This is a genomic window from Rhodovastum atsumiense (assembly GCF_937425535.1).
GTDB lineage: Bacteria > Pseudomonadota > Alphaproteobacteria > Acetobacterales > Acetobacteraceae > Rhodovastum > Rhodovastum atsumiense.
In genome coordinates this window covers 2521621-2577479 of sequence record NZ_OW485601.1, presented here as the reverse complement: position 1 = coordinate 2577479, position 55859 = coordinate 2521621, and the positions used below count along the sequence as shown (strand labels likewise).

Annotated in this window: 48 protein-coding genes (2 of these 48 only partly in view); 31 read left to right on the top strand and 17 right to left on the bottom strand. The window is 70.6% G+C overall.

Features of this window, described 5'->3' with window-relative positions; all coding sequences use genetic code 11:
• The 5 genes in view from NBY65_RS11775 to cobA are tightly spaced (at most 3 nt apart) and all read left to right on the top strand, a layout consistent with a single transcriptional unit that may run on beyond the window.
• Positions 1-269, top strand: partial view of an energy-coupling factor ABC transporter substrate-binding protein gene (locus NBY65_RS11775; RefSeq protein WP_150040053.1) — the 3' portion only. 43 nt of this gene lie to the left of the window's left edge; the window shows 269 of its 312 coding nt (coding positions 44-312); its start codon lies off the left edge, out of view; the stop codon is at positions 267-269.
• Positions 253-1011 carry a CbiQ family ECF transporter T component gene (locus NBY65_RS11770; RefSeq protein ID WP_162530474.1) on the top strand — a complete coding sequence of 253 codons (759 nt, stop codon included), beginning with the start codon at positions 253-255 and terminating at the stop codon, positions 1009-1011. Before NBY65_RS11775 ends, NBY65_RS11770 begins: the two co-directional genes overlap by 17 nt.
• Positions 1008-1856 carry an energy-coupling factor ABC transporter ATP-binding protein gene (locus NBY65_RS11765; RefSeq protein WP_150040055.1) on the top strand — a complete coding sequence of 283 codons (849 nt, stop codon included), beginning with the start codon at positions 1008-1010 and terminating at the stop codon, positions 1854-1856. The genes NBY65_RS11770 and NBY65_RS11765 overlap by 4 nt, the downstream gene beginning before the upstream one ends.
• Positions 1857-1859: 3 nt before the next feature.
• The gene (locus NBY65_RS11760; protein ID WP_150040056.1) at positions 1860-2378 is read left to right on the top strand and encodes a bifunctional adenosylcobinamide kinase/adenosylcobinamide-phosphate guanylyltransferase; all 519 of its coding nucleotides are present in this window, start codon (positions 1860-1862) and stop codon (positions 2376-2378) included.
• Complete coding sequence (gene cobA / locus NBY65_RS11755; protein ID WP_150040057.1) at positions 2375-3103, top strand: uroporphyrinogen-III C-methyltransferase; 729 nt, start codon at positions 2375-2377, stop codon at positions 3101-3103. The genes NBY65_RS11760 and cobA overlap by 4 nt, the downstream gene beginning before the upstream one ends.
• 89 nt (positions 3104-3192) lie before the next feature.
• Here cobA and cobO read toward each other — a convergent pair whose 3' ends face one another.
• Complete coding sequence (gene cobO, locus NBY65_RS11750; RefSeq protein WP_150040058.1) at positions 3193-3819, bottom strand: cob(I)yrinic acid a,c-diamide adenosyltransferase; 627 nt, start codon at positions 3817-3819, stop codon at positions 3193-3195.
• Between the two features lie 83 nt (positions 3820-3902).
• On the opposite strand from cobO, the gene NBY65_RS11745 reads away from it, so the two are divergent.
• Genes NBY65_RS11745 through NBY65_RS11725 form a run of 5 tightly spaced genes read left to right on the top strand, consistent with a single transcriptional unit; the run spans position 3903 to position 10258 of the window.
• Positions 3903-4286, top strand: coding sequence for a DUF1636 domain-containing protein (locus tag NBY65_RS11745; RefSeq protein ID WP_239002728.1), 384 nt, complete (start codon positions 3903-3905; stop codon positions 4284-4286).
• Positions 4283-5332, top strand: coding sequence for a cobalamin biosynthesis protein CobW (cobW, locus tag NBY65_RS11740; RefSeq protein ID WP_150040060.1), 1050 nt, complete (start codon positions 4283-4285; stop codon positions 5330-5332). The genes NBY65_RS11745 and cobW overlap by 4 nt, the downstream gene beginning before the upstream one ends.
• Positions 5333-5337: 5 nt before the next feature.
• Positions 5338-8721 carry a cobaltochelatase subunit CobN gene (gene cobN, locus NBY65_RS11735; protein WP_150040061.1) on the top strand — a complete coding sequence of 1128 codons (3384 nt, stop codon included), beginning with the start codon at positions 5338-5340 and terminating at the stop codon, positions 8719-8721.
• Positions 8718-9506 (top strand): precorrin-4 C(11)-methyltransferase, encoded by a 789-nt coding sequence (gene cobM / locus NBY65_RS11730; protein WP_150040062.1) that lies wholly within the window; start codon positions 8718-8720, stop codon positions 9504-9506. The genes cobN and cobM overlap by 4 nt, the downstream gene beginning before the upstream one ends.
• Positions 9503-10258: a precorrin-2 C(20)-methyltransferase gene (locus NBY65_RS11725; RefSeq protein WP_150040063.1), complete on the top strand. Its 756-nt coding sequence runs from the start codon at positions 9503-9505 to the stop codon at positions 10256-10258. Before cobM ends, NBY65_RS11725 begins: the two co-directional genes overlap by 4 nt.
• Here the strand turns inward: NBY65_RS11725 and NBY65_RS11720 are convergent.
• From NBY65_RS11720 to NBY65_RS11695, 6 genes are all read right to left on the bottom strand, one after another.
• Positions 10204-10815 (bottom strand): c-type cytochrome, encoded by a 612-nt coding sequence (locus NBY65_RS11720; protein ID WP_150040064.1) that lies wholly within the window; start codon positions 10813-10815, stop codon positions 10204-10206. The two genes, NBY65_RS11725 and NBY65_RS11720, sit on opposite strands and share 55 nt — an antisense overlap.
• Positions 10816-10841: 26 nt before the next feature.
• Positions 10842-12074, bottom strand: coding sequence for a PQQ-dependent sugar dehydrogenase (locus NBY65_RS11715; protein WP_150040065.1), 1233 nt, complete (start codon positions 12072-12074; stop codon positions 10842-10844).
• Between the two features lie 193 nt (positions 12075-12267).
• Complete coding sequence (locus tag NBY65_RS11710; RefSeq protein ID WP_150040066.1) at positions 12268-12768, bottom strand: sarcosine oxidase; 501 nt, start codon at positions 12766-12768, stop codon at positions 12268-12270.
• A 3-nt stretch (positions 12769-12771) separates the two neighbouring features.
• Positions 12772-15663 (bottom strand): 2Fe-2S iron-sulfur cluster-binding protein, encoded by a 2892-nt coding sequence (locus NBY65_RS11705; RefSeq protein WP_150040067.1) that lies wholly within the window; start codon positions 15661-15663, stop codon positions 12772-12774.
• Positions 15660-15932 (bottom strand): sarcosine oxidase subunit delta, encoded by a 273-nt coding sequence (locus NBY65_RS11700; RefSeq protein WP_150040068.1) that lies wholly within the window; start codon positions 15930-15932, stop codon positions 15660-15662. The genes NBY65_RS11705 and NBY65_RS11700 overlap by 4 nt, the downstream gene beginning before the upstream one ends.
• Before the next feature lie 13 nt (positions 15933-15945).
• The gene (locus NBY65_RS11695) at positions 15946-17190 is read right to left on the bottom strand and encodes an FAD-dependent oxidoreductase (protein WP_150040069.1); all 1245 of its coding nucleotides are present in this window, start codon (positions 17188-17190) and stop codon (positions 15946-15948) included.
• A gap of 85 nt (positions 17191-17275) precedes the next feature.
• Here NBY65_RS11695 and NBY65_RS11690 point away from each other — a divergent pair, with 85 nt between their 5' ends.
• Positions 17276-21355 (top strand): DUF4011 domain-containing protein, encoded by a 4080-nt coding sequence (locus NBY65_RS11690; protein WP_162530475.1) that lies wholly within the window; start codon positions 17276-17278, stop codon positions 21353-21355.
• Between the two features lie 30 nt (positions 21356-21385).
• Here the strand turns inward: NBY65_RS11690 and NBY65_RS11685 are convergent, their stop codons facing one another.
• Positions 21386-23209, bottom strand: coding sequence for a hypothetical protein (locus tag NBY65_RS11685; RefSeq protein ID WP_250265665.1), 1824 nt, complete (start codon positions 23207-23209; stop codon positions 21386-21388).
• A gap of 182 nt (positions 23210-23391) precedes the next feature.
• The gene (locus NBY65_RS11680; protein ID WP_150040072.1) at positions 23392-23697 is read right to left on the bottom strand and encodes an ArsR/SmtB family transcription factor; all 306 of its coding nucleotides are present in this window, start codon (positions 23695-23697) and stop codon (positions 23392-23394) included.
• Between the two features lie 111 nt (positions 23698-23808).
• Between NBY65_RS11680 and NBY65_RS11675 the strand changes: the two genes are divergently transcribed.
• Positions 23809-24531, top strand: coding sequence for a glutathione binding-like protein (locus NBY65_RS11675; RefSeq protein WP_150040073.1), 723 nt, complete (start codon positions 23809-23811; stop codon positions 24529-24531).
• A 26-nt stretch (positions 24532-24557) separates the two neighbouring features.
• Here NBY65_RS11675 and NBY65_RS11670 read toward each other — a convergent pair whose 3' ends face one another.
• Entirely contained in the window at positions 24558-25802 is a 1245-nt protein-coding gene (locus NBY65_RS11670) for a coiled-coil domain-containing protein (RefSeq protein ID WP_250265664.1), read from the bottom strand.
• Positions 25803-26122: 320 nt separating this feature from the next.
• Here NBY65_RS11670 and NBY65_RS11665 point away from each other — a divergent pair, with 320 nt between their 5' ends.
• From NBY65_RS11665 to kduD, 5 genes are all read left to right on the top strand, one after another.
• A complete protein-coding gene (locus NBY65_RS11665; protein WP_162530476.1) occupies positions 26123-26299 on the top strand; it encodes a hypothetical protein in 177 nt (58 codons plus the stop codon).
• A 48-nt stretch (positions 26300-26347) separates the two neighbouring features.
• The gene (gene mprF / locus NBY65_RS11660) at positions 26348-28945 is read left to right on the top strand and encodes a bifunctional lysylphosphatidylglycerol flippase/synthetase MprF (protein ID WP_203330423.1); all 2598 of its coding nucleotides are present in this window, start codon (positions 26348-26350) and stop codon (positions 28943-28945) included.
• Complete coding sequence (locus NBY65_RS11655) at positions 28942-30225, top strand: virulence factor family protein (RefSeq protein WP_150040075.1); 1284 nt, start codon at positions 28942-28944, stop codon at positions 30223-30225. The genes mprF and NBY65_RS11655 overlap by 4 nt, the downstream gene beginning before the upstream one ends.
• A 184-nt stretch (positions 30226-30409) precedes the next feature.
• On the top strand, positions 30410-32197 hold the full coding sequence (locus tag NBY65_RS11650) for a glycoside hydrolase family 15 protein (protein WP_150040076.1): 1788 nt from the start codon (positions 30410-30412) through the stop codon (positions 32195-32197).
• 197 nt (positions 32198-32394) lie between these two features.
• Entirely contained in the window at positions 32395-33141 is a 747-nt protein-coding gene (kduD, locus tag NBY65_RS11645; protein ID WP_150040077.1) for a 2-dehydro-3-deoxy-D-gluconate 5-dehydrogenase KduD, read from the top strand.
• Between the two features lie 22 nt (positions 33142-33163).
• Here the strand turns inward: kduD and NBY65_RS11640 are convergent, their stop codons facing one another.
• On the bottom strand, positions 33164-34936 hold the full coding sequence (locus tag NBY65_RS11640) for a PHA/PHB synthase family protein (protein ID WP_239002729.1): 1773 nt from the start codon (positions 34934-34936) through the stop codon (positions 33164-33166).
• 439 nt (positions 34937-35375) lie between these two features.
• On the opposite strand from NBY65_RS11640, the gene NBY65_RS11635 reads away from it, so the two are divergent.
• The 3 genes from NBY65_RS11635 (at position 35376) to NBY65_RS11625 (ending at position 37482) form a co-directional block, all read left to right on the top strand.
• Positions 35376-36158, top strand: coding sequence for a transglycosylase SLT domain-containing protein (locus tag NBY65_RS11635; RefSeq protein ID WP_162530477.1), 783 nt, complete (start codon positions 35376-35378; stop codon positions 36156-36158).
• A 115-nt stretch (positions 36159-36273) separates the two neighbouring features.
• Positions 36274-36789, top strand: coding sequence for an Hsp20/alpha crystallin family protein (locus NBY65_RS11630; protein ID WP_162530478.1), 516 nt, complete (start codon positions 36274-36276; stop codon positions 36787-36789).
• A gap of 51 nt (positions 36790-36840) precedes the next feature.
• Positions 36841-37482, top strand: coding sequence for a phosphoribosyltransferase (locus NBY65_RS11625; RefSeq protein WP_150040080.1), 642 nt, complete (start codon positions 36841-36843; stop codon positions 37480-37482).
• Positions 37483-37507: 25 nt separating this feature from the next.
• Here NBY65_RS11625 and nikR read toward each other — a convergent pair whose 3' ends face one another.
• The gene (gene nikR, locus NBY65_RS11620) at positions 37508-37984 is read right to left on the bottom strand and encodes a nickel-responsive transcriptional regulator NikR (RefSeq protein WP_150040081.1); all 477 of its coding nucleotides are present in this window, start codon (positions 37982-37984) and stop codon (positions 37508-37510) included.
• A 286-nt stretch (positions 37985-38270) separates the two neighbouring features.
• Here nikR and cbiM point away from each other — a divergent pair, with 286 nt between their 5' ends.
• From cbiM to NBY65_RS11600, 4 genes are all read left to right on the top strand, one after another.
• Positions 38271-39359, top strand: a complete 1089-nt coding sequence (gene cbiM / locus NBY65_RS11615) for a cobalt transporter CbiM (RefSeq protein ID WP_150040082.1) — start codon at positions 38271-38273, stop codon at positions 39357-39359.
• A gap of 21 nt (positions 39360-39380) precedes the next feature.
• The gene (gene cbiQ / locus NBY65_RS11610; RefSeq protein WP_150040083.1) at positions 39381-40232 is read left to right on the top strand and encodes a cobalt ECF transporter T component CbiQ; all 852 of its coding nucleotides are present in this window, start codon (positions 39381-39383) and stop codon (positions 40230-40232) included.
• The gene (locus tag NBY65_RS11605; RefSeq protein ID WP_203330424.1) at positions 40226-41020 is read left to right on the top strand and encodes an energy-coupling factor ABC transporter ATP-binding protein; all 795 of its coding nucleotides are present in this window, start codon (positions 40226-40228) and stop codon (positions 41018-41020) included. Before cbiQ ends, NBY65_RS11605 begins: the two co-directional genes overlap by 7 nt.
• A 70-nt stretch (positions 41021-41090) precedes the next feature.
• Positions 41091-41534, top strand: a complete 444-nt coding sequence (locus tag NBY65_RS11600; RefSeq protein ID WP_150040084.1) for a DUF6197 family protein — start codon at positions 41091-41093, stop codon at positions 41532-41534.
• A 141-nt stretch (positions 41535-41675) separates the two neighbouring features.
• On the opposite strand, the gene NBY65_RS11595 is transcribed toward NBY65_RS11600, so the two are convergent.
• Positions 41676-42152, bottom strand: a complete 477-nt coding sequence (locus tag NBY65_RS11595) for an MgtC/SapB family protein (RefSeq protein WP_150040085.1) — start codon at positions 42150-42152, stop codon at positions 41676-41678.
• Positions 42153-42268: 116 nt separating this feature from the next.
• Positions 42269-43087: a universal stress protein gene (locus tag NBY65_RS11590; RefSeq protein ID WP_150040086.1), complete on the bottom strand. Its 819-nt coding sequence runs from the start codon at positions 43085-43087 to the stop codon at positions 42269-42271.
• 614 nt (positions 43088-43701) lie between these two features.
• Between NBY65_RS11590 and ppsR the strand changes: the two genes are divergently transcribed.
• Genes ppsR through NBY65_RS11570 form a run of 4 tightly spaced genes read left to right on the top strand, consistent with a single transcriptional unit; the run spans position 43702 to position 48252 of the window.
• Positions 43702-45048 carry a transcriptional regulator PpsR gene (gene ppsR, locus NBY65_RS11585; RefSeq protein ID WP_150040087.1) on the top strand — a complete coding sequence of 449 codons (1347 nt, stop codon included), beginning with the start codon at positions 43702-43704 and terminating at the stop codon, positions 45046-45048.
• A 40-nt stretch (positions 45049-45088) separates the two neighbouring features.
• Entirely contained in the window at positions 45089-47248 is a 2160-nt protein-coding gene (locus NBY65_RS11580; RefSeq protein WP_150040088.1) for a GAF domain-containing protein, read from the top strand.
• Positions 47249-47252: 4 nt separating this feature from the next.
• Positions 47253-47867: a biliverdin-producing heme oxygenase gene (locus NBY65_RS11575; RefSeq protein WP_150040089.1), complete on the top strand. Its 615-nt coding sequence runs from the start codon at positions 47253-47255 to the stop codon at positions 47865-47867.
• Between the two features lie 28 nt (positions 47868-47895).
• Positions 47896-48252 carry a DUF2934 domain-containing protein gene (locus tag NBY65_RS11570; protein ID WP_150040090.1) on the top strand — a complete coding sequence of 119 codons (357 nt, stop codon included), beginning with the start codon at positions 47896-47898 and terminating at the stop codon, positions 48250-48252.
• A gap of 14 nt (positions 48253-48266) precedes the next feature.
• Here NBY65_RS11570 and NBY65_RS11565 read toward each other — a convergent pair whose 3' ends face one another.
• Positions 48267-50615: a hybrid sensor histidine kinase/response regulator gene (locus tag NBY65_RS11565; RefSeq protein ID WP_150040091.1), complete on the bottom strand. Its 2349-nt coding sequence runs from the start codon at positions 50613-50615 to the stop codon at positions 48267-48269.
• A complete protein-coding gene (locus NBY65_RS11560) occupies positions 50612-51478 on the bottom strand; it encodes a substrate-binding domain-containing protein (RefSeq protein ID WP_275266278.1) in 867 nt (288 codons plus the stop codon). The genes NBY65_RS11565 and NBY65_RS11560 overlap by 4 nt, the downstream gene beginning before the upstream one ends.
• A 322-nt stretch (positions 51479-51800) precedes the next feature.
• Here NBY65_RS11560 and NBY65_RS11555 point away from each other — a divergent pair, with 322 nt between their 5' ends.
• The gene (locus NBY65_RS11555; protein ID WP_150040093.1) at positions 51801-52304 is read left to right on the top strand and encodes a prolyl-tRNA synthetase associated domain-containing protein; all 504 of its coding nucleotides are present in this window, start codon (positions 51801-51803) and stop codon (positions 52302-52304) included.
• Positions 52305-52317: 13 nt separating this feature from the next.
• On the opposite strand, the gene cobF is transcribed toward NBY65_RS11555, so the two are convergent.
• A complete protein-coding gene (cobF, locus tag NBY65_RS11550) occupies positions 52318-53088 on the bottom strand; it encodes a precorrin-6A synthase (deacetylating) (RefSeq protein WP_150040094.1) in 771 nt (256 codons plus the stop codon).
• Positions 53089-53458: 370 nt separating this feature from the next.
• On the opposite strand from cobF, the gene NBY65_RS11545 reads away from it, so the two are divergent.
• Positions 53459-54790, top strand: a complete 1332-nt coding sequence (locus tag NBY65_RS11545; protein ID WP_150040095.1) for an FAD-dependent oxidoreductase — start codon at positions 53459-53461, stop codon at positions 54788-54790.
• Positions 54777-55859 carry the 5' portion of a non-hydrolyzing UDP-N-acetylglucosamine 2-epimerase gene (wecB, locus tag NBY65_RS11540; protein WP_203330425.1) on the top strand. The gene runs 129 nt beyond the window's last position, so 1083 of the gene's 1212 nt are visible here — the first part of the coding sequence; the start codon lies at positions 54777-54779; its stop codon lies off the right edge, out of view. Before NBY65_RS11545 ends, wecB begins: the two co-directional genes overlap by 14 nt.

Below are 55859 nucleotides of genomic sequence, written 5' to 3'. Positions count from 1 at the left end.
TGGCGGTGCTGCCGCTGGTGCTGATCCAGCCGGCGCAGGAGGGCGAGGAGATCTTCGGCGGCAGCGATGACCGGGCAACCAAGCTGATCGAAACCATCCATCCCGGCTACAAGCCGTGGTTCACCCCGCTGTGGGAGCCGCCGAGCGGCGAGGTCGCCAGCATGTTGTTCGGCGTGCAGTCGGCGTTGGGCGCGGGTGCCCTGGCCTATGCCCTGGGCTTCTGGCGGGGCCGGCGGCAGGCGCGACGGGACGATGCTGCGCGCGATTGACGCCTGCGCCCACACCAACCGGTGGCATCGGCACGCGGGCCCGGTGGCGCTGTTCTGCGCCGGGCTGATGGCCTGCGTGTTGGCCGCACCGCCGCTGGTCGCCGGTCCGCTGGTCTGGGCGGTGGCGAGTGTTGCAGCGGTGGTCGGGGCACGGGTGCCGGCACGACTGTTCTTCGGATCCATGCTGGTGCCGCTCGGGTTCCTGGTGACCAGCGCGTTGGCGTTATGCGTCACCGTCGGCTTCGAGGATGGCGGGCTGGTGTTCGGCCTGAGTGCCGCCGGTGCGATGACGGCGCTGCGGGCCGGGCTGCGCGCAGCCGGGGCGCTGGCGGTGACGCTGTGCTTCGCCTGCACCGTGCCGACCGCCGGCTGGATGGCGCTGCTGCGGCGGGCGCGGGTGCCGGAGGCGCTGCTCGATCTGGTGATGCTGGTCTATCGCACGCTGTTCGTGCTGGACGAGGCAAGGCTGGGGCTGATGCGGGCGCTCGACAACCGGATGGGATTTGCCAATGCCCGTCTCGCCCTGCGCTCGACCGCGCGGGCGGCAGCGGCGCTGTTCCTGCGCAGCCTGCAACGGGCGGCGCGGCTGGAACGGGGACTGGCGGCGCGGGGCTATGTGGATCGGTTGCCGGTGCTGCCGCCGCAGGCGGCGGCGAGCCGGGGCGGCTGGGTGCTGGCGGTAGCGGTACCCGTGCTGGTCGGCGCGGCGGCCTTCGTGCTGGCCGGAGCTTTGGGCGCATGACTTTGCAGCGCCAACAGGATGCGGGCCAGGACGGCATGGCCATGGATCCCCCCGGCCCAACGCTGCTGGAGGCGATCGGGCTGCGCTACGCCTGGCCGGGCGCGCCGGCGGCGGCGGCCCTCGCGCCGGGACAGCGCGCCGAGGCGCTGGCGAACACCTCCCTGGCGGTGCGGCGCGGCGTGCGGCTGGCGCTGCTCGGCGGCAACGGCGCCGGCAAATCGACGCTGCTGCTGCATTTCAACGGCACACTGCGGCCGGCGTCGGGCGAGGTGCGTTGGCTGGGGAGACCGGTCGATTATTCGCGGCGTGGGTTGGCGGCGTTGCGCCAGCAGGTGGCGCTGGTGTTCCAGGACCCCGATGACCAGCTTTTCGCCGGCACGCTGGCGCAGGACGTCTCCTTCGGCCCGCTCAATCTCAGGCTCGATATCGTGGAAACGACGCGGCGGGTGGAAGCGGCATTGGCGGCGGTAGGGCTGGAAGGGCGTGGCGCCCTGCCGTTGCACATGTTGAGCCACGGCCAGCGCAAGCGCGCGGCGATCGCCGGAGCGCTGGCGCTGCGGCCGGCCGTGCTGGTGCTGGACGAGCCGACGGCGGGGCTGGATCCGGAGGGGATCGACACATTGCTGGATCATCTCGACGCGCTGCATGCGCGCGGCATGACCGTGGTGTTTTCGACGCATGACCTGACGCTGGCCCGGCACTGGGCCGACGAGGTGGCGGTGCTGCACGAGGGTCGCGTGCTGGCGCATGGGGCAGCGGCGGCCGTGCTGGACGACGCGGCGGTGCTGGCGGCGGCGGGGTTGCGCTCGCGGCGGTGGCGGCGCAAGGCCGCGCAGGGGGACTGACGAATGGGCGAGCTGGTGTTCCTCACCGGGCCGGTGCGCAGCGGCAAGAGCGCGCGGGCGGTGGAGATCGCGAAGGGCTGGGGAGACGACGTGGTGTTCGTCGCCACTTACCGCGCCGACCCGGCCGATGCCGAAATGGCGGAACGGGTGCGACGGCATCGCGCCGAGCGGCCGGCGGGCTGGCGCACGCTGGAAGCCCCGCAGGACGTGGCCGCAGCACTGGCGGGCCTGACGCCGGTTCCCTCGGGGGTGTTGCTGGACAGCATCGTGCTGTGGGCGGCGGCGCGGTTCGAACAGGACGATGCGGCGATCCTGGCGGAATGGGACGCGCTGTTGCGGGCGCTGCGGGCGGCGCCGTTTCCGGCGCTGATCGTGGGCGACGAGATCGGCTGGAGCCCGGTGCCGATGGATGCGGCACTGCGCCGCTTCCGCGACCTCGCCGGCTGGCTCGGCCAGAGGACCGCTGCCGCGGCCACCGAGGCCTGGCTGATGGTGGCGGGTTGCCCGGTGCGGCTGAAATGAGCGCCGTGCGTCACGTGGTGAGCATCGTCGGTGCCGGGCCGGGCGATCCCGACCTGCTGACACGCCGCGCCTTCACGCGCATCGCCGAGGCCGATCTGGTGCTGCGGGACCTGCTGGTGCCGGATGCCTTGCTGGAAGCGACCGGAACTCGGGCAGACATCGTCGATGTTGGCCGTCGCTGCGGTGCGGCGGAAAGCCAACAGGTCCGGCAGGCGCGGATCAACGCGGCGATGCAGGCCGGCTGGGCGGAAGGCCGGCGCGTGGTGCGGCTGAAATCCGGCGACCCGCTGGTGTTCGGCCGCGCCGCCGAGGAAGCGCGCTTCCTGGCGGCCCATGACATTCCCTTCGAGTTCGTGCCCGGCATCACGGCCGGACTAGCCGCGGCGAGTCTGGCGCAGGTGCCATTGACCGAGCGTCACCGCGCCTCGGCGGTGTTGTTCTGTGCCGGGCAACTGGCGGATGGGGACAGCGCGCCGGTGGCGGAGTGGGCCGGGCTGCTGCGGGGCGGCACGACGTTGGTGCTCTACATGGGGCTGCGTGCGTTGAATGCCCTGGCGCCGAGGCTGCGCGTGCTGCTGCCTGATGTCGGGGTCGAGGTGACAGCGGTGTCGCAGGTCAGCCTGCCGGGGCAGCTTCGTGTCAGTGCGCCTCTTGGCGAGATCGAGGACGTTCTGGCGAAAGCGGCGCTTCCGCAGCCGGTCGTCTTCATCCTCGGGCCGGCATGACTCCCAGCAACCCGCCGCGCAGCGAGATTGGGGTCAAGGGGCCTTGTGGCCCCTTGCGGGTCCAGGGCAGAGCCCTGGCCTTGCCTTTGCTAAAACTCGATCCCCGCCTGTGCCTTCACGCCTGCCGCCGAGGGATGCTTCACCAGCGTCATCTCAGTGACCAGATCGGCCGCCTCGATCAGTGCCGGTTTCGCATTGCGCCCCGTCACCACGACGTGCAGGTCGGGCCGGCGCGCCTGCAATTCCGCCACCACCTCGTCGAGCGGCAGGTAGTCGTAGCGCAGCGCGATGTTGAGTTCGTCGAGGATCAGCAAGGCGAGATCGGGTTCACGCATCAATTCGCGGCTGCGTTCCCAGGCTCGCTGGCAGGCGGCGATGTCGCGGGCCTTGTCCTGGGTGTTCCACGTGAAACCTTCGCCCAGGCTGTGCCAAGTGACGAGCGGGCCGAAGCTTTCCAGCACGCTGCGTTCGCCGGTGGTCCAGGCCCCCTTGATGAACTGCACCACGCCGACGCGCCGGCCATGGCCGAGCATGCGCAGCGCCAGCCCGAAGGCGGCGGTGGACTTGCCCTTGCCCGTGCCGGTGTGGACGATCAGCAATCCTTTCTCGATGTCGCGGGATGCGGCCTCGCGGTCCTGCAGGGCCTTGCGCTTCGCCATCTTGGCGGCGTAGCGCGTGGCTTCGTCAGGAGACGTGGAAGGATCGGGATGGGTCATGCGCGCCTCCCCGGCGGGCTGTTAGGCGGCCTGCGTGGACATGCAAGCCGGCATCGACGATGCAGCACAACATTGGAGGCTTCGTGAGCGAAGAGCAACGCGCGCGCCTGATCGTGTGCACCACCTGCCGGGCCGGGCGCCCCCTTGCCGAGGGCGAGACGCCGCCAGGTGCGTTGCTGCATGCGGACCTGCAACGCAGGATCGTGGAAGATGCCGACAGCAGGCTGGAACTGGCCGAGGTGAAGTGCCTCGCCTGCTGCGATCGCGGCTGTTCCTGCGCGATCACCATGCCGGGCAAGTGGACTTATCTGCTCGGCCATCTTTCCCCCGGCAGTGCCGGGGATTTGTTGGAATACGCCACCGCTTACCTGGCTTCGGCCAGCGGGGCGGTGCTGCCTTCGCGCCGTCCGCCGGCGCTGCGCGGGGCGGTGATCGGTCGCCTGCCGGCTGCGGAGATGCAGGCATGAGCACCATGGCGAAGATCCCGGCCACCGTCATCACCGGCTTCCTCGGGGCCGGCAAGACCACGCTGGTGCGGCACTTGCTGGAACGCGCGGGCGGGCGGCGGATTGCCGTCATCGTCAACGAGTTCGGCGAGACCGGCATCGACGGCGAGACGCTGCGGGCCTGCGAGATTCCCGGCTGCGCCGAGACCGACATCGTCGAGCTGGCGAATGGCTGCCTGTGCTGCACCGTCGCCGACGAATTCCTGCCGACCATGGAGGCGCTGCTCGACCGGCCGCAACCACCGGAGCACATCGTCATCGAGACCTCCGGGCTGGCCTTGCCGAAGCCGCTGCTGAAGGCGTTCGGCTGGCCGTCGGTGCGCGCGCGCGTCACCGTCGATGGCGTGATTGCGGTGGTGGACGGGCCGGCGGTGGCGGCCGGGCGCTTCGCCGATGATCCGGTGGCGGTGGCGCAGCAGCGCAGCGCCGACATTTCGGTCGAGCACGACAACCCGCTCGCCGAGGTCTACGAGGATCAGCTGCAGGCGGCGGATCTGGTGGTGCTGAACAAGGCCGACCTGCTGGACGAGGCGAGCTTCGCGCGGCTGCAGGAAGAGATCAGGACACAACTCACCCGCGCAGTGAAGCTGCTGCCGGCGCGGCACGGGCAGATCGATCCGGCGGTGTTGCTCGGCCTCGGCGCCGCGGCGGAGGACGACCTTGCGGCGCGGCCGTCCCATCATGATGCGATGGACGGCGCGCACGAGCACGATGATTTCGAAAGTTTCGTGGTGGCCATTCCGGAATTCACCGCCCCCGAACCGCTGCTGGAGCGGCTGGCGGCAGCAACCGCCGCGCATGACATCCTGCGGCTGAAGGGCTTCGCCGCGCTGCGCGGCAAGCCGATGCGACTGGCGGTGCAGGGCGTGGGGCCGCGACTGCAGCATTACTTCGACCGTCCCTGGCAGCCGGGCGCGGCACGACAGGGACAGATCGTGGTGATCGGCCGTACCGGCCTCGACCGTGCCGCCATCGCGGCGACGCTGGCCGCACCCGTCAGAGACTGACGCGCATGCACCTGCTCGCCCGCGACAGCCGGACGCTCGACGAGGAACAGCGCGCGGAGGATCTCGGCCATGCGCCGGCGGATCTGGTGCTGCTGTCCTTCGCCGACAGCGATCTCGGTGCCGCCGCGGTGGCGTGGCAGGAGCTGGCGGAGCCGCGGCCAAGCCTGCGCCTGGCCAATCTGGCACGGCTGCGGCATCCGATGTCGGTCGATCTCTACGCCGAACGGGTGGTGACGCAGGCGCGCTGCGTGCTGGTGCGGCTGCTCGGCGGGCTCGAGTACTGGCGCTACGGCGCGGAGGAATTCGCCGCGACCTGCCGGCGCGCCGGGGTGGCGCTGGCGCTGCTGCCGGGCGATGCGCGCAACGACGCGCGGCTGGCGGAACTGTCCACCGTGCCGGGCGAGGACTGGACGCGGCTCGATGCCTATCTGCGCGAGGGCGGGCCGCAAAACCTGGTTCAGGCGCTGCGGCTGGCGGCAAGGCTGGGCGGGCTGGACGCGGGTGCGCCGGCGCCACCGCAGCCAGTGCCGGTCGCCGGGGAACACCCGCTCGGGCTGCCTACGGCAGGTGATCTGGGACTCGCCGTGCTGGTGTTCTACCGGGCGCATCTGCTGGCCGGCGACATCGCCCCGGTCATGGCGCTGGCGGAGGCGCTGCACGCGCAGGGCTTCGGCGTGCGGGCCTTGCATGTCGCCAGCCTCAAGGATGCGGCGATCGGCGATTTCGTCGCCGATCGTCTGGCCGCGTGGCGGCCGGTGGTGGTGGTGAACGCCACCGCCTTCAGCGCGACGCAGGGGACGGCCGGTTCGCCGCTGGATGCCGCCGGGGTGCCGGTGCTGCAGGTGGTGCTGGCGGGATCGACGCGGGAGGCCTGGGCGGGATCGACGCGCGGGCTGACCCAGGCCGATCTGGCAATGCAGGTGGTGCTGCCGGAACTCGACGGCAGGTTGCTGACCACCACGGTGTCGTTCAAGGCGGAGGCGGCACCGATCGCGGGGCTCGATTTCGCCCGCACGATTCATCAGCCGGACGCAGACGGCGTGGCACTGGCGGCGGCGCGGGCGCGCGGCTGGGCCGTGCTGGCGGGGACGCCACCGGCAGCGCGGCGCGTGGCGATGGTGCTGTCGGACTATCCGGGCGCCGGCGGCGGACAGGTGGGGCATGCAGTCGGGCTCGATACCTTCGCCAGCCTGGACGCGCTGCTGTCGCTGCTGGCCGAGGCGGGATACGACACCGGCGGCCCTTCCTCCGGCGCCGCGTCCCTGGCCAACCTGTTGGGCGAGGCACCGCCTGCGCCGGTGCTCGACCTTGCCACGTACCAGCGTCTGTTCGCCACGCTGCCGGACGCGCTGCGCACGCGCATCGACGCCGCCTGGGGACCGCCCGACGCCGACCCCGCCTGCATCGGCGGCGCCTTCCATCTGCGGCACGCGCGGCGCGGCGCGCTGGTGCTGGCAGTGCAACCGGATCGCGGCACCACCGCCGATCGCCGGGCCAGCTACCACGATCCCGACCTGCCGCCGCGCCATGCCTATGTCGCCTTCTATCTGTGGCTGCGCGAGACGCTCGGCATGCAGGCCCTGCTGCACCTGGGCACGCACGGCACGCTGGAATGGCTACCGGGCAAGGCGGTGGCGCTCTCGCCCGCCTGCGCCCCGGCAGCACTGACCGGCGGGCTGCCGGTGATCTACCCGTTCATCGTCAACAATCCCGGCGAGGCGGCAGTGGCGAAGCGGCGGCTCGGCGCCATCACCATCGGCCACCTGACGCCGCCGCTACGCCGCGCCGGCAGCCACGGCGCCGCTACCGAGTTGGAACGGCTGATCGACGAATACGCTGTCGCCGACGGGCTCGACCGCCGCCGCGCCACACTGCTGCGCCGCGAGATACTCGATCGTGCCGCCGCCGTGGGGTTGCTGGCGGAAAGCGGCGTGGCCGCCGACGCGCCGGATGACGAGGCACTGGCGCGGCTGGACGCGTATCTGTGCGACGTGAAGGAGTTGCAGATCCGCGACGGCCTGCACGTGTTCGGCCGTCCGCCGGCAGAGTCCACCCGCGCGGCGTTGCTGGACGCGCTACACCAGGCCTGCCCCGGCGTGGACCCGGCGCGGCTGGCTGCTGACCTCGATCACAGTGCCGTAGCCGAGCGCGCGGCGCTGCTGGCGGCGCTGGACGGACGGCTGGTGGCCCCGGGACCGGCGGGGGCGCCGACGCGCGGCCGCGCTGATGTGCTGCCGACCGGGCGCAACCTGTTCGCGGTGGATCCGCGCGCCATCCCGACCCGCGCCGCCGTCGTGCTGGCGGAACGCGCGGCGGCGGAGCTGGTACGGCGGCATCTGCAGGATCACGGCGACTGGCCGCGCCGCCTGGTGCTGGACCTGTGGGGCAGCGCCAGCCTGCGCACCGGCGGCGAGGAACTGGCGCTGGCGCTGGTGCTGATGGGTGCGCGGCCGGTGTGGGATGAGGGATCCGCGCGCGTGAGCGGGGTGGAGGTCCTGCCACTCGCGCTGCTTGACCGGCCGCGCGTCGATGTAACGCTGCGGATCTCGGGTTTGTTCCGCGACACTTTCGAGGCGCAGATCCTGCTGTTCGACAGCGCCGTGCGCATGATCGCCGCGCGCGACGAAGCCGAGGAATGGAATGGCCTCGCCGCCGCGGCGCGGGGGCTTTCGGGCGAAGCGCTGCGACGGACGACCGCACGCGTCTACGGCACCACCCCGGGCGATTACGGCGCCGGCTTCGGCGAGGCGCTGGCGCAAGGGCGCTGGGAACGACGTGCCGAACTCGGCAGCGCCTACCTGGCTGCCTCGGCGCATGCCTATGGCCAGGATCTGCACGGCGCCGCCGACGCCGCGGCTTTCGCCGAACGCGTGGCCGGGGCCGACCTGTTCGTGCATGCGCAGGACCATCGCGAGACCGACCTGCTCGACAGCCCCGAATACGCCCTGCACGAAGGCGGCTTCGCCGCCGCCGCCGACAGCCTGGGCGCGCGCCCGGCGCTGTATCACCTCGACACCTCCGAGCCACAGACGCCGCGCAGCTTCACCCTGGCCGAGGAAGTCGCGCGGGTGGTGCGCGGACGCGCCGCCAACCCGGCCTGGATCGCCGGCATGATGCGCCACGGCTATCGCGGCGGTGCCGAGATCGCGCGCACGCTGGAAGGTCTGTTCGGCTTTGCCGCCACCCTGCCGCAGCGGCTCGACCGGCAGTTCGACCTGGTGTTCGACGCGACCCTCGGGGACGCCACGGTGGATGGCTTCCTGCGCCAGGCCAACCCGGCGGCGCGCGCGGCCATGGCGGCGCGGCTGCGCGAGGCGCTGCGGCGCGATTTGTGGCGGCCGCGACGCAACGATATCTCCCTCCGGCTCGCGGAAGAAGACGAGACATGACCGTGCATTTCATCGGCGCCGGACCGGGCGCCGCCGACCTCATCACCATACGCGGGCGCGACCTGCTGGCGCGCTGCCCGGTCTGCCTCTACGCTGGCTCGATCGTGCCGCCGGGCTTGCTTGCGTACTGCCCTGCGGAGGCGCGCCTCGTCGACACCGCGCCGATGACGCTCGACCAGATCGAGGCGGAATACGTCGCCGCGCAGGCGCGCGGAGAGGATGTGGCGCGGCTGCATTCGGGCGACCTGTCGGTGTTCAGCGCGGTTGCCGAACAGATTCGCCGGCTGCGCCGGCACGGCATCCCCTACACCCTGACCCCCGGCGTGCCGGCCTTCGCCGCCGCCGCTGCCGCGCTCGGGCACGAGCTGACGGTGCCGGAAGTGGCGCAGAGCGTGGTGCTGACCCGTGTCTCCGGCCGCGCCTCGGCGATGCCGCCCAAGGAAACGCTGGCGGCATTCGGCGCCACCGGAGCCACGCTCGCCGTGCATCTCGCGATCCATGCGCTGGACCACATCGTCGCGGAGCTCACCCCGCTCTACGGGGCCGACTGCCCGGTCGCTGTCGTGGTGCGGGCAACCTGGCCGGAAGAACGCATCCTGCGCGGCACGCTCGGCAGCATCGTCGCGCAACTGGCCGCCGACCCGGCCGAGCGCACCGCGCTGGTGCTGGTCGGCCGTGCGCTGGCGGATGGCGATTTCCGCGAGAGCGCCCTCTATGACCCCGATTACCGCCGCCGCTTCCGCCCCGGCGGCCCCCGTTCCTCCGATGAGTTGCAGAGCCCATGAGCGAAGTCCTTCCCCCCTCCCCCGGACGGCTGTTCGGCCTTGGCGTCGGGCCGGGCGATCCCGAGCTGATCACGCTCAAGGCGCTGCGGCTGCTGCAGGCCGCGCCGGTGGTGGCCTACCCTGCGGCCCGCGGCAAGAACGGCAACGCCCTGACCACGGTCGCCGGTTATCTGCGCGAGGAGCAGATCCGGCTGCGGCTGGTCTATCCCGTGACGGTGGAGAAACTGCCGGCGCCGTTCTGCTATGAAACCGCGCTGCGCGGCTTCTACGACGAAGCCGCGGCGGAAGTGGCGGCGCATCTCGATGCCGGCCGCGACGTGGCGGTGATCTGCGAAGGCGATCCGTTCTTCTACGGGTCGTTCATGTACCTGCACGATCGGCTCGCCGGGCGCTACCAGACCGAAGTGGTGCCGGGGGTGTGCTCGGTGCTTGCCTCGTCCGCGGTGCTGGGCGCGCCACTGGTCTACCGCAACCAGACCCTGACCGTGCTGTCGGGCGTGCTGGCGGAGGAGGAACTGCGGCGGCGGCTCGCCGGCTGCGAGGCGGCGGCGATCATGAAGTTGGGCGGCAACTTCACCAAGGTGCGCGCGGTGGTGCAGTCGCTCGGGCTGCTGGACCGGGCGCGCTATGTCGAACGCGCGACCATGGCCGGGCAGCGCGTCGCCCGCCTGGATGAAGTGGACGCGGAGACCGTGCCCTATTTCGCCATGGTGCTGCTGCCGGGCGAGTGCTGGGGCAGCGTCGCCAGGTAATGCGCCAGGGCGGCGATGTCCTCGTCGCCCAGCCGCGCCGCCGCCTCGGTCATCGCCGCGACGCCGACGCTCGGGCGCGCGGCGGAACGGTAGTCCTGCAACGCCTTCGCCAGGTAGTCCTCGCGCTGGTTGGCGATCGCCGGGGCCGCCCGCTGGCCCCGGAAATCATCCATGTGGCAGGCCGCGCACCGGTGCTGCTGCGCCAGCGCACGGCCCTTGTCCTTCAAGCCGTCATCCGCTTCCCCCGCCGCCCCGGCCCCGCGCGGCAGGCTGGCGAAATAGGCGCCGAGATCACGGATATCGTCGTCGCTGAGGGGCGCCGCGTTCGGGCTCATCAGCGGACTTTGCCGTCGCCCCGAACGGAAGAACACCAGTTGCCACTGCAGGAACTGATCGGTCTGCCCGGCGAGCGAGGGGATGCCCGGCATCGCCGAAACGCCCTTCTCGCCGTGGCAGGTCGCGCAGATCGCGGCCTTCTGCCGGCCTGCCTCCACATCGCCGGGCGCGGCCCGGGCCAGGAAGACAGGCCACAGCAAAAGCACCAGCAATACGAGCATCCCACGCCCGCATCCTGAAGCTGCCGTCACTTCGCGTAGCTGATGCGATAGATCGCGCCGGCCCAGTCATCGGCCACCAGCAGCGACCCGTCGCGCGCCACCAGGATATCGGCCGGGCGTCCGGCATAGTCGCGCTCGCCGCTGATCCAGCCTTCGGCGAAGACCTCCTGCCTCGCATTCCTGCCGTCGGGATCGACGACGACGCGCACGATGCGCGCGCCCTGGTAGCGGTGACGGTTCCAGGAGCCATGCTCGGCGATGAAGATGTTGTTCCTGTACTCGGCGGGGAACTGGTCGCCGGTGTAGAATTTCATCCCAAGCGGCGCCACATGCGCCCCCAGCTTGAGCACCGGCGGCGTGAATTCCTCGCAGGAATGACCGAGCGCGAATTTCGGATCCGGCATGTCCCCCTGGTGACAATAGGGATAGCCGAAATGCTCGCCGAGCCGGCTGATGCGGTTCAGCTTGTCGCTCGGCAGGTCATCGCTGATCCAGTCGCGGGCATTCTCGGTGAACCAGTATTCGCCGCTGCGCGGATCGATGTCGCCGCCGACGCTGTTGCGCACACCCAACGCCACGATCTCCGCCAGCCCCGTCCGGGAATCGACACGCCGGATCTGCGAGACACTGGTCGGCGGGATGCCGATGTTGAACGGCGGCCCGAACGGGAGATACATCCACCCGTCCTTGTCGGTGACGATGTATTTCCACCCATGCGCCACGAAAGGCGGCATGTCGTCATAGACGACGACCGGCTCCGGCATGCGATCGAGATTCGCCTCCGCCTTGTCGTAGCGCAGCAACTTGTTGATGGCGACGACATAGAGCGCCCCATCCCGGAAGGCGACCCCGGTCGGCATGTTCAGCCCCTTCAGGATCGTCCTGACGGTCCGCTTGCCACCCTGGTCAACGACGGCATAGACATTCGTCGCATTGAACGAGCCTACGAACAGAGTCCCGTTGTCGCCCCAGGCCATCTGCCGCGCTTCGGGCAGGCCGCTGGCATAGACCTCGATTTTGAAACCAGCCGGCAGCTTCACCTTCTTCAGATTGTCCTGCAGCTCCGCCAGCGGCGTGGGCAAGGCCGGGCCGGACGGCGGTGCCAAGCCCTTCTGCGCCTCGGTTTCGTCACCAAGGAACCAATCCGGCGGCGGGTTGGCCCAGAACGATGGCTTGCTGGAATCGTAGCTTTTGAGATCGGCCGCCTGGGCACTCAGCCCCGCCAGCAAAAGACCGGCGGCGAGCCAGCTCTTCCGCATTCTCACGGTTTCCCCCTCCTGTCGTTCTTATCGTTCGACCCCGTAGAGTGGCAGATGCAGGAGAACTGCAAATCTACCAGTCCAGGAAACCAGGGATCACTTCTGCTTGATGTTGGGGCGTTGCCCCAAACCCCACCAGGAGGCTTCGCCTCCTGGACCTCCACCAAGGGCCATAAGGCCCTTGGATCCCATTCTAGGCCGCGAGGGCGTCGCTCAGGCAGGCTTGCAGATATTCCGCGGAAGCACTGTCAGCCAGCAGATGAAAGCCATCCCCATCGCGGATGACGATGGCATTCAGCCGGGCCACCGAGGTCTGCGCAACCGAATGGTCGGCAAAGCGGTGCAACCGCAAATCAACCCCACATAACGTGGCGAAGACCTCCGGCACCCGTGCGCCCTCCAGATGGAACCAGGCATGGCTGTCACGGCGTGGCACCGGGAAACACAGCCCGGCCTCCGCCTCCCATGACCACGCCGCCTGCAACCGTACCACCGCCCCCGTATCGCCCGCCTCCAGCAACAGGAATTCACCCGGTGACAGCCGCACAAGCAGCGATCCATCAGGCTGCGGATAGGCACGGTTGGACGCATCGCCGAAGCGCAGCCCCTGCTGGCTCAGCCAGCGCGAGGTGTCAGCCCCTTTGAAGCCGATGCGCGGACGGTCGGAAAAATCGCGCAGAACCGTATCGGACATGGCTCAAGCCTTCTGCCGCGCGTTGTCGGGATCATAGAACGGGGTCGGCACCACGCGGGCCTCGATCATCACCCCGCGCGGACCGCGGATCTGGAACAAACTCCCAGGCTCGGCCTGATCAGGCGCCACGAAAGCCAGCCCGATCACGCGCCCCAGCGTCGGCGATCGCGCCACCGAGGTGACCCGCCCGACGATGTCCCCGCCCCGGATGACAAGATGATTCTCGGCCGGGCCGGGCGCGGCGGCATCGGTCAGTTCGAACCCGACCAGCCGGCGGGCCGGCGGCTTTGCCTCCAGCGCATCCATGGCCGCCTTGCCGATGAAATCGACCTTCTTGCGTCCCACCGCCCAGGCCAGACCAGCCTCGGCGGGATGCGTCAGGCTGTCGGTATCCTGGCCAACGATGATGTGCCCCTTCTCCAGACGCAGCACACGCTGCGCCTCCACGCCGACGGGGCGCACACCGGCGGCGCCCCTGGCCGCCATCAGCGCATCCCACAGTTCGGCGCCGCGACTGGAGGGAACATGGATCTCGTAGCCCAGTTCGCCGCCGAAGCCGACCCGCAGCACCCGTGCGGGAATGCCGGCGACAGTGCCGGTGCGAACGCCGAGATAAGGGAAGGCCGCCGGCGAAACATCGATGTCGCAGCCCACCGATTGCAGCACCTCGCGCGAGCGCGGCCCGATCAGGTTGACCCCGGCATAGGCGGCGGTGACCTGGGCGATGTCCACCTGCATCCGCCATTGCGCGTTGAAGAACTGCATCAGCCGGAACACGCGATCGACGCCGCCAGTGGTGGCGGTGACGTAGAAATGCCGCTCGTGCAGCCGCGCGGCGACGCCGTCATCGATGATGGCGCCGGTCTCGTCCAGCATCAGCACATAGCGCAGCCGGCCCACCGGCAGCCCGGCATAGGTCCAGGCATAGATGCGCTCCAGGAACGCCGCCGCCTCCGGGCCGCGAATGTCGAGCCCACCCAGCGTGGAGACATCGATCATGCCCACGCTTTGGCGCGCCGCCGTCACCTCCGCGGTGATCGCCGCGTCCCGGTCGGGGCCGTACCAGGCCGGCCGCATCCACAGCCCGGCTGTCATCATCTTCGCCCCGGCCGCGAGATGGCGCGCATGCATCGGCGTCCGCCGCACCGGTTCGAAGCTGCGCCCGGCCAGATGGCCGAGTTTCTCGCCGGTAATCGGCGGGCGGATGGTGACGGTGCCGACCGTCGGCGGCGCACTGCCGGTCTGCCGTGACAGCAGGCCCTGCACCAGGGCATTGGTGAGCTTGCCCTGGCTCGGCCCCATGCCGGCGGTGGTGAAGCGCTTGAGCAACTGGATGTGATCCCAGCCCATCGCCGCGGCATCGACCACGTCATGGACCTGGATGTCCTCGTCGAAATCGACGAAGTCCTTCCCCCGCGGATGCGGGAAGACCGGCTGCGGATAGGTCAGGCCGGCATCATCCGGAGCGACCGCCGCAGGGATGTCGCAGGGATGCCCGGCATAAGCGGCGGCCTCGCGGCCGGCGCGGGTGCCGTCGGCGATCGCCGCCTCCGGGCGCCAGACGCCGCGCACCGCGCCGGCGGCGAACAGCCCCTCCGACAGGGAGGCAAGCCGCGGCAGGCAGGTCGCCGCATCGGGCACCAGCCGTGCCCCGCCCTGCGACAGCAACTGCGTCAGCGGCACGTAACCGACCGAGACACAGACCAGGTCGCAGGCAACCGTTTCAGTCACCGGGCCGAGCTTTCCGGGCGCCAGCACCGGCGCGAGCCGCACCGCGCGCACATGGTTCCCGCCCGCCAGCGCCTCGGCGATGGCGGTGCCGGTCCGGATCGGCAGGCCGCACGCTGCCACCGCGTTCTCGCGCGGATCGTCGCCGAGAGCCGGACGCAGATCGGCGATGGCGGCCACCTCGACCCCGGCATCCAGCAGGTCCAGCGCCACACCATAGGCATCGGCATTGGCTGCCAGCACCACGGCGCGCTGTCCGGGCCGGACGGCATGCAGCGCCATCAGCCGTTGCGCCGCGCTGCCCAACATGATCCCCGGGAGGTCGTTGTTGCGGAACACCGCCGGCTGCTCATGCGCACCGGTGGCCACCACCACCGCGCCCGCCCGCACCTTGTTCAACCGGTTGCCGCGCGTCACCGACAGCCAGTTGTCGGCGAACAGGCCCTGGCAGGTTGCCTGGTCCAGCACGGTGATGCGCGGTGTCGCCGCCACGCGCGCCACCAGCGCGTCAATCATCGCATCGCGCGCCACGCCCGGCCGCGCCCACAGCAGCGCACCGCCGGCCGCCACCGCGTCATCGATCAGCAGCACCTCGGCCCCGGCCTCCGCCGCGGCCAGCGCGGCGGCGAGGCCGGCGGCGCCGCCCCCGATCACCGCGACATCGGCGAACAGATAGGCCTTGTCGAAGCGCGCATGCGGGGTTTTCGGATCGACCGTGCCCAGCCCGGCCAGACGCCGGATCACCGGTTCCCAGAATTTCCAGGCCACGCGCGGGGTGTAGAAGCTGCGGTAGTAGAACCCCACCGGCATGAAGCGGGAGAAGACGCCGAGGAAACGACCCTTGTCATGCGCGAGGCCGCCGAAGGTGTTGACCGCGGTGACCTGCAGCCCCGGCGCGATGGCGCGGGTATCGGCGGTCACGTTCGGCTCGGCGCCGACCTGGACCATGGCGTTGGCATCGAGCCCTGCTGCCGAAACAACGCCACGGGGCCGATGGTACTTGAACGAGCGCGACAGCATCCACTGGCCGGACGCGGCGAGCGCGCTGGCGATGGTGTCGCCGTGCAGCCCGGTGACCTCGCGGCCTTCGAAGCTGAAGGTCACGGGCCGGGAACGGTCGATCAGCCGGCCGAACGGCGCCGGCAGGCGGGCGGCGGCGGCGGTCACTGCCCAGCCTCCCCGGTGATCAGCTCGCTGGGAGGATAGGTGCGCAGGATGCGGTCGGACACGACGTCACGCTCGGCGATGAACCAATAGGACGTGGGAACGTGGCACCACCATTCGCGGGTGATGCCGGCACGGTTGTCCTTGAGGAACAGGTAATCGGCCACGGCTTCGGGCGCGGCACCGGGGGCCGGGCGCTGCCGCACCTCGCCGCCATAGCTGAATTCCGAGATGTTGCGCGGGCCGTTCAGCGGGCAGGTCATGATCTTCATGGCAGCGTTCCCCTCACGATCCGACCGAGGCGGCGCCAGCCTCGCCGACCTGCTCGAAGCGGAGGAAGCGGTCGTGGTGGAAGGCGGCGAGGATGTCGGGCTGGCGGTTGGTGGCGATGCATTCGGCCATCCGCTTGCCGCAGACCGGCGTCGCCTTGAACCCCCACGTCCCCCAGCCGGCATCGATGTAGTAGTTGTCGAGATGCGTCTTGCCCATGATCGGCGCGAAATCCGGCGTCATGTCGGCCATACCGGCCCATTGCCGCATCACCCGCACTTCCGACAGGAACGGGAACAATTCCAGGATATGGGCCATCAGCCCTTCCTTGAAATCGAGCGTCGAGCGCGTCGACCACAGCGGATAGGGATCGACCGCGCCGCCCATCACCAGCTCGCCGCGCTGCGACTGCCAGATGTAGCAATGCAGCGATCCCGAAACGATGATCGCGTTCAGGAACGGCTTGAGCGGCTGCGACACGCAGGCCTGCAGCGGCACGGTGCGGATGGCCAGCTTCAGCCCGGCCATGCGCGCAACCTCGCTCGACGCGCCGGCCACTGCCTGCAGCACCTGGCCGCATTCGATGCTGCCGCGATTGGTGTGCACCCGCCGCACGCTGCCACCGGCGACGTCGAGGCCGGTGACCTCGGTCAACTGGTGGATCTCCACCCCCAGTTCCGCCGCGCGCATGGCATAGCCCCAGGCGACGGCGTCGTGCCGCGCGGTGCCGCCGACCGGGTGATACAGCGCCCCCAGCACCGGATAGCGCACGTCGTCACCCAGGTGCAGCCTCGGCTCGATGGCGGCGATCTCGTCGCGGAATACCAGTTCGCTGCGCACGCCCAGATGCGTATTCACCTCGGCGCGCCAGCGCATGGTGCGAATCGAGGCGTCGGTATGGGCCAGGGTCAGATGCGGCTTGCGGGTATACATGACGTTGAAGTCCAGCTCCTGGCTCAACGTCTCGAACAGCTGCATCGATTCCTTGTAGAAGCCCACGCCCTCCGGCGTGAGGTAGTTGGCACGCACGATCGCGGTGTTGCGCGCGGTGTTGCCGCCGCCGATATAGCCGCGGTCGAGCACCGCGATCGAGCGGACGCCCCAGTACCGGGCCAGGTTGTAGGCGGCGGCGAGCCCGTGCCCGCCGGCCCCGATGATGACCACGTCATAATGCGGTTTCAGGTCGGGCGTGGCCGGCAACTCGCGGGAGGGGGGCCGGAACCGGCCGAGCAGACCGGCCTTGAGCAGAGCGAAAGGCATGCGCGTCATCCGCAGGAAGGATCCGCCGGCGAACCTAGCAGCCCATTTCCTGATGTGCAAATTTCTTTCTCCGCAGAGAACGCCGGTGCATGAGGCGCCCGACCGGTTGGCGCGCTGGCGCCAGCGGCTGCTCGACATCTCCGGTCGCAACCGGCTGCTCAATTTGCCGGTTGGGGGGCGGCAGGCGCTGGCGATCACCGGGGCCGATCCCGTCCGGATCGAGGCAATGCTGGGGCAGATGCGCGGACGCCCCGCAGAGGCGCCGCTGCGCTTCCGTCCCAGGTCCGAACCGGCGCCGGACCTGGGCGTGCGTGACCTGGCGACCGAGGCCGATGCAGCATCGCTGCAGGCGGTGCTGACCGAGATCTACCGAAGCGCCCGCGCCGCCTGGCAGGAGGGAGGCGCCAACACGCTGTTCCTGACCCTCGGCGCCCTGCTGTGGCGGCAGAAGAGCCGCAGCGAGCCATTCCGCGCGCCGATCCTGCTGCTGCCGGTGACACTGGAACGACCGAGCGTGCGCGCGGGCTTCACCCTGCGGCCGCACGATGACGAACCGCGCCTCAATGCCACCCTGCTGGAACTGCTGAAGCAGGATTTCGGATTGGTCTTCCCGGACCTGGACGGCGAGCTGCCGCCCGGCGGCGAGGGCAGCATCGACGTGGCCCGGGTGCTCGACAGCTTCCGTGGCGGGCTGCGCGAGCTGCCCGGCTGGGCGGTGACGGAGGAGGTGGTGCTGACCAACCTCTCCTTCACGAAATTCCTGATGTGGAAGGATCTGGCGGAGCGCGCCGCGGCGCTGCGCCAGAACGAGGTCGCCTGCCGGCTGCTCGGCGGTCCCGCAGGCGCGACCACCGCGCCGCGTCCGGGCCGCCCGGCCGCACCCACGACGGACGATCTGGTCTGCCCGCTCGATGCCGACGGCTCGCAGCTGCGCGCCGTCGCCGCCGCGGCCGCCGGCCAGAGCTTCGTCCTGATCGGCCCGCCCGGCACCGGCAAGAGCCAGACCATCGCCAACATCATCGCCGATGCGCTGGCGCGCGGGCGCAGCGTGCTGTTCGTGGCGGAGAAGCGGGCGGCGCTGGAAGTGGTGCAGCGGCGCCTGCACCGGGTCGGGCTCGATGCCTTCTGCCTCGACCTGTTCTCCGCGCGCACCAGCAAGGCGGCCGTGCTCGAACGGATGCGCCAGGCGCTGCGGGCCCAGGCGGCGTTCGACCCGCAGGACTGGCAGGCCGCCGGGGACGCGGCGGCGGCCTTGCGGGCCGAGCTGGACGGCTATCTCCAGGCGCTGCATCGGCGTGCCGGCAATGGCTGGACCCTGTTCGAGGCGATCGGCCGCGCGCTGCAGACCGGGACCGACGCAGTCCCGGCGCCTGCCCTCACCTGGCCCGCGGCGGCGGCGCAGGATCCGGACGCCTATCGGCATCTGCGCGAGCAGGTGGAAGAAGCCGCCGCGATGCGCGTCGAGGTGGGCGATGTTCTCGCCAATACGGCGCTCGCCGGCATCGCCACGGCCGCGTGGACACCACCGTGGCAAACACAATTGTTGCAGGCGGCGACAACCGCCGCCGATTCCCTGACGACGCTGCAGGCAGCCGCGACGGAGGCCGTGCGGGTGCTCGGGCTACCGGCCCCGGCCGCGTCGTACACGCTTCTGTCCGCGCTGGATACGCTGGCCGGCGTGTTGCTCGACCCCGCCGCTGCCGACAGCCTCTGGGTGCTGGGCCAGGGTGCGCGGAATGGCGAGGCGGCGCTGGCCCTGGCCACGACACGGCTCCTGCGCCGACAGGAGTTGCGCGCCGCGTTGGACGCATCCTGGAAGCCCGACGCGATGGCCCTGCCGTTGCAGCAATTGCGCCGGCGCTGGGACGCCACCGCGACGCACAACTTGCCACGGCGCTGGCTGGCACGCTGGGCGCTGCGTCGCCGCCTCGCCACGGCAACCACTGGCCGGCTGCCGCGGGAATGCGGCGCGGACCTGGCACGGCTGGCGGAACTGCAGGAGATCGCACAGGCCATCGCCGCGGCGGAACCGACCCTGGCCGCTTCGCTCGGCGCGTTATGGGCCGGGCCGGACACGGATGTCGTCCGGCTGGAAGCCGCCGCCGCGCGGGCCAGGCGGCTGCGCCGGGCCGTCGCCGCCTGTGTCGCCGACGCGGCAGAATTGCGGACGCTGCGCCGAACCCTGGCCGGGCTGCTGCGCGACGGCGCGGAGCTGCTGGCCCCGACCGGCCCGGCCGGATCGGTGCTGCGGCGGCTGCGCGGCGCCTGGGCCGAGGCACGGTCAGCCTTGCGGGCCGTGGCGAAACTCAGCGGCAGCGACCCCACCCCGATCATCGATCCCGCCCGCGCGGACTGGGCACCGGCGCTGGCCGTGCATCTGGCCGGCTGGCACGGCGCGGCCGGGCTGCTGCGGCCCTGGTGCGCCTGGCGCGAGGTGGCGCAGCGGGCGGAAGCCGCCGGGCTCGGGCCGTTGCTGCGCGCCCTGGAGACGGGGGACATCGCGCCCGCCGATGCGGTCCGGGCGTTCGAGACGAGCTACCTGCGCTGGTGGATCGGCGTGACGGTCGCCGCCGCCCCACGCCTGCGCGGCTTCGCTGCCTCCCGGCACGAAACCCGCATCGCCCGCTTCCGGGCGCTGGATGCGCGGCTGCTGGACCTTGCCGCCCGGCTGGCGCGGGCGCGGCTGGTCGCCGAGGTGCCGGATGCCGAGGCGCGCGCGCGTGACCCGGACTACGCGGTGCTGGCCCGCGAGCTGGCGAAACGACAGCGGCATCTGCCGGTGCGCCAGTTGGCGGCGCGGATGCCGCGGCTGCTGCGGCGGCTCACGCCCTGCCTGATGATGAGCCCGCTCTCGGTCGCGCAGTACCTGCCGGCCGATGCCGAGCCGTTCGATCTGGTGATCTTCGATGAAGCCTCGCAGATCCCGGCCTGGGATGCGATCGGCGTGATCGGGCGCGGCCGGCAGGTGGTGGTGGCGGGCGATCCGCAGCAGCTTCCGCCCACCCGCTTCTTCGAACGGCAATCGCCGGGTGTCGCCGAAGACGTGGCGGAGTTCGATGCGCAGGACCTTGATTCCATCCTTGATGAATGCCTCGGCGCCGGCCTGCCCGCGATCGAGCTGAGCTGGCATTACCGCAGCCGCCACGAGAGCCTGATCGCCTTTTCCAACCGGACCTATTATGGCGGCCGTCTGTTGACCTTTCCCTCCCCGGTCACGCGCGACACCGCAGTTTCCTTCCGGCACGTGCCAGATGGCATCTATGACCGGGCCGGCACCCGCACCAATTCCACCGAGGCACGTGCCGTGGTCGCCGCGGCGCTGGCGCTGCTGCGGGAACGACGGAGCGGCGGGCCGGTGCCCTCCCTTGGTATCGTCACCTTCAACGCTGAGCAGCAGGCGCTGATCGAAGATCTGCTGGATGCGGCGCGGCGCGACGACCCGGCGCTGGAGCCACATTTCTGCGACGACGCGCCCGAACCGGTGCTGGTGAAGAGCATCGAAGGCGTGCAGGGCGAGGAACGCGATGTCATGCTGTTCTCGCTCACCTACGGGCCGGACGCGACGGGCCGGGTGCTGATGAATTTCGGCCCGCTCAACCAGGACGGCGGCGAGCGACGGCTGAACGTGGCGGTGACGCGCGCGCGGCAGGCGCTGGTCGTGTTCGCCAGCCTGCGCGCCGGGCAGATCGATCCCGCCCGCAGCGCCGCGCCGGGTGTGGCGCATCTGCGGCAGTTCCTCGCTTTCGCCGAACAGGGTGCCTCCGGCGACATGCCCGCTTCCGCGCCACCGGACGAACCCGATTCCCTCTTCATGCTGTCGGTCGCCGGGCGGCTGGGCGCACGCGGCTGGGAGGTGCGGCACCGGATCGGCCTGTCCGGCCTGCGCATCGACCTCGGCGTGGTGGATCCGGATGTGCCCGGCGCCTTCCTGGCCGGCGTGGAGTGTGACGGCGGCGCCTATCGGCGTGGCGCCAGCGCGCGCGACCGCGACCGGCTGCGGCCGCTGGTGCTGGAGCGGCTGGGATGGCGGGTCCTGCGCGTCTGGGCGACGGACTGGTGGATCAACGCGGAGCGGGAAGCCGACCGGCTACATGCGGCGCTGACGCAGGCGCTGGCCGAAGCCCGCGCGGCCCGTGCAACGGGCACGACGCCCGGCGGGCGGTAGCCTCCCGCATCGTCATGGTGGCAAGGACACCTATCCATTCCCGGCGGCCCCTTTCTCCGTGGGAAGGTCGGGCGCCGTGTCCGGTGCGGGATCGTCCTTCGCGTCGCCATCGCTGCCCTGCGAAGCCTCCGCGGGCGCGCCATCCGGTGGCATGATCTCCACGAGCCGTGCCATCGCCCCGGCGACGATCGCGTCATGCCGCTCGGCCGTCGTGCGCAGATAGAGGATCTCCTCGCCGAGCCGCGTAACGATGGCGGAGAGGGCCTGGGTATTGACCTCGATGCGCCGGGCCGCCTCGGTGTCGCGCGTGCCCGTGCCGGCCAGCCGCGCCGCCGCCGCCTCGATCACGATCTTGGAACGGTCGCTGGCCGCTTCCAGCCGGTCACGCAAACCGGTGAGGTCGGTCACGGCACAGGCATAGGCGCTGGCGACGGCATCCAGATGCGTCAGCACGTTGGTGGTCGCCTCGTCAGCCCGGCCGGCGAAATCCTGCAGCCGCTCGGCCGCACCGTTGATCTGTGCCGTCACCCCCGCGACGATGTTGCCGACCGCTTCGAGACGGGCCGCGGCCTCGGTGAGCGCTGCCTCGTCGGTGTGGGCGGGACCGGGCTGCAGGCGTTCGCCGGCCGTGCCCAGATCCGCGGCGATGCGGGCCAGGACGGTGCCGCTCTCTTCCAGTTGCTGCCCGGCCCGGGCTGCCACATCGAGCGCACTGGCCAGGCGCGTATCCGCCTGCGCCACCGTCTCGCGCAGGCTGCCCAGGATGTCACGGATCTCCGCACCCGTTTCAGGCGCGGCCTCGTCCCGCGGCGCCTGTGTCGTCAGCGCACGCAGGCCGGCCAGGATCTCCTGCAGCTCCGCACGCATCTCCACCGATGCCTCACCCCGCGGCACCTGCGCCGTCAGCGCACGCAGGCCGGCCAGGATCTCCTGCAACTCCGAACGCATCGCCTCCGACGCCTCACCCCGCGGCGCCTGCGCCGTCAGCGCACGCAGGCCGGCCAGGATCTCCTGCAACTCCGAACGCATCGCCTCCGACGCCTCACCCCGCGGCGCCTGCGCCGTCAGCGCACGCAGGCCGGCCAGGATCTCCTGCAACTCCGAACGCATCGCCTCCGACGCCTCACCCCGCGGCGCCTGCGCCGTCAGCGCACGCAGGCCGGCCAGGATCTCCTGCAACTCCGAACGCATCGCCTCCGACGCCTCACCCCGCGGCGCCTGCGCCGTCAGCGCACGCAGGCCGGCCAGGATCTCCTGCAACTCCGAACGCATCGCCTCCGACGCCTCACCCCGCGGCGCCTGCGTCGTCAGGTCACGCAGACCGGTCAGAATCTGTTGCATGCCAGCACGGATGTCCGCCGGAATCTCAGCCTGCAGCGGCTGCACCGACAGGGATCGCAGGCGGCGCTCGGCATCACGGGCAACCTCGGTCAGTTGCACGCCCACCGACATCGCGCCATGCGCGGCATTGGCCGATTCCTGAACCCAGCGCCGTTCCTCTTGCAACAGCCTGCGCAGGGCCGGCACCAGATCCTCACCGCGCAGGTTTTCGATCTCCACCACCGGCTGCGGCTGGCTGGAAAAATCCATCGCCAGCCGCACCACCGCCATCGGCCCCGCCAGCAACGCCAGCAACGCCGAGAGCATGACACAGGCAACGACCACCCAGGGCGAGGCACGCGGCAACGACAGGCCGGCGATGTTGGACAGTCCCAGGTCCGGCGCGACCACGAACGCAGCGGCGATCACCGCCGCCACCAACATGAACAGCGACAGTTTCCAGGGCCATCCCATCAAGGCCGTCGGGTTGATGTTGCCCGGATCGTCTGACAGGTTGGGTTCCCCGTTCGTCATCGTTCGTCTCCTCACGTTGGCGCACCCTTGTGCCGGCACAAGCGAGTCGCCTGCAGCCGGACCGCCGGGATCAGGGTTCAGACCCGCCGTCACGAAGTCCAGGTTTTCCCACGCCCGCACCACCCAATTCGGCAGCATGATCCGGGATCCTGCAAGGAACGCCCGGGGATTTGCGACATCGCTCAGTCCTTGCAGCCCAGGATCACGGCGATCAGACCGGGGAACCGCGCCTCGATGTCATCGAGCCGCGCGGTGTTGCTGACCTCGGTGCTGCGTTTCTCCGAACGTACCAGCCCGGCTTCCCGCAGCACGCGGACATGGTGGGACAGCGTCGACTTGGGCAGCGCGGGTGGCGCACAGGCGATGCAACTGTCCGGTCCATGCGCGGCCAGCCGCCGGAACATCGCCCGTCGCACCGGATCGGCCAGCGCATGCAGCACCCCCGACAGCGTGATCTCCTCGCGCTTGGGATGAAGGAAAGGTCGCATGCCCCCAACCTCGTGAGAACCGGCTCCAGGTTCAATAGTTCAATCTTCTTGAACCTTTGTCCCCGTCCCCCATCTCCCGGCAACCAGCGACGATCGCGAGGGAGCCATCACATGATCGACCTGTATTACTGGCCCACGCCGAACGGCCACAAGATCACGTTGTTCCTGGAAGAAACCGGTCTCGAATACCGCATCATTCCGGTGAACATCTCCGCGGGCGAGCAGTTCCGCCCGGAATTCCTGCGCATCGCCCCCAATAACCGCATCCCCGCGATCGTGGACCAGGCCCCCGCGGGTGGCGGCGCCCCCGTCCCACTCTTCGAATCCGGGGCGATCCTGCTCTACCTCGCCGAGAAGACCGGCCAGTTGATCCCGAACGACCTGCGCGGCCGCGCCGAGACGCTGCAATGGCTGTTCTGGCAGATGGGCGGGCTGGGGCCGATGGCCGGGCAGAACCACCATTTCGTCCGCTATGCGCCGGAGCAGATCCCCTACGCCATCACCCGTTACGTCAACGAGACCAACCGGCTGTACGGCGTGCTGAACCGGCGGCTGGCCGACCGTCCCTATGTGGCCGGCGAGACCTATTCCATCGCCGACATCGCCGCCTATCCCTGGATCGTGCCGCACGCGGCGCAGCAGCAGAAGCTCGAGGATTTCCCGCATCTCGCCCGCTGGTTCGCGGCCATCGCGGACCGCCCGGCCACAAGGCGGGCCTATGCCCGGGGCGCGGAAATCAACACCGCCCCGACCGTGAACGAGCAGTCGCGCGCCATCCTGTTCGGCCAGACCGCCGGCACCACCGCCACCCCCCAGCCCCCCGCCGCGAGCTGACCCGCGGGGCGCCGGCCGATGCGCCGCTAGGGCTCCGGCCGGCCGTCCCGCTCCGGCAGCGGCGGCACGGTGGGGGCCGCCGAAATCGCCGCCTGCCCCCCCGGCGGTTCCGCGCCGCCAGGGGGGCCGCCCTGACGCTCGCGCCCCAGGGTCGCGCGCAACCCGGCCAGCTCCCGGCGCTGCTCGCGCAACTGGGCCTCGGTCTGGCCGAGCTGATCCTGCAGCTCCTGGCGCCGCTGGGTCATCGCCGCGATCTGCTCGCGCAGCGCCTGCTCCTCGCGGCGCAACGTCGCCTGAAGCTGACGGGCCGCCTCGTTGGCCTCGGCAACCTGCCGCTGCTGCGCTTCGATCTGGCGGACCCGGCTGCCGTCCGCCTCGACCGCCTGCTGCAGCTCGTTCAACTGCCTCTGCGTCGTGGCCAGGGCGCCGCGCCGGCTGGCGATGTCGGCCGCGAGCGACTCCGCCTCCGCCCGCTGCTCCCGCGCGCGCCGCTCCGCCGCCTCCGTCGCGTCGCGCAGCCCGGCCAGGCGGCGCTCGCCGGCATCGATGGCCGCGCGCAGCTCGACGTTGTGGGAGTCCAACCCTTTCTGCAGCGCGGTGGCCTGCTCGCGGCTGGCCGACACCCGGTCCAGCTCCGCCTGCACCTGCCCCAGGGCCGTGCGACGGTTGGCGAGGCCGGCCTCGGTCTCCGCCAGCGACCGGCGCGCATCCGCCAGCCGGGTCTCGGCGGCGGTCACGTTCGCCTGCAGCTCGCCCGCCCGCCCCTGCAGCGTGCCGAGCTGCCGGCGCGTCTCCTGCTCCGCCTGCCGCAACTGCGCCAGCCGCGCCTCGGTCTCCGCCACCGCGCGGTCCGCCTCGCGTGCCGCCTCCTGCTGCGCCGCCAGGCCCTGCCGGGACCGCCCCACCTCGGCGCGCAGCCCTTCCAGCTCGCGCTGCTGCTCCGCCACCTGATCGCGCAGCGTCGCCTCCTGCCGGGCGGCAAGCTGGCGCGCCCGCTGCGCCACTTCGAGCTCCCAGCGGGCACCGGCCAGCCTGCGCTCCAGTTCGGCCAGATCGCTCGCCGCGCGATGCTCCGCCGCCAGGGTGCTTTCCAGCTCGGTGACGCGCTGCTGCAGGGCGGCGGCGCGGGTCTCGGCCTCGCCGCGTTGCTCGGTGATCGTGGCGACGCGGCCGCTCTGTTCCAGGGTGTACCCGCAACCGCCGAGGGAGGCGCCCAGCGCCACCGGCAGCGCAACCACGGCCGGCTTCCGCCAGCCCGTCCTTGTCCGCATTCTTCCCCCTTCCGCAGTCCCGCAGCCGGCACGACCCGGACCATGCCGCCCGCTTTCGCCGGGCAGATCAACCGGCATTGTTCCGCGGGGTGGTGCCGGCGGATCACGTTGCGGTTTCCGCGATGCCCGTCCCCCACGCGAACCCGATGCTTGCGACCGGACGGGAACCCGGGCATGTAGTTCGCGCGACGGTGCGGTCGTGACCCGGCGGAGCCGCACATCCGACCGGGTGCCACGACCAACTGGCATTTGTTCATTGCGGCCGGCGGTTGCCTGATGCGGCATCGGGCGGGAAGCCAGGAGCAGCACAAGAGGCCAGGATGAATTTCAACCCGGACGGGGGCGCCAGGCAGGGCACAACCATGGTGCCTGCCGGTGCGGCAATCCGTTTTAGCTGGAGGAATCATCGCGGTTTCATCTATCACCCACTTCCGGGTGAAAGCCCCGACCTGATGATCAATAAACCAGCGATCAATAAATCGGCGAGCACAACTTAACGCATGCCCATGGAACTGGCGCCCCTTCTTCCCGCTGCTGACCGACCCATGCTCGCACCTCCCCAGACCGAACCCACTGCGGGCCAGCCTGCGATGCCCGGTGGCCTGCTCCAGCGCCTGCGCCGCTTCCTTCTGCCGGCGCTCGGCCTGCTGGCCTGCGGGGTCATCCTGGTCCTGCTGCAGCAGCTTTCGAGCGGGATCGACTATCATGCCACGATCACCGTCCTGCGCGGCCTGCCGCTGTCGGTGCTCGGCTGGTCGGTGCTGGCGACGGTGATCAGCTATGCGGCGCTGATCGGCCGCGACGCCACCCTGCTGCCGCTGGCCGGAACGCGGGTCGCGCCGGTGCCCTTGCTGCTGGGCGCGGCCTGCGGGTCGGCCCTCGGCAATGCCGTGGGGACCGGCGCCCTGACCGGCGGCGCCGTGCGCTACCGCGTCTATGGTTCGGTGGGCGTGCGTCCCGAGCAGATCGCACAACTGATGCTGTTGATCACCGTCAGCTTCACCGCCGGGCTGGTGGTGCTGACGGCCGTCAGCGGCGTGGTCGCCGCCCCCGCCATCGCGGCGATGCTGCATCTGCCGGAAGCCGCCGTACGCCTGCCATCGGTGGCGATCCTGGTCGCCTCCGGCATCGGGCTGCTGTTCTGCCGGGCCGGAGGACCGCCGCTCCGGATCGGACGGCTGCGCATCGCCCGCCTCAGCCGTCGCGCCGCCCTCGCCCAACTGTTCCTGGTTGGCATTGATCTGCTGGGGGCCGGCCTGGCGTTGTGGGTGCTGTTGCCGGACGGCCGCACCGGTCTGGTCGAGTTCATGGCGATCTTCACGGCGGCGATCACGCTCGGCGTCATCAGCCATGTGCCGGGCGGGCTGGGCGTGTTCGAGGCGGTGGTGGTGTTCGCCCTGCGCGACAGCGTCTCCCCCGACCAGGCCATCGCCGCGCTGCTCGCCTATCGTGCGATCTACTTCCTGCTGCCGCTGCTGCTCTCCGGCATCCTGGTCGCCGCCTTCGAGCTGCGCGCCGTCAGCGGACGGCTCGCGCCGCAGTACGGCGAACGGGTGCGGCGGGCGGTCGACCAGCTCGCGCCCCCCTTCCTGGGCGTCATCACCTTCGCCATCGGCGCCATGCTGCTGGTCTCCGGCGCCACCCCGTCCTTCCGGCAACGGCTGGACCTGCTCAGCATGGCCGCGCCGCTCTGGCTGGTGGAAGCATCCCATTTCCTGGGCAGCCTGGTGGGCGTGGTGCTGCTGTTCGTCGCCCGCGGCCTGTTCCACCGGCTGGACGGGGCGTGGTGGCTGGCCATGGTGCTGACCAGCGTCAGCCTGGTGCTCTCGCTGGCCAAGGGCCTGGCCTTCGGGGAAGCCACGCTGCTGCTTTGCCTGCTGCTCACGCTGTGGGGGGTACGTCCGCGCTTCAACCGCCCGGCGTCCCTGCTGCAGCACCCGCTGACGCCGGGCTGGCTGATGGCGATCGCCACGGTCACCATCGTCGCCGTCTGGTCGATGCTGTTCGCCTTCCGCGACACCGCCTACACCCATGACCTGTGGTGGCAGTTCGCCTTCGATGCCCGTGCCCCGCGGGCGCTGCGCGCCACCGTCGCCGCCGCCGCGTTCGCGACCGGGCTGGCGCTGTGGGTGCTGCTGCGCGGCGCCTCCGCCCGTGCCGTGCCGCCGAGCGCGCAGGATCTGCTGGACGCGGCGCAGATCATCCGCACCCAGGAGCGCAGCAGCGCCCTGCTCGCCCTGATGGGGGACAAGAGCTTTCTGTTCTCGGCCTCCCGGCGCGCCTTCCTGATGTATGCCTGCCGCGGACGCAGTTGGATCGCGCTCTATGATCCGGTGGGCCCGCGCGAGGAATGGGCGGAGCTGATCTGGCGCTTCGTCGAGCTGGCGGATTCCCAGGACGGCCGCGTCGCCTTCTACCAGGTGCGGCCGGAGAACCTGCCGCTTTACCTCGATGCCGGGCTGCGGCTGATCAAGCTGGGCGAGGAAGCGGTGATCCGGCTGGACGATTTCACCCTGCAAGGCGGGCAGCGCAGCCACCTGCGCTATGCGCTGCGGCGCGGCGAGCGTGACGGGCTGACCTTCGAGCTGGTCCCCGAAGCGGCGGTGCCGGAAATCGCCCCCATGCTCGCGCGCATTTCCGATGCCTGGCTGAAGACGCAGCAGACCCGCGAGAAAGGCTTCTCGGTGGCGGCGTTCGGGCCGGCCTACCTGGCCGCGCAATCGGTGGCGCTGGTGCGCCAGCACGGCGCCCCGGTCGCCTTCGTCACCGTGATGGCGACCGGGCACGGCGGCGAGGCCACCATCGGCATCATGCGCCACACGCCCGACGCATCGGCCTACGCAATGGAATTCCTGTTCACCCGGCTGGCGCTGCACCTGAAGGAACACGGGTTCCACGCGCTGAGCCTGGGCATGGCTCCGCTCGCAGGGCTGGCGCCGACGCCGCTCGCCTCGTCCTGGCATCACCTTGCCAGCCTGCTGTGGCAGCACGGCGGCCGGCTGTATAATTTCCAGGGATTGCGGGCCTTCAAGAACAAGTTCGCGCCGAGCTGGGAGCCGCGCTATCTCGCCGCCTCCGGCACCATCGGCCCCTATCTGGCGCTGGCTGACGTCACCATGCTGACCGGCGCGGGCCGGCCATGAAACCCGCCCCCCTGCTGCTCGCCCTGCTCGGCTGGCTGATGCTGGCCGCGCCGGCCCGGGCGCTGGATGGCGGCCGCTACGGCGAGGTGCGGCTGCAGCAGCCCACGGGCGAGGTGCGCGGCCTGGTCGTGCTGTTCTCCGATGCGGGTGGCTGGGAAGCCGCCGACGACGCCACCGCGCAGGCCCTGGCAGCGGCCGGCGCCATCGTGGTCGGGGTGGACACGCCCCGCTATCTCCGCCGCCTCGACCAGACCCGGGACGCGTGCGACGACGACGCCTTCAACGACGCCGAAAGCCTGAGCCACCAATTGCAGCGCCAGCACGGCGCCGGGGTGTACCTGGCGCCGATCCTCGCCGGCACCGGCATCGGCGGGACGCTCGCCCGGGTGGCGCTGGCCCAGGCCCCGGCCAACACGATCGCCGGGGCCGTGATGCTGCGGCCGGCCGCGATCATCCCCGGCACGCGGCCACTCTGCGCCGAGCCGCCGGCCACCGCCGCGGACGGAGGCTTCGCCTATCCTGCCGCGAAGACCCCGCCCGGCTTCCTCGCCGAGGCGAAGGAGGATCGGGCCACGGGCGACGGCGCGCGCACGGCACTGGTCACGGCGATCACCCCGCATCTCGGCGCGACCGTGCCGAATGCCGGCAACGTGTCCTCCCTGCCGCTGGTGGAAGTTCCGGCGGCACAGCCCTCCGGCCTGATGGCGATCGTGCTGTCCGGCGACGGCGGCTGGCGCGACCTCGACAAGACCATCGCCGAGCGGCTCGGCCAACGCGGTATCCCCGTCGTGGGCTGGGACTGCCTGCGCTATTTCTGGAGCCGCAAGACACCGGCGCAGACGGCGGCGGACCTCGCGGCGGTGATCGCCACCTACAAGGCACGCTTCCAGGCGCGTCACGTCGCCCTCATCGGCTATTCCTTCGGCGCCGACGTGCTGCCTTTCGCCTTCAACCGCCTGTCCCCCCAACTGCGCGAGTCGGTGGCATTGATCACGCTGCTCGGCTTCTCGAAGGCCGCCGAGTTCGAGATCCGGGTCGCCGGCTGGCTGGGCAGCGCACCGAGCGCCGCGGCGCTGCCGACCACGCCGGAAATCGACCGGGTGCCGGGCAGCCTGATCCAGTGCGTCCACGGGGAGAAGGAAACCGATTCCGCCTGCCCGGCCCTGGCGGCCCGCGGCGCCGAGGTGATCCGCACCCGCGGCGGGCACCATTTCGGGGGCGATTACGTGGCGCTGGCGACACGGATCGAGGAAGGCCTGCGGCGGCGCGTTGCGCCATAATCCCATAAGCGCTGCGCGGCACAGAGTCATGGGATCCAAGGGCGAAGCCCTGGTCGGGTGCGGGGTGAACCCCCGCCCAAACGCCTATATCGTTGCATTTCCTTACGAATCCGCACCCGGAAGGGGCTGGCAGCAAACACCCCGAAGGGGGTGAAATGGCCTGCTGCTGATGACGGAGGGATCCATGCCCCTGCGGATCGAGGACTACGCCCTGATCGGCGACGGAGAGACCGCGGCGCTGGTCGGCCGTGACGGTTCGATCGACTGGCTCTGCCTGCCGCGCTTCGACAGCGCCGCCATGTTCGCGGCCCTGCTCGGCACGCCCGGGCACGGGCGCTGGAGCATCGTCCCGGACGGCGTGATCCGCCACACCACACGTCGCTACCGGGGAGATTCGCTGGTTCTCGAAACGGATTTCGAGACGGAAGACGGGGTGGTGACGCTGCGGGACTGCATGCCGCTGCGTGACGGCCATGCCGACCTGGTACGCCTGGTGATCGGCCGGCGCGGCCAGGTGCGGATGAGCATGGACCTCATGCTGCGCTTCGGCTACGGCCGGCTGATCCCCTGGACCTACCGCGCCCCGGACGGTGCCCTGCTGGGGGTCTGCGGCCCCGACCAGGTGGCCCTGCGCACGCCGGTGGAGCTGCAGGGCGATGGCCGGCGCATCACCGCCGGCTTCACGGTCTCGGCGAAGCAGCGGATCCCGTTCCACCTGGTCTGGACGCCGTCGCATCTGCCCCCCGGCCCGATGGTGGACGTCGAGGCGGCGATCGCCAGTACCGAGCTGTTCTGGCGCGACTGGATCGCCGGCTGCCGGATCGATGGCAGCCCGCGCCCCGATCTGGTGTGCCGGTCCCTGATCACGCTGAAGGCGCTGACCTATGCGCCGACCGGCGGCATCGCCGCCGCCGCCACCACCTCCCTGCCCGAGACCCTCGGCGGCTCGCGCAACTGGGACTACCGCTTCTGCTGGCTGCGCGACGCCGCGCTGACGCTGCATGCCCTGGCAGGCGCCGGCCACCTGGGCGAGGCGGATGCCTGGCGGCGCTGGCTGCTGCGGGCGGTCGCGGGCAGCGTCACCCAGGTGCGGGCGCTCTATGGCCTGGCCGGCGAGCACCATACCCCGGAGATGATCCTGCCCTGGCTGCCGGGCTACGAGGGCTCAGCGCCGGTGCGCATCGGCAACGCCGCCGGCGAGCAATTGCAGCTCGACGTCGCCGGCGAGGTGATCGACGCCTTCTACGTCGCCCGGCGGATGGGCCTGCCGCCTTTGGCCGAGGGCTGGACAATGGCCAGCGCCGTGCTGGAACGACTGGAACGGATCTGGCGGGAACCGGACGAGGGCATCTGGGAAGTGCGCGGGCCGCGGCGCCATTTCGTGCATTCCAAGGTGATGGTCTGGGTTGCCTTCGACCGCGCCGTGCGGGCGGTGGAGGAATTCGGCGCCGATGGTCCGGTCGCGCGCTGGCGGGCGGCGCGCGACGAGGTGTTCGCCGAGGTCTGCGCGCGCGGCTACGACCCGCAGCTCGGCAGCTTCGTGCAGTCCTACGGATCGCAGGCCCTGGATGCGAGCCTGCTGCTGTTGCCCCTGGTCGGCTTCCTGCCGGCGGACGACCCGCGCATCCGCGGCACCGTCGCCGCCATCGAACGGCGGCTGATGGTGGGGGACGGGCTCGTGCTGCGCTACCTGCCCGACGCCACGGTCGAAGGACTGACGCCGACCGATGAAGGGGCTTTCCTGGCCTGCACGGCGTGGCTCGGCCAGGTCTACGCGCTGCAGGGGCGCCGGGCGGAGGCGCTGGCCGTGCTCGACCGGCTGGCCGCCATCGCCAATGACGTCGGGCTGCTGGCGGAAGAATACGACCCCGTCCTGAAACGCCAGGTCGGCAATTTTCCCCAGGCGTTTTCCCACCTCGCTTTGGTCGGCCTCTCGCTGGCGCTGCGGGACGCTTCGCCGCCACATCCCTGACACCGGGAAAACATCACGGACTGTAGCGAGGTCGAGGGGCAGGGCCACCCCCTGCCCTTCGGCATTCGCATCGATACGGGATAATTGATTCACATCAATGCCGGGTTATGATACCGGTTTCATACTCTCCCGCATACCGTCGCCGATCTTGGTTCCGGCACGCAGACGCACTGCGCTGACAGCGGGAAAAGGCATTCATGTTTGCACTGACTGGTAAGATTGCTGTCGTTACCGGTTGCGATACCGGTCTCGGGCAGGGGATGGCGCTCGGGCTGGCGCAGGCCGGCTGCGACATCGTGGGCATCAATGTCGTGCCCGCCGCCGAAACCGCCACGCTGGTCGCCACGACCGGGCGGCGCTTCCACGACCTGCGGGCGGATCTGCGCACCGCCTCGGCCGCGGACGTGATGGCACAGGCGGTCGCGGTGTTCGGCGGCATCGACATCCTGGTCAACAACGCCGGCATCATCCGCCGCGCCGACGCGATCGAATTCAGCGAGAAGGACTGGGACGACGTCGTCGACCTGAACCTGAAGGCGGTGTTCTTCATGTCGCAGGCGGCCGCGCGGCAGTTCATCAGCCAGGGTCGCGGCGGGCGCATCATCAACATCGCCTCGATGCTGTCCTTCCAGGGCGGCATCCGCGTGCCGTCCTATACCGCTTCGAAAAGCGGCGTGATGGGTCTGACCAAGCTGATGGCGAACGAATGGTCGCAGCACGGCATCACCGTGAACGCGATCGCGCCCGGCTACATGGCCACCAACAACACCGCGCCGCTGCGCGCCGATCCCGTGCGCAGCAAGGAAATCCTCGACCGCATCCCGGCCGCGCGCTGGGGCCTGCCGGCGGACCTGGCCGGGCCGGTGGTGTTCCTGGCCTCCGAAGCCTCGGCCTATGTCACCGGCCATACCCTGGCCGTCGACGGCGGCTGGCTCGCGCGTTAAGGCCGGCGCGCGGGGGCATGCCCTACACCATGTGCACGTAACGGCCCGGCGCCGCGTCGAGCGGCACCAGCCCCTGGGCAGGTGCCCCCATCGCCGGCGGCGCCACCCGCGTCTCCGATCCGGCCGCCACCAGCCAGCGTTCCCAGGCCGGCCACCACGAGCCGTCATGGTGTGGTGCCAGCGCGGCCCAGGTATCGGGATCGATGTACTGCTCGTTTTCCGGACGGGTCAGCATCTGGAAGCTCCCTTTCGGCGAGTCCGGCGGACAGACGATGCCGACATTGTGCCCGCCGCTGGCCAGCGCGAAGGTGATGTCGGTATCGGCGAACAGGCTGACCTTGTAGACGGACCGCCACGGCGCGATGTGATCGCGCGCGGTGCCGACGGCGAAGATCGGCACGCGCACGTCCCGCATGACGATGACCCGCCCATCCACGGCGAAGCGCCCCGCCGACAGCCGGTTCTCGAGGAACAACCCGCGCAGGTACTCGCTGTGCATGCGTGCGGGCATGCGGGTCTGGTCGCTGTTCCAGGCGGCGAGATCGGCCATCGGCTCGCGCTCGCCGAGCACATAGGTGCGGACCAGCCGCGACCACACCAGCTCGTTGGAGCGCAGCGCCTGGAAGGCGCCGGCCATCTGCCGCGTGTCCAGGTAGCCCTGCGCCCACATCAGGTCGTCGAGATAGTCGATCTGCCGTTCATCGAGGAACAGCATCAGCTCGCCCGCCTCGGCGAAGTCGGTCTGCGCCGCGAGCAGCGTGAGGCTGGCCAGGCGCTCGTCATGGTCGCGCGCCATGGTCGCCGCGGCGATCATGGCGATGGTGCCGCCGATGCAGTAGCCGCAGAGATGGACCTTGCGGCCGGGCAGCACCGCAGCGATCGCATCCATGGCCGCCATGACGCCCTTGCGGCGGTAGTCGTCCAGGCCGACGTCGCGGTCATCTGCCCCGGGATTTTTCCAGGAAATGATGAACACGACATGGCCCTGCGCCACCAGCCAACGGACCAGGGAATTGTCGGGGCTGAGATCGAGCACGTAGAACTTCATGATCCAGGCTGGCACGATCAGGATCGGCTCGGCGCACACCGCGTCGGTGGCGGGTGCGTACTGGATCAGCTCCATCAGGTCGTTGCGGTAGATCACCCGGCCCGGCGTGACCGCGACGTCGCGCCCCGGCAGGAACGCCTCCGTGCCCACGGGGGGCCGGTCGGTCAGCAGGCGCTCCATGTCCTCCAGCCAGTTGTGCCCGCCGCGCAGCAGGTTGAAGCCGCCCTCGCGCGCGGCGCGGGCGATCACCACCGGATTGATCCAGGGGATGTTGCCCGGGGCGAACATGTCGCAGAGCTGGCGCAGCATGAAGGTCACTTCCTGCTCGTGGCGGCTGGTCATGCCCGGCACGCGATGCGCGGTTTCCAGCCACCAGGCCTCGCTCAGCAGATAGGACTGGACCACGGCATTGAACGGCCATTGCTTCCAGGCCGGGTCGGCGAAGCGCGAATCATGCGCGTCCGGCGCGACCAGGGGCTCGACCGGCCCCAGGGCGGCATGGGCCAGCCACATGCCATGGCGCAGCATCGCCTGGCTCGCGCGCGCGGACAAGGCGAGTTGCTTGCCGGGGGCCGACGCGAGATGGACGATCCAGTCCATCCAGGCACTGGCCACCGCCGTGGGCGAAATGCCCTGGGTCATCCGGGCCTGGATGGCCCGAACCATCCGGTCGAAGATATCCAGGCCCGGCAGCCCGGCCCGATCGGCCACGGCGGCGCGCGGCGGCATCCTGCGGGCGGGGGGCATCGGTGGGTGCCCGGCCGGCGGCGTTGCGACCAGGCGGCCGGATACGGGGGACCCGGACAGACCAGGCGCGGGCCTGATCGCGGGCCGGCCGGGAGCGGTCGTCATGGCAGTTGCATCCCTCTCAAGCTCATGTGAGCGGCAAGGGAGGCGGTTGCGGACACACCGATCGCGGCGCCAGGACCTTGCCGGTCATGCCGTGCAAAGCTGCAACCAATGGGAAAGCCCGGCCATAACGCAGATCAGTGCCGGCCGCGCGCACGGCGCCACGCAGGGCCGCGGGGCGGCCGGACCATCGCAGCCTTGATCCCGCCGGCGCCGCTGCCTAAGCAGGTCGGCGCTGCCTGTCACCTGCACAAGGATGGACGGATCGTGCCAGCGCCAGCCTGCTTCAGTCCCGGCCGATGCCTGCCCCCCGAGGGACACGCCTAGGGTGCGACCGATGCGACGACGCGGTCTGCGGGCGTTGGCATGGCTGGCCGCGCTGGCCGTGTTCGCGGCACCATCGGCCGGCCGGGCGGCGGGGGCAGCGGATGCCGCCCAGGCCGCCCTCTGCACCACCGCCGTGCAGGCGGCCGAGGCCCGGCACGACCTGCCGCGCGGCCTGCTCGGCACCATCGCCAAGGTCGAGAGCGGACGGCCGGTCACGGCCATGAACGACATCCGTCCCTGGCCCTGGACGATCAATGCCGAAGGGACCGGCCTGTTCTTCGACAGCCGGGCCGCCGCCGTGGCCTGGGCCGAACAGGCGCTGGCACGCGGCGTGCGATCCCTGGATGTCGGCTGCATGCAGGTGAACCTGCAGGCCCATCCGGACGCCTTTCGCTCGCTCGACGAAGCCTTCGACCCGCAGACCAATGCCACCTACGCGGCACGCTTCCTCCGCCGGCTTGCCACGGAGGCGCAGGGCGACTGGAACATCGCCGCCGGGCTGTATCATTCGCACACGCCCGAGCTGGCGGCGAGCTATCGCGACCGCGTCGCCGCGATGGGCGCGGGCATCATCTCCGGCATCGGCGGGCCGGAGCCGCTGTACCAGCGCGCGCTGCGCCAGGGCACGCTGCGCCTCGCGCTTGCCGGTGGCGGCGTGCTGGTCGTCAACACCACCCGCCAGCCCCGCGCCCGCCCGCAACGGCGCCGCTCGGCCTGCGAGGTCGCGGCGGTGCTGGCACCGCTGCTGCACACGCCGCCGCGCCCGCAATCCTGTCGCGTCGCCGCGCGTTGAGGCGGGGCAGCCGCCATCCTGATCAGGGTTAATGAAGACACCGCCCGCCGGCTGCAGACTCACGGCCACGAAATTCCGGGCATTTGCCGTGGAATTCAACAAACGGGAGGGCAAGATGGCCGAAACCACCCCTGTCACCGGCACCACACCACCGCGACCCACGCCACCGGATTCCTGGCGCTACCTGCGTGAGGAAATGGACCGGCTGTTCGACCGGGTCGCCACGGGCTTCAGCGCCCCGTTGCGGGCCTTCGACCTGCCGACCGCCTTCCGCGCCGGCCCCTGGTTCGGCACGCCGATACCGGCCGTGGACATCACCGAGGACGAAGGCTCCTACCGCATCATCGCCGAGATCCCCGGGCTTGGCCCCGATGACGTCGCCGTCACCGTCTCCGGCAATCTGCTGACGATCCGTGGCGAGAAGCAGGAGGCCAGGGAGCAGAAGGAAAATGGCTATCACCTGAACGAACGGCGCTTCGGCAGCTTCGAGCGCAGCTTCACCCTGCCCGAGGGCGTTGACCGCGACCGCATTGGCGCCGAATTCGCCAAGGGCGTGCTCACCCTGACCTTGCCGAAATCGGCCGATGGCAGGGCGGAGCAGCGGAAAATCGAGGTGAAGGCAGCGCCCTGAGCGCACCGGGGAGCATCCACGGGCGGTGATGCGGCCGACGGAGGACCTGTCGTGCTGTTCGAGGATCGCACCGAGGCCGGGCGCCTGCTGGCCGGGCGCCTGCTGGACCTGAAGCCGGATCGTCCCGTCGTGCTGGCGCTGCCGCGCGGCGGCGTGCCGGTCGGGTACGAGATCGCGCGGGCCCTCGACGCCCCGCTCGATCTCGTGCTGGTGCGCAAGATCGGCGTGCCGTTCCAGCCCGAACTGGCGCTCGGCGCCGTGGCCGAGGGCGAGCGGCCCGAGCAGGTGGTCGATGCCGGGCTGCAGGCCCTGCTGCACATCGACGCGGCGGAACTGGCGGGACTGCGCGCGCGGGAACTGGCGGAGATGGAACGACGACGCTGCGCCTATCTCGCCGGGCGTGTGCAGGCCGATCTCCTCGGGCGCCCGGCCATCGTGGTGGATGACGGGATCGCCACCGGCGCCACCATGCGAGTGGCGCTGCGCGCGGTGCGCCGCCGCCGGCCGGCCCGGCTGGTCCTGGCGGTGCCGGTCGCCCCCGCCGCGACCATCGCCGAGCTGCGCGAGGAAGCCGACCTGGTCGTCTGCCTGGCCACCCCCGGGGATTTCCGCTCGGTCGGGCAGTTCTATCGCCACTTCCCGCAATTGCGCGACGAGGAAGTCATCGCGATCCTGGACGAGGCCCGGCGCTGATCGCGCGCCGCGCCCCCGCCCCGGGTCAGGTTGCCGGATGGGTGTGCAGGTGCTCGTGGGGGTGGTCGTGCCCGTCCTCGGTGCGGATATGGGTCCGCACCACCTCCACCGGGACCAGGTGCAGGTTGCCGTGCCGGACGCCGGTTTCCGCCATGGTGTCCTCGGCGAAATGCCGCAGCGCCGCCGTCATCCCCTTGAGGATCGCCACCTCCAGACAGTTGTCGTGATCGAGATGCACATGCAGGGTGGAGAGCACCAGATCATGATGCGCGTGCTGGGTTTCAGTGAGCCGGCGCGACAATTCCCGCTGATGGTGGTTGTAGATGTAGGACAGGCATGCGACCGCGTGCTCGGCGCGGTTCTCCGCCACCCGGTCGCGCTCGAGCAGATGGCGCAGCAGGTCGCGTATCGCTTCGGAACGGTTCTCGTAGCCCTTGCGCCGGATATGGGCGTCGAACGCCTCCAGAAGCGGCCGCTCCAGTGAAATGGTGATCCGCTCCATGCGCCGCATCTCCTTCGTGATCGCAGAGGCGGGGACCATAGCCGGCGGAACGGGATGACAGAACCACCCGGCGGCAGCGCATCGTCCCCCTGCCGCATCAATGGGATACGCCACCGTTTCCGCGTTGACAGCGCCCGGACAGGTGCCTAGCGTTGATCATACGAATTTGGATATTTTCCTACCGTTCGGCTGTCGGTACCGCCGGCCCCCTGCAGCGCAGCGCGTCAGCGCCCCTGCAGCCGTTTCGCCCCGATACCCGCGATCGGCGATCCTGGAGTGCCGGCTGATGCATATCCCCGACGGCTACCTGAGCCCGGCCAGTTGTGCCGTGGCCTATGCGGTCGCCATCCCGTTCTGGTCCGTCGCCCTGCGGCGCGTCGAGCGGCTGCTGCACACCCGCGCGGTGCCGCTGCTGGCCGTGGTCTCGGCTTTTTCCTTCGTCATCATGATGTTCAACCTGCCCTTGCCCGGGGGCACGACGGGCCATGCCGTGGGCATCGCCATCGCCACGATCCTGCTCGGGCCATGGGCGTCCATGGTGTCGATCTCGATCGCCCTGCTGATCCAGGCCGTGTTCTTCGGCGATGGCGGCATCACCACCTTCGGCGCCAATTGCCTGAACATGGCGATCGTCGGCTCGCTGGTGGCGCATGCGACCTATGGGCTGCTGGCCGGGAAAGCGGCGATCGACAGCCCGCGCCGCGTGCTGGCCGCGGGGCTCGCCGGCTATCTCGCCATCAACGCCGCGGCCCTGCTGACCGCCCTGGAATTCGGCGTGCAGCCGATGCTGTTCCACGACGCCACCGGCGCGCCGCTCTACGCCCCCTACCCGCTGTCGATCGCGGTTCCGGCCATGATGATCGGCCATCTGACCATCGCCGGCCTGGCCGAGCTGGTGATCAGCGCCGGCCTGGTGGCCTGGCTGCAGCGGACCCATCCGGAGCTGCTGGCCCGCCCGGGGCATGATGATGCGGCGGAACGGCGGCCGGTCGCGGCGGCGAGCGGCTGGCGGGCGACGCGCCGGCTGTGGATCGGCCTCGCCGCGCTGATGGTGGCGAGCCCGCTCGGGTTGCTGGCCGCCGGCATCGCCTGGGGCGAATGGGGCGTGGAGGATTTCAGCGACCCCGTCCTCCGCGAGCAGATCCTGCACGCCTCCGGCAACGTCGCCCCGCCCGAGGCCGTGCCGCAGGGACTGGAACGACTGGCCTCGCTGTGGGCGGCGCCGCTGCCCGATTACGCGCCCGGTTTCCTCGCCAACGCGCAGCTCGGTTACATCGTCTCGGCGGCGACCGGTGCCCTGCTGATCCTGCTGGCCTTCGGGCTGATGGCAATGCTGCGCGCCCGCCGGGCCACGCCGCAGCCGGACGCCAACTGAGCGACGGCCCCGCCCGCGGCGATGATCGGCGCATCCACCTTGCCGGGCCTCTGCCGCGGGCGGCGGGACGGTCCGGGCCGGCTGCTGCGGAGCCTCGACCGGGCGATGGACCATGCCCTGGAGGCGGAAACCCTCGCCGGCGGCAAGGGCTTTCTGCAGGGGCTCGACCCGCGCATCAAGCTGGTGGGCCTGCTGGCCCTGCTGGTCACCGCGACGCTGCTGACCTCGCTGATCGGCCTTGCCGGCCTGTTCACCCTGACGCTGGCGCTGGCGGCAGGATCGCGGATTCCCCTGGGCCGGCTGGCGCGACAGGCCTGGGTGCCGGTGCTGATGTTCACCGGCTGCATCGCCCTGCCCTCGCTGGTGACCGTGCCGGGCGAGGCGGTGGCACGGCTGCCGCTGCTGTCCTGGGACATCACCCTGCCGGGGCTGCGCAGCGCCGCCTTCCTGGTCGGCCGGGCCACGACCGCCGCCACGCTCGGCCTGCTGCTGATCCTCTCGACCCCCTGGCCGCATGTGCTGAAGGCACTGCGCTGCCTCGGCGTTCCCGTTGTGGTGGTGGCGATCCTGGGCATGACGCACCGCACCATCTTCCTGCTGTTGCAGACGGCGACACAGATCTTCGAGGCCCGGCGCAGCCGCACGGTCGGGCCGATGGACCGGGCCGCGCAGCGCCGGATGATCGTCGCCGGCACCGGCGTGCTGCTGGCGCGGACCTTCCAGCTCGCCACCGAGACGCATCTCGCCATGGTGGCGCGCGGCTATCGCGGCGAGGTGCACCTGCTCGATGATTTCCGCGCCCGGCCGCGCGATCTGGCGGCGCTGGCCGGGGCCCTCGCCATTCCCGCTGTCGTGCTGTGGCTGCAATGGTGACCACGCCCGTCTTCACCCTCACCGGGGTGTCCTATGCCTACCGGCAGGTGCCGGCCCTGGACGACGTGAGCCTGACCATCATGCCGGGCCAGCGCGTGGCCCTGCTCGGGGCCAACGGCTCGGGGAAGTCCACGCTGCTGCGCCTGCTGGCGGCGCTGTGCTTCGCCGACCGTGGCGAGATCAGGGCTTTCGGTGATCCCCTGACCGAACGACGGCTGCAGGACGAGGCCGCGAACTTCGCCTTCCGCCGCCGGGTGGGGCTGGTGTTCCAGAACCCGGACGTGCAGTTGTTCAATCCCACGGTCTTCGACGAACTGGCCTTCGGTCCGCTGCAGCTCAACTGGGAGCCGGATCGCATCCGCGCGGCGATCGACGGGACGCTCGCGCGCTTCGGCATCGCCCACCTGCGGGATCGCCCGCCGCACCGCCTCTCCGGCGGCGAGAAGAAACGCGTCGCGCTGGCCTCGGTGATGATCATGGATCCCGAGGTGCTGCTGCTCGACGAGCCGACTGCCGCGCTGGATCCGGAAAGCCAGGGCCTGGTCATTCGTTTCCTGATGGAATGCCGCGGCAGCGGACGAACGGTGATCACGGCGACGCACGACCTCGACAGTGCCGCGGACATTGCCGATATCGGCTTCGTGCTGGCCGGGGGCCGGCTGGCCGCCGCCGCCGCCATGCCGGATCTGCTGCGGGATGGTGGATTGCTGCGGTGCAGCAGGTTGGCCGATGGCCGGCGACACGTATCATCTGAGACGATGTCCTTACGTATCACCGGAGAGAAGTGACGACGGGGACATCATCTTTCCGTAAGATCGGATCGACTTTCCTGCCGGGATGTTAAGAAGACGGTAACCCATGTCGGTCAGGGAGAGACGAATGCCGTTTGATGCAGTTGGCTTTTCGTCCGAAGCAAAAGTTCAGAATCCACCTGCGCCGTCGAGCCGCCTGCGCGCCCTCTGGCAGGCATTCCAGCGCGGCGTGCGCCGGGCCTCCGATCGCGGCGATCTCGTGGCGAGCATCGCCATGCTTGAGGAAGCCCGCACTCTGATCGAGGACGAGGATCGCTGGATCCAGGGACGCTATCTCAAGAATGGCCGTCGTTGCGCGATGGGCGCGTTGCAGGAAGCGGGTCGTCATTACCGGCGCGGCGTGCGACGCGATGCGGTGACGGAACTGCTGAAGGTGGCGCGGATCCGCGGGCACCATTCCATCGAAAGCATGAACGACAACATCTCTCACCGCGAGGTGGTGGTCGCCTTCGATACCGCCATCGCGGGGATCGTCGCCCGTCGGGCCTGAGCGCCTGCGCACATCTGCGGGGGAGTCTGTGGCGTTTCCGAAAATCGGGCAGGCCGGCGCGGCATGATGGTCCGCTCGGCGTCCATGTCGTGCCCTGCGCGGGCCTGCCCGAGGCATTCTCCCGCGGCCATGATGGCGGCATCATTCCTTGCCGGCCTTGTCGCTGCCCGGGATCAGGTGTTCGACAAGGCGCATGACGACCAGCAGGAAGACCCCGAACAGCGTCGTCAACGCGGCCAGGAATGGCAGGCCGAGCCCGGCGGCGATCCCGACCGCCGCCGCCAGCCAGATATTCGCGGCCGAGGTCAGGTTGTGCACGTCGCCGCGCGCGACGAAGACCAGGCCCGCGCCGATGAAGGCGATCGCCTGCGCGATGCCCTGCACCACCCGTAACGGATCGGCCTCGCCACCGCCGGCCCTGACCTCGGCATAGAGGATCAGGCCGCAGAGCGTGACCGAAGCGGCGCTGAGCGCGGACAGGCCATGCGTCCGGATGCCCGCCGGCAGCCCGCGCGCTTCCCGATCGAGGCCGAGCAGCATGCCCAGCAGGCAGGCCAGGCCGAGCCGCAACAGCAGCTCCCGTTCCGTGAGCATGGTCGGAAAAGCCTGTGCATCCATGGCGCTGCGGTGCTCCGCCGCACGGTTCCCTGCGGCCGGCGCATGCAACGTGCCGGCGCGGGGAATGTTCATGCCCGGCCGGGGAGGACGTCCCGCCGGTCAGGGACGCATGACCCTCAGTGGCGCATGAACACCGGCAGGTCGGCCTCGCCGAGCATATGGCGCGTGACGCCGCCCAGGATCAGCTCGCGCCAGGGCCGGTGCGCATAGGCGCCCATCACCAGCATGTCCGCGCCCAGAGCGTGCGCCCTGGCCAGCAACTCCGCCCCGAACACCCCCGGCCCGACCGGCAGGACGTGCAGGGTCGCCGCGATGTCGTGCTCGGCGAGGATGTCCGGCAGGCGCGGCGGCGGGGCGCCTTCGCGCACCCCGGTCAACACATGCACCTCGGTGGCGGGCGCGAGCAGGCGCCGTGCGGCGAGCACGGCACGGATGGCGCGCGGGTCGTCGCGCCATGCGATGGCCACGCAGCGCCCGAGGCCGGCAACCGGTCCGGGCGGCATCATGAGCACGGGCCGGTCGGTGTCGAACAGCGCGGCCTGCACCACCGGCGGATCGCTCCGCCCCTCGCGGCGGATCGGGCGGTCGAGCACGACGATGTCGGCACGCCGCCCCCATTCGGCGGTCAGCAGGTCCGCGGGTCCCTCGATATCGGCCCAGTCGACCGTGACCTGCGCATCCTGCGCCGTCTGCCGCCATTCATCGAACACCGGGCGCAGCGCGACGATGCGCGCCTGCTCGCGGGCGCGGATCTGCTCCGCCTTGTGGGCGGTGAGCACTTCCTCGGTGGGCAGGATGGTCGCCTCGGGTGGCAGGCGCGGCGCCAGGACATTGATCCTGGCACTCTGCATGAGATCGGCAAGGCGGCGCGCCCCGTCGAGCGTCTGCCGCGCCGTTTCGGGCCGCTCGATCACCGCGAGGATCACGTCGCACATGGCCCGTCACCTCACTGCAGGCCCGGACGCGAGGAACGCGACCAGGAGCAGGGATAACCTACGCTTCCTGGGGAAGGCCGGCAATGCGCCGGCCGGCCTCGTCGCGATCCTGGCACCATCCCGCACGCCGCGACAGCAGGTTATCATTTCTTATTCGCACCGAAACTTGCGCGAGGCACGGCGTGCTTCCCCGCAAGCCCCAGGCCCCATCAGCAGGAATGCTGATTACCCTGTAGCGCCGCCAAAGGCGGGCGACGCCCCGGGCCGAAGCCAGCGGAAAGCTGGCCGACGCTGAAACCAGCATGGCAGCCCCGCAAAACGCATCTCAATCAACTTCAGTAACTTAACGCAGTTGACGCCTGCGCCGATCAACCTGAAACTGGTTTCATAAAAGGTTGCCTCCATAATTGAAGTCAGAAAAGGGGGGAAAAATCTTGACATGAATTCACCACTCCGGTGAAATTGTTTGTAGAGAAATAATGACGAGTCAAACCACCAGGACGTCGCCTGCTGTTTTCGGACTCACCCCACGAACGGGGATAACCCAACGAAGGGGGCCTCCCGGCCCAGCAGCCCACGCTGTCCTCACGCCACGGCGCGGCAAGGAGGCAGGGATGACATCGGCGGTCGCCAGCCACCCGGATATCCAGCTCACGCTCGACCGCGATGGCGTGATCCGGCAGGCGACTTTTTCCAGCGCGATCTCCAGTGAAGCCTCCACCCCCTGGATCGGACGGCCCTGGGCCGACACCGTGGGCGGGATCGGTGCCGATACCGTCCGCCGCATGGTCGCCGACGCCCTGAGCAGCGGCGTTTCCGCCTTCAGCCAGGTGACGCAGCGTTTTCCAAGCGGGCTCGAGCTGCCCATCGAGTACACCGCCGTCCGGCTCGGCGAGGCCTCCGGCCTCATGGTCATCGGCAAAAGCCTGCAGGCGGTGGCCGAGCTGCAATCCCGCCTGATCGCCACCCAGCACGCCCGCGAGCAGGACTACTGGAAGCTGCGCGAGATCGAGACGCGCTCCCGCCTGCTGTTCGACGCCAGCAGCGAGGCGGTGATCCTGGTCCGGGCCAGCAACCTGCGCGTGATCGAGGCCAACCCGGCCGCCCTCCGCGAGCTCGGCGTGGCCCCCGGCTGGGAAATCCTGCACGAGATCGCCCCCAAGGATTACGACGCGTTCCAGGCCCTGCTGCTGCGCGTGCGCCAGCACGGCCGCGCCCCGGCCATGCTGGTGCATTTCGGCGCCCGGCAGGAAGCCTGGCTGGTCCGCGTCTCGCTGATGGCCGCCGAACCGGGCCATGTCTTCCTGGTCCAGCTCGCCCCGGCCGGCATTGCCCCGGGCACCGGCCGCGCCGATCCGGCGCCGCTCGACGACCTGATCGACCACCTGCCGGAAGGCTTCGTGGTGGTGGATCCCGAGGGCGTGATCCTGCGTGCCAACCGGGCGTTCCTCGACCTCGCCCAGGTCGCCGCCGAGGGCGCCGTGCTCGGCCAGCCGCTCGAGCACTGGGTCAACCGCCCCGGCGCCACCACCGCCGTGCTGCTCGCCACCCTGCAGCGCCATGGCGTCGCCCGCCTGTTCGCCACCACCGTGCATGGCGAGCTCGGCGGCAGCGTCGATATCGAGATCACCGCCGCGGGCGACAGCGACCGCACCTCCCGCTGCTTCGCCTTGCTGCTGCATGACGTCAGCCGCCGCCACGCGCCCCCCGAGGACGACGACCGGGTCCACTCGGCGCTGAAGCAGATCGCTGACCAGATCGGCAAAACCCCCTTGCTCGAGTTGGTGCGCCGGACTGCCGCCGCCGTCGAGCGCCACTGCATCGAGGCCGCCCTGCGCCTGGCCGAAGGCAATCGCACCGCCGCCGCCGAGTTGCTCGGGCTCAGCCGCCAAAGCCTCTATGCAAAGCTCAACCGGTATGGCTTCGATATTGGGCAGTCGGCCGCCGACCGGGCTGACTGACCAACCGGAAGGCGTTCACGTGGCTCACGATGACCCAGTCATGCCCCGGTTCGGGCAGGCAGACCTGTCGAATTGCGAGCGCGAGCAGATCCATCTCGCCGGATCCATCCAGCCGCACGGGGCCCTGCTTGTCATCGACGAGGCCGATCTGAGGATCGTGCAGGCCAGCGCCAACGCCGCCACCTTCCTGGGCCTCGCGCCCGGCCTGCTCGGCCGCTCGCTGGAGGCCCTGCCGGGCGACATTGCCCAGTGCGTGCGCCCGCATCTGCACCAGCCTTTGCACAACAGCCGGACCGTGCTGCGCTGCCGCATCGGTGCCGCCGGCGCCCCCCATGACGCGCTGCTGCACCGCGCGCCCGGCGGCGGGCTGGTGATCGAACTGGAACGGACCGGCCCCGTCGTCGACCTTGCCGCCCCGGTCGAGGCGGCGCTGCACGGCATCCTCGACGCCCACAGCCTGCGCGCGCTCGCCGAGGAAACCACCCGGATCTTCCGCGAGCTGACCGGCTACGACCGGGTGATGGTCTATCGCTTCGACGACGAAGGGCACGGCGAGATCTTCTCCGAGCACCGCCGCCCCGACCTGGAAACCTATCTGGGCAACCGCTACCCGGCGACCGACATCCCGCAGATCGCGCGCCGCCTGTACGAGCGCAGCCGGGTGCGCGTGCTGGTCGATGCCGACTACGTGCCGGTGCCGCTGGAACCGCGCCTGTCGCCGTTCACCTCCGACGAGCTGGACATGTCGCTGTGCTTCCTGCGCAGCATGTCGCCGATCCATGTCCAGTATATGAAGAACATGGGCGTTTCCGCCACCCTGGTGGCCTCGCTGATGGTCGGCGGGCGGCTGTGGGGACTGATCGCCTGCCACCACTACACCCCACGCCACCCGCATATCGAGATCCGCACCGCCTGCGCCCTGCTCGCCGAGGCGGTATCGACCCGCATCGCCGCGCTGGAAGGCTTCCTCAACGCCCAGTCCGAGCTTTCGGTGCGCCGCCTGGAGCAGCGCATGATCGAGGCGATCTCCCGCGAGGGCGACTGGCGCATCGCCCTGTTCGACGGCACCCAGGCGCTGCTGCAACCGGTGGGCGCCTCCGGTGCCGCCCTGCTGTTCGAGGGCCATGTCCTCACCGCCGGCGAGGTCCCGGGCACGCAGGACCTGCGCGAGCTCGGCCACTGGCTGGACGGGCGGCGGACCGGGCCGGTGATCGCCACCACCTCGCTCGGCGCCGAGGCCCCCGCCTTCGCCCCGCTGACCCCGATCGCGAGCGGCGTGCTGGCGACCGCGGTCTCCACCACCCCCGGCGAATACCTGGTCTGGTTCCGCCCGGAGCGGGTGCGCACCGTCACCTGGGGCGGCGACCCGAACAAGGCGGTGGTGGTGGGCGACGATCCCGCCAGCCTCTCGCCGCGCAGCTCCTTCGCGCGCTGGCACCAGGTGGTGGAGGGCACCTCCGACGCCTGGAGCCCCGCCGACCTCACCGCGGCGCGGCTGATCGGCGAGAGCATCACCGACGTCGTGCTGCAGTTCCGCTCGGTGCGCATGCTGATCGCGCAGGACCAGCTCGGCAGCATCCGCCGGCAGGTCCGGCTCGCCGAGCTGCCGGTGGTGATCGCCGACCCGGACGGGCTGATCCTGGTCACCAACGACGCCTTTCAGCGGCTGCTGCCGCCCGGCCATGCGCATCTGCAATGGATCGAGGACCTGGTGCCGTTCTTCGCCGAACCGGCCGAGGCGCGGCGGCGGCTCAAGGACGTGCTGGCCGAGCGGCGCACCTGGCGCGGCGAGGTGCAGCTCGCCACCGAACCCGGCAAGGCCAAGCCGCTGCTGGTGCGCGCCGACCCGGTGTTCTCCGCCCCCGACCGCGTGCTGGGCTTCGTCTTCCTGTTCACCGACCTGACCGAACGCAAGATCGCCGAGGCCGCCCGTCGCCGCTTCCACGAAAGCCTGATCGAGCGCCACCAGGTCCGGCCGGCCCGGCTGGAACCGCGCGTGGACATGCTCTACCAGACCCTGCTGGCCGCGATCGTCGAGAACGCCCAGCTCGCCGCCCTCGAGATCACCGACGGAGTCGAGCCGCCCCGCATCGCTGCCCTGCTGGAAAGCGTGCGGATGTCGGTGATGCGCTCGGCGGAGGCGCTGGAGCACCTGCTGGCCCAGGCGGCCACCTCCGGCGAGGGCGGCAGGGAACCCTAGGGACATGACAGACCTGAAGGATCCCGGCGCCCGCCACGCCCTGCGCCTCGCGACCGCGGCGGCGCATGAGCGCCTGCACCACCTTCCGGACTTCGCCGTGCTCGCCCGCGGCGAGATCACCCGCCCCGCCTACATCGCCGTGCTGCAGCGCCAGCTCGCTTTCCACACGGCGTTGGAACGGCAAATCGCCGGGGCACCGTCGCTGCGTCCCTGGGGCATCGACGCACAGGAACGCCGGCGCACGCCGATGCTGCGCGCCGACCTCGCCGCCCTCGGCGCCACGCCGCAGGAGATGGGGATGCCGTCCCTGCCGCCGGCCGGCTCGGCCGCGCAGGCGCTCGGCAGCCTCTATGTCAGCGAGGGCTCGACCCTGGGCGGGCGGGAATTGTCGCGCCGGCTCGACCACCTGCTGCCCCCCGGCACGCCCGGCCGTGCCTTCCTGCTGGGCTACGGCGAACAGCACGGCGCCATGTGGCGGTCGTTCTGCGCCGCCCTGGAAGCCTGCGGGGCCGACCCCGGCCGCCGCGCCGAGATGACCGCGGCGGCGCTGGCCACCTTCGCCGCCTTCGAGGCATGGTTCAACCCGGCACCGGAACCGGCCGCCACCTCCACGGTTTGACAGCACAACGTCCCGTGGAGCCGCCGCCATGTCCGACAACCCCCTCGAACCCTCCCCCGAGCGCGAGCAGCGCATCCGTGAGCGCGCCTATTTCCTCTGGCTGGAGGACGGCTGCCCGGAGGGGCGCGACCGCGACCACTGGGAACGCGCCGAGGACCTGGTCGCGATGGAGGAACACCCCGGCGCCGGGTTGCTGCCCAACCCGCAGGGCCACGAGGCGATCCCCGGCGTGACCGTCGAGGAAGCCTCGATCCAGAAGAATCTCGGCGAGTTCCCCGACCGTTTCGCCGACCAGGGCGAATGGCGGCAGACGCCGATGACCCGCGACGAACGGGCGCGGGAAGCCAGGGGCCGCACCCAACCCGGCTGGGGCCGCGCGCCGTAAGGCATGGCCCGTCCCTATGCCGCCATGGCGGCATGGATGGCCGCGGAGAGTCCCACCCGCCCGTACGGCTTGTGCAGGATCTGGCGCGACACATCCTCGGTGACCGGCTTGGCGAAGCCGGTCGTGAACAGCACCTTGATGCCAGGCTGCAGCGCCCCCGCGGCCTCGGCCAGCTCCGAACCGCTCATGCCGCCGGGCATCACCTCGTCGGTGAACAGCAGATCGAAGCGCTGCCCGCTGCGCAGCAAGGCGAGCGCCGTCGGCCCGTCCCCGGCCGCGCTCGCCTGGTAGCCAAGCGAGATGATCTGCCGGACGAGGGCCTGGCGCAGGGCCGCATCGTCATCGACGACCAGGATGTGGCCCTGCCCGGGTATCACCGGGCGCAGGCCCGGCTTCGGCCCGGCCGATGCGTCCGTCTCCTGCGCCCGCGGCAGCAGCAGGCGCACCTGGGTACCCCGGCCCGGCGCGCTGCAGATCGTCAACGTGCCGCCCGACTGGCGGGCGAAGCCGTAGATGGTGGACAGGCCGAGGCCGTTGCCGGCCCCGGGCGGCTTGGTGGTGAAGAACGGCTCGAGTGCGTGCTCCAGCACGTCGGGCGCCATGCCGTCGCCGGTGTCGATGACCGACAGGGCCACGTAGTCGCCCGGCAGCACATCGCTCGCGGCGGCGGCCGCCGCATCAAGGGTGAGATTGGCCGTGGCGATGGTCAGGGTGCCGCCGTTCGGCATGGCGTCACGGGCGTTGATGGCGAGGTTCAGCACCGCGTCCTGCACCTGCGACGGATCCGCCCGGATGATCCATAGCCCGGGGGCGAAGCTGGTCTCGATGCGAATGGCCTCGCCCAGGGTGCGGCGCAGCAGGCCGGCCGGATCCAGCAGCACCGTGTTCAGCTCCACCGGCTCGGCCCGCAGCTTCTGCTGGCGGGCGAAGGCGAGCAGGCGACGGATCATGTCGGCACCGCGTTCCGCCGCGGCGCCGATCTCGCTGCCGGCCCGGGCCACGGCGGCATCGCCGTCCTCAGCCAGCATCTCGGCGTTGAGGGTGATGACGCTCAGCAGGTTGTTGAAATCATGCGCGACCCCACCGGTGAGCTTGCCCACCGCCTCCAGCCGCTGTGCCTGCCGCAGGGCCGCTTCCAGGTCCCGCTGGCCGGTGATGTCCTCGGTGACCGCGAGGATCAGGGGGGTGTCGCCCTGGGTCTCGCCGAAGACGGAGCAGGACATCCGCAGCCAGAGCGTACGCCCCGCTTTCGTAACCAGGCACAGTTCCTGCAGACCGGCCGGGTCCTCCCTGGCGGCGTGATCCGGGTGCAGCAGGTCACGCATCGCGCGTCCGAGCAGGTCGGCCGCACTGTCGCCGAGCATCCGGCAGAAAGCGGGATTCGCCTGCTGGATCCGGCGGTCCGCGCCAGCCAGCACGACGATGCCGAGCGGGCTGGCGTCGAAGATCCGGCGCATCCTCTGCTCGGAGGCCTGCAGGGCGGCCTCGGCCGCCTTGATCTGGGTGACGTCGCTCGACATGGCGATCACGCCGAGCACCGCGCCGCCATCCATCCGCAACGGGGCCTTGGCCGAGCGAAACAGGCGCGGTCCCAGCGCCGCGGTCACGATGGCTTCCTCGACCACCTCCGCCTGGCCGGTGGCGATGATGCGCCGGTCGTTTGCCCGCGCCACCGCGGCCTGCGCCGGATCGGGTGGCCAGGCCAGATCGTCCCGTCCGCCCCCCTGCGCCGGGGTGGCGCCGATCAGGGCAAGGGCGGCGGGATTGGCGAACAGCAGCCGGCCTTCGACATCGCGGACGACGATCGGATCGGGCGAGCAGTCGCCGATGGCACGCAGCAGCGCCGTCGCGCGCCGCAGCAGCCGGAGCGGCAGCAGCCGCAGCACCGCGAAGGCCATCCCGCCGAGCCCGGCCGCCGGGATGGCGGTCAGGCCGGCATCGACGATCAACGGCCGTTGCGAACGCCCCAGTTCGACCCGTCCGACGACGACGCCGGAATCATAGATGGGGGCCGACACGCTCAGCAGCGGCGGCACAAGCTCTGCCGGCTGCTCCGCCACCAGAGCGTCATGCCGATCGCGGACCCGCCGCCATGCCGGCTCGGCGCTGGCGGCGAGCATCGTCAGCAGGCCACGGATGCGGGCCTCCTCGAAGGTCCATAATTCCGGGTTCTGGCTCGCGAGCTGCGACACGACCGTCGCGGCGAGCTTCGCCTCGGCCTGCATCGACGCTTCCATGGCGGCGCGGGCGAAGACGAAGCGCGCCAACGGCACCGCCCCGGCGAGACAGAGCGCAACCATCGCCGCGAGAGCCGTGACGATGCGCGCCGGGGTCGGGTCGAGGCTGGCGAGGAAGGCTTTCATGAGACACCGTCGACCGGGGAGAGATGGCCGAGCCGGGTCAGGATGTCGTGGGCCTGCGGCCCCTGCAGGAAATCGAGGAAGGCGGACAGCCCCCGGCCCGGCAGATCCCGCCAGATCACGCGCAACGTCCGTGCCAGCTTGTAGCGCCCGCCTGCCAGTGCCTCCGGCTCGGGCCTGACCCCGTCCAGCGCGAAGGGCGCCAGTTGCCGGTTCTCCGCCCGCAACTGGCCGATCGAGATCATGCCGAAGGAGCCGTGCAGCCGCTCCAGCATGTCGGCGTTCTCCTGATCGGTCGTGGCCGTCAGCAGGCCGGGCCGTTGGCGCGCCACCGCCACGGCCGCGGCGAAGTCGGGGGAGAGGTCCTGCAGCATGATCCAGTCGGCATCGGACGGCTCGCGACGGACCAGGCGCACGGGCGTGCCGTCGGGCCAGGTTGTCAGGGTGCCGGCCAGGATCCCGATGACCTGGGCGAAACCAATCTCGCACCGGGTCTTCGCCGGATGCGTGACAAAGGCGATTGGCGTCCTCGCATAAGCCCGCTCCCGCAGACCCTTGCCGCGTTCGGCCGGCGTGAGCGCACGCGCGGAAAGGCCCAGGTCGATCGCGCCCGCCGCCACCGCGGCGATGCCTCCGGCACTGCCAAGGCTGGGAAGCACCTCGACGGTCGTGCCCGGAGCCGTGGAGACGAAGGCTTCTGCGATCCGGCGCATTGTCGCCAGGGTCATGCCCGTCCCGCCAAGGCGCAGCCGCTCCGGCTCCGCCGCGCCCCCCGGACAGCCACAGGCGATAAATCCGACAGACACGCCAAACGCAATAATTGCAAGACGTCGTGAAATATGATGGCCATCATCAGATGGAAACATATGCATATACTCCATCTTTATGAAATAATAGATCAAGCAATGATCAATTTTTAGCGTTATATTTTGCAGAATTTTCAAATGGTTAAGTCAAATAATCACTTCATGCCATTTTAAGTTATTCCATTTGAAGTTTACATACCGTCATTGTTGTTGACGTATCCGCAAGGAATGCGCGTTTTGCGCGCATTATGGCGCCCTCCATCCACCCGCATCCGATGTCATGGCGAACCGGCGGACGCTGCACGACAGCGGCGAACGTGTTTGGCACGCCGCCGCGACGGCCGCATGATCCGGCGCGTCAACCGAAGAGGGAGCCGCCGCCTTGGATCTGCCGTGGACGAAGGACAGGATGCTCGCCGAGCTGCAAGGGCTCGGGATCACCTACGCGCTGATCGAGCATCCGCCGCTGCGCACCGTCGAGGAAACGCACGGATACTGGGACCATCTGCCGGGGCTCACGGCCAAGAACCTGCTGCTGAAGGACGCGGGCGGACGGTTCTGGCTGGTGGTGGCGCCCGGGGAACTGCGGGTGGACCTCAAGGCCCTGCCCGCCCGCATCGGCAGCAAACGGCTGTCCTTCGCCGGCCCGGACGATCTCGCGGCGACGCTCGCGGTCGAGCCCGGGGCGGTCACGCCGCTGGCGGTGGTGAACGACCCCACGGGCCGGGTCAGCGTGGTGCTGGACCGTTCCCTGGCCGGGCCGGAGCCGGTGAAGGTGCATCCGCTGGTCAACACCGCCTCGGTGGCGGTCGCGGGCGAGGCGCTGCTGCGCTTCCTCGCCCATCACGGTCACCCCCCGGCGGTGGTGGACCTGCCCAGCCGCTGAAGCGACCGCGCCGTCACGACGCGGGGCGCCGGCGCCTGAGCAGATAGATATCCAGGATCCAGCCATGGCGGCGCTTCTCGCGCAGCGCCGTCTCGGCGACCGCCTCGCCCACCTCCGCGAGCGGGCCGGACATCAGCACCTCGTCCTCGGTGCCAAGGTAGCCGCCCCAGTAGATGTCCAGCCCGTCCGGGTCGATGCGGCGGAACGCGGCGTTCGAGTCCAGCATCACCACCGCACTGTCATGGCCCTCGCAGGACCCGGCCTCCATGCGGCGCGCCGTGGTGATCAGCACGTCGCCCCCCACCGCGTTCAGCGGCACCTTGTGCCGCGCCGCCAGCACCTGCACGCTGGTGATGCCGGGGATCACCTCGAAGCGCAGGTCCGGGAGCCGTTCCCGGTGGATGCGGTGCAGGATCTCGATGTTGCTGTCGTACAGGGCGGGATCGCCCCAGACCAGGATGGCGCCGGTCTGGCCGGGCGCCAGATGGTCCGCGATCAGGCCGGCGATCAGGTCGGCCTTGCGTTGGTGCCAGTCGGCAACGACATCGAGATACGCCTCGCCGGCCGGCGGACGCCCCGGGCTCGGCGCCACCACCTCCCGGTAGCTGCCGGGCTCGCGATAGGTGGCCAGGATGCGACGCCGCGCCTCGGCCAGCCCCTCCTTGCCGCGCCCTTCCTTCTCCAGGATGAAGAACACGTCGACCTGCCGCAGCGCCGCGACGGCCTGCATCGTCAGGTATTCGGGACCGCCGGGCCCGATGCCGATCAGGTAGACCATGCGCATCTCGACAGCCACTCCCTCATGAAGCTGCCCTGCCCGCCGGGCGCGCCCCGTGGCACGGCGCCCATGGCACGGCGATCGTCAAAGCGCCGGTTTAGGCCATGCCCCGGCATGGCGCGAGCCATGCACGGATGAGTCCGGCATGCGTCACCGGGACAGCCGGCGATAACCAAATAAAACTTAAATTGCACATGTGAAATCTTCCACGCAATTCATAAAACCATATTAATTTCTCAGCAAAATGGTTCTCCGCAAAAGACATACCGATATTGATATCGCAGTCATGTGATGTTTGTCGGATTTGATTATGAACGCTTTTCTTTATTGACGGTGATAGTGACAACTTCGACTTCAGAATCGAAGCAGGCGGTGCATGCAGCCTCCTCGCCTTTCCAATGCCGTCATCGTGGGCGGCGGACCGGCCGGGCTGGCCCCGCTGGTCCGCGCCGCCCGCGCCGGCCAGCTCCCCGCTCTTGCCGCTGCCGGCCTCGTGGTTGTGGAAAAAGGCGCAACGCCCGGCGCCGGATCGATCGGCAGCTATGCGATCGGGTCCGACACGTTGGCCGACAGTTTCCTCGATTGCCTGCAGGACGGCGCCGAGCCTCGTCTCGTTGCGTTGCGAACCCATCCGGCCGCCCTGGCCCTGCGCGCATATGCGGGCGGCGCCACCCCCTTGCCGCTCGCCGGCGCCTTCCTCGCCGTCCTCGGCCGCACCATGCAGGCCGCCATCGCGGCGGCCGGCGGCACGGTGCTGCTGCAGGCCGAGGCGCTGCAGACCCAACGCGGCCCCGACGGATCCTGGCTGACGCGGGTGCGGCACGCGGGCGGGGACTCCATCCTGGCCGCCCGCCACGTGGTGCTGGCCACCGGGGCGGTGCAGTGCCGCGCGCGGCTGGAAATTGAGCCCGTGGCCGGGGAGCCCTTGCTGCCCCGCCACGCCGCGCGGCTGCTGCTCTCCGACGAGATCCTGCAGGCGGGCGGCGCCGAGCGGGTCCTGCGGCATCTCGCCGGCAAGGCAGACCCGAAAGTGGCGATCGTCGGCGGCTCGCACAGCGCGCTGGCGGTCGCCAACCTGCTGCTGCGTCACCTGCCGGGGCTGCGCTTCGGCCCCGGCAGCGTCAGCGTGCTGCACCGCCGCGCGCTGCGCGTCTTCTATCCCTCGGCCGAGGCCGCGCGCGCGGAGGGATATGAGGATTTCACCCCGGAGGACATTTGCCCGGTGACGGGGGCCGTGTTCCGGCTGGCCGGATTCCGCCTGGAAACGCGGGAGCTGGTGATGCACGCCCTCGGGATCGGGGGTCGGCCGCCGGAACGGCGCCTGCGCCTGCACCGCCTTGCCGCCGGCACTGACCGGCGGGCCCTGGCCTTGCTCGAGGACGCCGACCTGGTGGTCGCCTCCCTGGGCTATCGCCCGCGCGCCCTGCCGGTGCTCGACGCGGACGGGACGGAGATTCCGCTCGCCGCCACGGGGCCGGGCGCGCCGCCCTTGGTCGACGGCGCCTCCCGCGTCCTCGATTCAGCGCGCCATCCCGTGCCGGGCCTGTTCGGGATCGGCCTCGCCGCCGGCTTCGTGCCGCAGGGCCGGTTGGGCGGGGAGCCGAGCTTCGTCGGCCAGACCAACGGACTCTGGCTCTGGCAGAACGATGTCGGCGCCAACCTCGTGACGGCATTGCTGCGGGAGGCATCCGGTCGTGTCGCGGCCTGACGCCCTGACGGCAGCATTGCATCCGGGCCTGCGTGTCGTCCTCGTGGTCGGCACCCGGCCGGAAGCCAACAAGCTGGCCCCGGTGGCCCTGGCGCTGCGGGCCCAGCCCGGCACCGAGGCGATGATCTGGTGCACCGGCCAGCATGCGCGCTGGGCCCCGGACATGCTGGGACATTTCGGCCTCGCGCCGGACCTGGACATCGCCACCCCGGCGGGCAACGGCGAGCTCGGCCTGCTCGCCGCCGCGCTGATGACACGGCTATGGGCCGCCCTCGCCGCGTCGCGCCCGCATGTCGTGGTGGTCCAGGGCGACACCGCGAGCGCCTTCGCCGCCGCCCTGGCCGCCTTCTATGCCCGTATTCCCGTGGTGCATGTCGAGGCCGGGCTGCGCAGCGGCGATTGCCGCTCTCCCTTCCCCGAGGAAGCGCATCGCCGCGCCATTGCCGGCTTCGCCACCCTGCATTGCGCGCCGACGCCCGCCGCGCGCGACGCCCTGCTCGCCGAGGCGATCCCGGCACGGGACATCCTGCTCAGCGGCAACACGGTGATCGACGCCCTGCGGCTGATCCGCCGCATTGCCCCGGCAGGGGGATCCCTGCCGCTGGCGGCCGGCCGGACACGCCCGCTCATCCTCGTCACCTGCCACCGGCGGGAGAACTGGGGGGCCCCGTTCCTCTCGGTCTGCCACGCCGCGCGCCGGCTGGCGGGGCGGGGCGACTGCGACGTGGTCTTCGTCCTGCATCCCAACCCGGCCCTGGCCGAGGCGGCGCGGGCGATCCTCGCGGGGGGGCCACGGCTGCACCTGGTGCCGCCGCAGGACTATCCCGGCTTCGTCGCCCTGCTGGCCCGCGCCGCGCTGGTGCTGACGGATTCCGGCGGCGTGCAGGAGGAAGCGGCGGCGCTGGGCGTGCCGCTGCTGGTCCTGCGCGAGGCCACCGAGCGGCAGGAAGGGTTGCGCAGCGGCGTGGCGCGACTGGTCGGCACGCAGGAAGCGGCGATCCTCGCCGCGGCCGCAAGCCTGCTGGACGATCCCGCCGCCCGTGCCGCCATGGCCGTTCCCAGCACCGTC

What these genes read in the sequence shown, in the direction of transcription:
- NBY65_RS11770 (WP_162530474.1), top strand. Translation starts at nt 253, where the DNA reads ATGCTGCGCGCGATTGACGCCTGCGCCCACACCAACCGGTGGCATCGG.
- NBY65_RS11765 (WP_150040055.1), top strand. Translation starts at nt 1,008, where the DNA reads ATGACTTTGCAGCGCCAACAGGATGCGGGCCAGGACGGCATGGCCATG.
- NBY65_RS11760 (WP_150040056.1), top strand. Translation starts at nt 1,860, where the DNA reads ATGGGCGAGCTGGTGTTCCTCACCGGGCCGGTGCGCAGCGGCAAGAGC.
- cobA (WP_150040057.1), top strand. Translation starts at nt 2,375, where the DNA reads ATGAGCGCCGTGCGTCACGTGGTGAGCATCGTCGGTGCCGGGCCGGGC.
- cobO (WP_150040058.1), bottom strand. Translation starts at nt 3,819, where the DNA reads ATGACCCATCCCGATCCTTCCACGTCTCCTGACGAAGCCACGCGCTAC.
- cobW (WP_150040060.1), top strand. Translation starts at nt 4,283, where the DNA reads ATGAGCACCATGGCGAAGATCCCGGCCACCGTCATCACCGGCTTCCTC.
- cobN (WP_150040061.1), top strand. Translation starts at nt 5,338, where the DNA reads ATGCACCTGCTCGCCCGCGACAGCCGGACGCTCGACGAGGAACAGCGC.
- cobM (WP_150040062.1), top strand. Translation starts at nt 8,718, where the DNA reads ATGACCGTGCATTTCATCGGCGCCGGACCGGGCGCCGCCGACCTCATC.
- NBY65_RS11725 (WP_150040063.1), top strand. Translation starts at nt 9,503, where the DNA reads ATGAGCGAAGTCCTTCCCCCCTCCCCCGGACGGCTGTTCGGCCTTGGC.
- NBY65_RS11720 (WP_150040064.1), bottom strand. Translation starts at nt 10,815, where the DNA reads ATGCTCGTATTGCTGGTGCTTTTGCTGTGGCCTGTCTTCCTGGCCCGG.
- NBY65_RS11715 (WP_150040065.1), bottom strand. Translation starts at nt 12,074, where the DNA reads ATGCGGAAGAGCTGGCTCGCCGCCGGTCTTTTGCTGGCGGGGCTGAGT.
- NBY65_RS11710 (WP_150040066.1), bottom strand. Translation starts at nt 12,768, where the DNA reads ATGTCCGATACGGTTCTGCGCGATTTTTCCGACCGTCCGCGCATCGGC.
- NBY65_RS11700 (WP_150040068.1), bottom strand. Translation starts at nt 15,932, where the DNA reads ATGAAGATCATGACCTGCCCGCTGAACGGCCCGCGCAACATCTCGGAA.
- NBY65_RS11695 (WP_150040069.1), bottom strand. Translation starts at nt 17,190, where the DNA reads ATGCCTTTCGCTCTGCTCAAGGCCGGTCTGCTCGGCCGGTTCCGGCCC.
- NBY65_RS11685 (WP_250265665.1), bottom strand. Translation starts at nt 23,209, where the DNA reads ATGACGAACGGGGAACCCAACCTGTCAGACGATCCGGGCAACATCAAC.
- NBY65_RS11680 (WP_150040072.1), bottom strand. Translation starts at nt 23,697, where the DNA reads ATGCGACCTTTCCTTCATCCCAAGCGCGAGGAGATCACGCTGTCGGGG.
- NBY65_RS11675 (WP_150040073.1), top strand. Translation starts at nt 23,809, where the DNA reads ATGATCGACCTGTATTACTGGCCCACGCCGAACGGCCACAAGATCACG.
- NBY65_RS11670 (WP_250265664.1), bottom strand. Translation starts at nt 25,802, where the DNA reads ATGCGGACAAGGACGGGCTGGCGGAAGCCGGCCGTGGTTGCGCTGCCG.
- NBY65_RS11665 (WP_162530476.1), top strand. Translation starts at nt 26,123, where the DNA reads ATGAATTTCAACCCGGACGGGGGCGCCAGGCAGGGCACAACCATGGTG.
- mprF (WP_203330423.1), top strand. Translation starts at nt 26,348, where the DNA reads ATGCTCGCACCTCCCCAGACCGAACCCACTGCGGGCCAGCCTGCGATG.
- NBY65_RS11655 (WP_150040075.1), top strand. Translation starts at nt 28,942, where the DNA reads ATGAAACCCGCCCCCCTGCTGCTCGCCCTGCTCGGCTGGCTGATGCTG.
- NBY65_RS11650 (WP_150040076.1), top strand. Translation starts at nt 30,410, where the DNA reads ATGCCCCTGCGGATCGAGGACTACGCCCTGATCGGCGACGGAGAGACC.
- kduD (WP_150040077.1), top strand. Translation starts at nt 32,395, where the DNA reads ATGTTTGCACTGACTGGTAAGATTGCTGTCGTTACCGGTTGCGATACC.
- NBY65_RS11640 (WP_239002729.1), bottom strand. Translation starts at nt 34,936, where the DNA reads ATGCCCCCCGCCCGCAGGATGCCGCCGCGCGCCGCCGTGGCCGATCGG.
- NBY65_RS11635 (WP_162530477.1), top strand. Translation starts at nt 35,376, where the DNA reads ATGCGACGACGCGGTCTGCGGGCGTTGGCATGGCTGGCCGCGCTGGCC.
- NBY65_RS11630 (WP_162530478.1), top strand. Translation starts at nt 36,274, where the DNA reads ATGGCCGAAACCACCCCTGTCACCGGCACCACACCACCGCGACCCACG.
- nikR (WP_150040081.1), bottom strand. Translation starts at nt 37,984, where the DNA reads ATGGAGCGGATCACCATTTCACTGGAGCGGCCGCTTCTGGAGGCGTTC.
- cbiM (WP_150040082.1), top strand. Translation starts at nt 38,271, where the DNA reads ATGCATATCCCCGACGGCTACCTGAGCCCGGCCAGTTGTGCCGTGGCC.
- cbiQ (WP_150040083.1), top strand. Translation starts at nt 39,381, where the DNA reads ATGATCGGCGCATCCACCTTGCCGGGCCTCTGCCGCGGGCGGCGGGAC.
- NBY65_RS11605 (WP_203330424.1), top strand. Translation starts at nt 40,226, where the DNA reads ATGGTGACCACGCCCGTCTTCACCCTCACCGGGGTGTCCTATGCCTAC.
- NBY65_RS11600 (WP_150040084.1), top strand. Translation starts at nt 41,091, where the DNA reads ATGTCGGTCAGGGAGAGACGAATGCCGTTTGATGCAGTTGGCTTTTCG.
- NBY65_RS11595 (WP_150040085.1), bottom strand. Translation starts at nt 42,152, where the DNA reads ATGGATGCACAGGCTTTTCCGACCATGCTCACGGAACGGGAGCTGCTG.
- NBY65_RS11590 (WP_150040086.1), bottom strand. Translation starts at nt 43,087, where the DNA reads ATGTGCGACGTGATCCTCGCGGTGATCGAGCGGCCCGAAACGGCGCGG.
- ppsR (WP_150040087.1), top strand. Translation starts at nt 43,702, where the DNA reads ATGACATCGGCGGTCGCCAGCCACCCGGATATCCAGCTCACGCTCGAC.
- NBY65_RS11580 (WP_150040088.1), top strand. Translation starts at nt 45,089, where the DNA reads ATGCCCCGGTTCGGGCAGGCAGACCTGTCGAATTGCGAGCGCGAGCAG.
- NBY65_RS11575 (WP_150040089.1), top strand. Translation starts at nt 47,253, where the DNA reads ATGACAGACCTGAAGGATCCCGGCGCCCGCCACGCCCTGCGCCTCGCG.
- NBY65_RS11570 (WP_150040090.1), top strand. Translation starts at nt 47,896, where the DNA reads ATGTCCGACAACCCCCTCGAACCCTCCCCCGAGCGCGAGCAGCGCATC.
- NBY65_RS11565 (WP_150040091.1), bottom strand. Translation starts at nt 50,615, where the DNA reads ATGAAAGCCTTCCTCGCCAGCCTCGACCCGACCCCGGCGCGCATCGTC.
- NBY65_RS11560 (WP_275266278.1), bottom strand. Translation starts at nt 51,478, where the DNA reads ATGTTTCCATCTGATGATGGCCATCATATTTCACGACGTCTTGCAATT.
- cobF (WP_150040094.1), bottom strand. Translation starts at nt 53,088, where the DNA reads ATGCGCATGGTCTACCTGATCGGCATCGGGCCCGGCGGTCCCGAATAC.
- NBY65_RS11545 (WP_150040095.1), top strand. Translation starts at nt 53,459, where the DNA reads ATGCAGCCTCCTCGCCTTTCCAATGCCGTCATCGTGGGCGGCGGACCG.